Source organism: Chryseobacterium sp. ON_d1, assembly GCF_006829085.1.
GTDB lineage: Bacteria > Bacteroidota > Bacteroidia > Flavobacteriales > Weeksellaceae > Chryseobacterium.
Window position 1 is genome coordinate 230,028 of the sequence record NZ_BJTC01000008.1, and the last position, 53,088, is coordinate 283,115.

The 53,088-nt window shown below is 38.0% G+C and carries 51 protein-coding genes and 2 tRNA genes; 15 read left to right on the top strand and 38 right to left on the bottom strand.

All coding sequences use genetic code 11. The features are described from left to right. Window positions 1-301: 301 nt before the first annotated feature. Complete coding sequence (locus CRS_RS14405; RefSeq protein WP_142724716.1) at window positions 302-886, top strand: Crp/Fnr family transcriptional regulator; 585 nt, start codon at window positions 302-304, stop codon at window positions 884-886. A gap of 55 nt (window positions 887-941) precedes the next feature. Next, window positions 942-1,625 (top strand): MBL fold metallo-hydrolase, encoded by a 684-nt coding sequence (locus CRS_RS14410; protein ID WP_142724717.1) that lies wholly within the window; start codon window positions 942-944, stop codon window positions 1,623-1,625. A gap of 70 nt (window positions 1,626-1,695) precedes the next feature. Here CRS_RS14410 and CRS_RS14415 read toward each other — a convergent pair whose 3' ends face one another. Then, complete coding sequence (locus CRS_RS14415) at window positions 1,696-2,259, bottom strand: hypothetical protein (protein WP_142724718.1); 564 nt, start codon at window positions 2,257-2,259, stop codon at window positions 1,696-1,698. 20 nt (window positions 2,260-2,279) lie between these two features. Then, complete coding sequence (locus CRS_RS14420) at window positions 2,280-3,095, bottom strand: AraC family transcriptional regulator (RefSeq protein ID WP_228451265.1); 816 nt, start codon at window positions 3,093-3,095, stop codon at window positions 2,280-2,282. Window positions 3,096-3,281: 186 nt separating this feature from the next. Here CRS_RS14420 and moaA point away from each other — a divergent pair, with 186 nt between their 5' ends. From moaA to CRS_RS14445, 5 genes are read left to right on the top strand one after another with little or no spacing between them, the layout of a single operon-like run. Continuing rightward, a complete protein-coding gene (gene moaA, locus CRS_RS14425) occupies window positions 3,282-4,268 on the top strand; it encodes a GTP 3',8-cyclase MoaA (protein WP_142724720.1) in 987 nt (328 codons plus the stop codon). A gap of 2 nt (window positions 4,269-4,270) precedes the next feature. Next, complete coding sequence (locus CRS_RS14430) at window positions 4,271-5,470, top strand: molybdopterin molybdotransferase MoeA (protein ID WP_142724721.1); 1,200 nt, start codon at window positions 4,271-4,273, stop codon at window positions 5,468-5,470. A 7-nt stretch (window positions 5,471-5,477) separates the two neighbouring features. Continuing rightward, window positions 5,478-5,954: a cyclic pyranopterin monophosphate synthase MoaC gene (gene moaC, locus CRS_RS14435; RefSeq protein WP_142724722.1), complete on the top strand. Its 477-nt coding sequence runs from the start codon at window positions 5,478-5,480 to the stop codon at window positions 5,952-5,954. Beyond that, window positions 5,935-6,543, top strand: a complete 609-nt coding sequence (locus CRS_RS14440) for an NTP transferase domain-containing protein (RefSeq protein ID WP_142724723.1) — start codon at window positions 5,935-5,937, stop codon at window positions 6,541-6,543. Before moaC ends, CRS_RS14440 begins: the two co-directional genes overlap by 20 nt. A gap of 16 nt (window positions 6,544-6,559) precedes the next feature. After that, on the top strand, window positions 6,560-7,600 hold the full coding sequence (locus CRS_RS14445) for a HesA/MoeB/ThiF family protein (protein WP_142724724.1): 1,041 nt from the start codon (window positions 6,560-6,562) through the stop codon (window positions 7,598-7,600). A 23-nt stretch (window positions 7,601-7,623) separates the two neighbouring features. On the opposite strand, the gene CRS_RS14450 is transcribed toward CRS_RS14445, so the two are convergent. The 15 genes from CRS_RS14450 to CRS_RS14520 form a co-directional block, all read right to left on the bottom strand. Then, a complete protein-coding gene (locus tag CRS_RS14450; protein ID WP_142724725.1) occupies window positions 7,624-8,541 on the bottom strand; it encodes a bestrophin family protein in 918 nt (305 codons plus the stop codon). A 10-nt stretch (window positions 8,542-8,551) separates the two neighbouring features. Beyond that, window positions 8,552-9,040 carry a molybdopterin-dependent oxidoreductase gene (locus CRS_RS14455; protein ID WP_142724726.1) on the bottom strand — a complete coding sequence of 163 codons (489 nt, stop codon included), beginning with the start codon at window positions 9,038-9,040 and terminating at the stop codon, window positions 8,552-8,554. A gap of 32 nt (window positions 9,041-9,072) precedes the next feature. Beyond that, window positions 9,073-11,469, bottom strand: coding sequence for an FdhF/YdeP family oxidoreductase (locus tag CRS_RS14460; protein WP_142724727.1), 2,397 nt, complete (start codon window positions 11,467-11,469; stop codon window positions 9,073-9,075). A gap of 28 nt (window positions 11,470-11,497) precedes the next feature. After that, entirely contained in the window at window positions 11,498-11,848 is a 351-nt protein-coding gene (locus tag CRS_RS14465; RefSeq protein WP_142724728.1) for a hypothetical protein, read from the bottom strand. Next, the gene (fdhD, locus tag CRS_RS14470; protein ID WP_142724729.1) at window positions 11,845-12,720 is read right to left on the bottom strand and encodes a formate dehydrogenase accessory sulfurtransferase FdhD; all 876 of its coding nucleotides are present in this window, start codon (window positions 12,718-12,720) and stop codon (window positions 11,845-11,847) included. Before fdhD ends, CRS_RS14465 begins: the two co-directional genes overlap by 4 nt. Window positions 12,721-12,766: 46 nt before the next feature. After that, window positions 12,767-13,183, bottom strand: coding sequence for a molybdenum cofactor biosynthesis protein MoaE (locus CRS_RS14475; RefSeq protein WP_142724730.1), 417 nt, complete (start codon window positions 13,181-13,183; stop codon window positions 12,767-12,769). A 5-nt stretch (window positions 13,184-13,188) separates the two neighbouring features. Further along, a complete protein-coding gene (locus CRS_RS14480; protein WP_142724731.1) occupies window positions 13,189-13,431 on the bottom strand; it encodes a MoaD/ThiS family protein in 243 nt (80 codons plus the stop codon). Window positions 13,432-13,447: 16 nt separating this feature from the next. Next, on the bottom strand, window positions 13,448-14,197 hold the full coding sequence (locus tag CRS_RS14485) for a sulfite exporter TauE/SafE family protein (RefSeq protein ID WP_142724732.1): 750 nt from the start codon (window positions 14,195-14,197) through the stop codon (window positions 13,448-13,450). Window positions 14,198-14,418: 221 nt separating this feature from the next. Then, on the bottom strand, window positions 14,419-14,943 hold the full coding sequence (locus tag CRS_RS14490) for a thermonuclease family protein (RefSeq protein ID WP_142724733.1): 525 nt from the start codon (window positions 14,941-14,943) through the stop codon (window positions 14,419-14,421). Between the two features lie 131 nt (window positions 14,944-15,074). Next, complete coding sequence (locus tag CRS_RS14495; protein ID WP_142724734.1) at window positions 15,075-15,641, bottom strand: hypothetical protein; 567 nt, start codon at window positions 15,639-15,641, stop codon at window positions 15,075-15,077. A gap of 128 nt (window positions 15,642-15,769) precedes the next feature. Then, a complete protein-coding gene (locus CRS_RS14500; RefSeq protein ID WP_142724735.1) occupies window positions 15,770-16,087 on the bottom strand; it encodes a hypothetical protein in 318 nt (105 codons plus the stop codon). A 50-nt stretch (window positions 16,088-16,137) separates the two neighbouring features. Beyond that, window positions 16,138-16,527, bottom strand: coding sequence for a hypothetical protein (locus tag CRS_RS14505; RefSeq protein WP_142724736.1), 390 nt, complete (start codon window positions 16,525-16,527; stop codon window positions 16,138-16,140). A 12-nt stretch (window positions 16,528-16,539) separates the two neighbouring features. Further along, window positions 16,540-17,040: a hypothetical protein gene (locus CRS_RS14510; RefSeq protein ID WP_142724737.1), complete on the bottom strand. Its 501-nt coding sequence runs from the start codon at window positions 17,038-17,040 to the stop codon at window positions 16,540-16,542. A gap of 12 nt (window positions 17,041-17,052) precedes the next feature. Beyond that, the gene (locus CRS_RS14515; protein WP_142724738.1) at window positions 17,053-17,481 is read right to left on the bottom strand and encodes a hypothetical protein; all 429 of its coding nucleotides are present in this window, start codon (window positions 17,479-17,481) and stop codon (window positions 17,053-17,055) included. Between the two features lie 236 nt (window positions 17,482-17,717). After that, window positions 17,718-17,939: a hypothetical protein gene (locus tag CRS_RS14520; protein ID WP_142724739.1), complete on the bottom strand. Its 222-nt coding sequence runs from the start codon at window positions 17,937-17,939 to the stop codon at window positions 17,718-17,720. 256 nt (window positions 17,940-18,195) lie between these two features. On the opposite strand from CRS_RS14520, the gene CRS_RS14525 reads away from it, so the two are divergent. The 7 genes from CRS_RS14525 (at window position 18,196) to CRS_RS14555 (ending at window position 23,015) form a co-directional block, all read left to right on the top strand. Continuing rightward, window positions 18,196-18,270: transfer RNA gene (locus CRS_RS14525), tRNA-Pro, on the top strand. A gap of 15 nt (window positions 18,271-18,285) precedes the next feature. Then, window positions 18,286-18,359, top strand: a tRNA-Arg gene (locus CRS_RS14530). 696 nt (window positions 18,360-19,055) lie between these two features. After that, on the top strand, window positions 19,056-19,880 hold the full coding sequence (locus tag CRS_RS14535) for a 5'-nucleotidase, lipoprotein e(P4) family (protein ID WP_142724740.1): 825 nt from the start codon (window positions 19,056-19,058) through the stop codon (window positions 19,878-19,880). 98 nt (window positions 19,881-19,978) lie between these two features. Then, the gene (locus CRS_RS14540; protein ID WP_142724741.1) at window positions 19,979-20,578 is read left to right on the top strand and encodes a TetR/AcrR family transcriptional regulator; all 600 of its coding nucleotides are present in this window, start codon (window positions 19,979-19,981) and stop codon (window positions 20,576-20,578) included. Window positions 20,579-20,637: 59 nt separating this feature from the next. Beyond that, window positions 20,638-21,918 carry an MFS transporter gene (locus CRS_RS14545; RefSeq protein WP_142724742.1) on the top strand — a complete coding sequence of 427 codons (1,281 nt, stop codon included), beginning with the start codon at window positions 20,638-20,640 and terminating at the stop codon, window positions 21,916-21,918. A gap of 4 nt (window positions 21,919-21,922) precedes the next feature. Further along, window positions 21,923-22,471, top strand: a complete 549-nt coding sequence (locus tag CRS_RS14550; RefSeq protein WP_142724743.1) for a cysteine hydrolase family protein — start codon at window positions 21,923-21,925, stop codon at window positions 22,469-22,471. A 127-nt stretch (window positions 22,472-22,598) separates the two neighbouring features. Next, window positions 22,599-23,015, top strand: a complete 417-nt coding sequence (locus CRS_RS14555) for an EamA family transporter (protein WP_142724744.1) — start codon at window positions 22,599-22,601, stop codon at window positions 23,013-23,015. Window positions 23,016-23,372: 357 nt separating this feature from the next. Here the strand turns inward: CRS_RS14555 and CRS_RS14560 are convergent, their stop codons facing one another. The 8 genes from CRS_RS14560 to CRS_RS14595 form a co-directional block, all read right to left on the bottom strand. Then, window positions 23,373-24,212: an SH3 domain-containing protein gene (locus tag CRS_RS14560; RefSeq protein WP_142724745.1), complete on the bottom strand. Its 840-nt coding sequence runs from the start codon at window positions 24,210-24,212 to the stop codon at window positions 23,373-23,375. Between the two features lie 22 nt (window positions 24,213-24,234). Continuing rightward, entirely contained in the window at window positions 24,235-25,062 is an 828-nt protein-coding gene (gene prmA, locus CRS_RS14565; RefSeq protein ID WP_142724746.1) for a 50S ribosomal protein L11 methyltransferase, read from the bottom strand. Between the two features lie 439 nt (window positions 25,063-25,501). After that, the gene (locus CRS_RS14570; protein WP_142724747.1) at window positions 25,502-26,215 is read right to left on the bottom strand and encodes a 3-ketoacyl-ACP reductase; all 714 of its coding nucleotides are present in this window, start codon (window positions 26,213-26,215) and stop codon (window positions 25,502-25,504) included. 287 nt (window positions 26,216-26,502) lie between these two features. Beyond that, complete coding sequence (locus CRS_RS14575) at window positions 26,503-28,065, bottom strand: calcineurin-like phosphoesterase C-terminal domain-containing protein (RefSeq protein ID WP_142724775.1); 1,563 nt, start codon at window positions 28,063-28,065, stop codon at window positions 26,503-26,505. Between the two features lie 65 nt (window positions 28,066-28,130). Next, the gene (locus tag CRS_RS14580; protein WP_142724748.1) at window positions 28,131-29,579 is read right to left on the bottom strand and encodes a SusD/RagB family nutrient-binding outer membrane lipoprotein; all 1,449 of its coding nucleotides are present in this window, start codon (window positions 29,577-29,579) and stop codon (window positions 28,131-28,133) included. An 11-nt stretch (window positions 29,580-29,590) separates the two neighbouring features. Beyond that, window positions 29,591-32,554, bottom strand: coding sequence for a SusC/RagA family TonB-linked outer membrane protein (locus CRS_RS14585; protein ID WP_142724749.1), 2,964 nt, complete (start codon window positions 32,552-32,554; stop codon window positions 29,591-29,593). 474 nt (window positions 32,555-33,028) lie between these two features. Next, window positions 33,029-33,775, bottom strand: a complete 747-nt coding sequence (locus CRS_RS14590) for a glycerophosphodiester phosphodiesterase family protein (RefSeq protein WP_142724750.1) — start codon at window positions 33,773-33,775, stop codon at window positions 33,029-33,031. 145 nt (window positions 33,776-33,920) lie between these two features. Then, entirely contained in the window at window positions 33,921-37,007 is a 3,087-nt protein-coding gene (locus CRS_RS14595; protein WP_142724751.1) for a TonB-dependent receptor, read from the bottom strand. Window positions 37,008-37,332: 325 nt separating this feature from the next. Here CRS_RS14595 and ligA point away from each other — a divergent pair, with 325 nt between their 5' ends. Continuing rightward, window positions 37,333-39,336 (top strand): NAD-dependent DNA ligase LigA, encoded by a 2,004-nt coding sequence (gene ligA / locus CRS_RS14600; RefSeq protein ID WP_142724752.1) that lies wholly within the window; start codon window positions 37,333-37,335, stop codon window positions 39,334-39,336. A gap of 115 nt (window positions 39,337-39,451) precedes the next feature. Here ligA and CRS_RS14605 read toward each other — a convergent pair whose 3' ends face one another. From CRS_RS14605 to CRS_RS14665, 13 genes are all read right to left on the bottom strand, one after another. Next, a complete protein-coding gene (locus tag CRS_RS14605) occupies window positions 39,452-39,712 on the bottom strand; it encodes a type II toxin-antitoxin system RelE/ParE family toxin (RefSeq protein ID WP_142724753.1) in 261 nt (86 codons plus the stop codon). Continuing rightward, a complete protein-coding gene (locus tag CRS_RS14610; protein WP_002981680.1) occupies window positions 39,694-39,930 on the bottom strand; it encodes a hypothetical protein in 237 nt (78 codons plus the stop codon). The genes CRS_RS14605 and CRS_RS14610 overlap by 19 nt, the downstream gene beginning before the upstream one ends. 36 nt (window positions 39,931-39,966) lie before the next feature. Next, a complete protein-coding gene (locus CRS_RS14615) occupies window positions 39,967-40,425 on the bottom strand; it encodes a hypothetical protein (RefSeq protein WP_142724754.1) in 459 nt (152 codons plus the stop codon). A 33-nt stretch (window positions 40,426-40,458) separates the two neighbouring features. Further along, a complete protein-coding gene (locus CRS_RS14620) occupies window positions 40,459-40,926 on the bottom strand; it encodes a hypothetical protein (protein ID WP_142724755.1) in 468 nt (155 codons plus the stop codon). Between the two features lie 79 nt (window positions 40,927-41,005). Continuing rightward, on the bottom strand, window positions 41,006-42,721 hold the full coding sequence (locus CRS_RS14625; RefSeq protein ID WP_142724756.1) for an ATP-binding protein: 1,716 nt from the start codon (window positions 42,719-42,721) through the stop codon (window positions 41,006-41,008). Window positions 42,722-42,727: 6 nt separating this feature from the next. After that, complete coding sequence (locus CRS_RS14630; RefSeq protein ID WP_142724757.1) at window positions 42,728-43,837, bottom strand: sensor protein KdpD; 1,110 nt, start codon at window positions 43,835-43,837, stop codon at window positions 42,728-42,730. 56 nt (window positions 43,838-43,893) lie between these two features. Next, window positions 43,894-44,979 (bottom strand): porin, encoded by a 1,086-nt coding sequence (locus CRS_RS14635; protein WP_142724758.1) that lies wholly within the window; start codon window positions 44,977-44,979, stop codon window positions 43,894-43,896. A gap of 31 nt (window positions 44,980-45,010) precedes the next feature. After that, on the bottom strand, window positions 45,011-46,381 hold the full coding sequence (locus CRS_RS14640; protein WP_142724759.1) for an outer membrane beta-barrel protein: 1,371 nt from the start codon (window positions 46,379-46,381) through the stop codon (window positions 45,011-45,013). A gap of 194 nt (window positions 46,382-46,575) precedes the next feature. Continuing rightward, the gene (kdpC, locus tag CRS_RS14645; protein ID WP_142724760.1) at window positions 46,576-47,133 is read right to left on the bottom strand and encodes a potassium-transporting ATPase subunit KdpC; all 558 of its coding nucleotides are present in this window, start codon (window positions 47,131-47,133) and stop codon (window positions 46,576-46,578) included. 10 nt (window positions 47,134-47,143) lie between these two features. Beyond that, window positions 47,144-49,183 carry a potassium-transporting ATPase subunit KdpB gene (gene kdpB / locus CRS_RS14650; protein ID WP_142724761.1) on the bottom strand — a complete coding sequence of 680 codons (2,040 nt, stop codon included), beginning with the start codon at window positions 49,181-49,183 and terminating at the stop codon, window positions 47,144-47,146. Between the two features lie 175 nt (window positions 49,184-49,358). Beyond that, window positions 49,359-51,053 carry a potassium-transporting ATPase subunit KdpA gene (kdpA, locus tag CRS_RS14655; protein ID WP_142724762.1) on the bottom strand — a complete coding sequence of 565 codons (1,695 nt, stop codon included), beginning with the start codon at window positions 51,051-51,053 and terminating at the stop codon, window positions 49,359-49,361. Between the two features lie 6 nt (window positions 51,054-51,059). Continuing rightward, a complete protein-coding gene (locus CRS_RS24835; RefSeq protein ID WP_077415921.1) occupies window positions 51,060-51,137 on the bottom strand; it encodes a potassium-transporting ATPase subunit F in 78 nt (25 codons plus the stop codon). Between the two features lie 353 nt (window positions 51,138-51,490). Beyond that, window positions 51,491-52,813 (bottom strand): sigma-54 dependent transcriptional regulator, encoded by a 1,323-nt coding sequence (locus tag CRS_RS14665; RefSeq protein ID WP_142724763.1) that lies wholly within the window; start codon window positions 52,811-52,813, stop codon window positions 51,491-51,493. Window positions 52,814-53,088: the final 275 nt, after the last annotated feature.

The following is a 53,088-nucleotide window of genomic DNA, read 5'->3' on the forward strand; positions in this document are numbered from 1 at the left end:
AAACTCGTACATACAACAAAGATAGAGCATCCCGATTTGTAATCGGGACGGTCAAAGGTTCGAATCCTTTCGCGCTCACAAAAAACCTCACAATTTTTATTGTGAGGTTTTTTGTTTATTTTAGTTCTCATGTATTTTTGCTATATATTTTTACATTTCTGGGCTGGTCTCAAAAATGGAATCATCTTCCTTTTATGAATATACAATAACTGTTAGTTTGAATGTACAATAATTATTAGATTTGGATACTGAAATGGGTATATAATCCACAGAAAGAAAATAAGAACGAAAAGATTGTGAAATGACTGACGTATTTAAAAATTATCTATCCACAACAGGAGGACTATCAGCTGAGGAAATCAACTTTTCCGTGCAGTTCTTCAAACCAACCCACTTAAAAAAAGGTGATTTTTTTATTCGTGAGGATGAACCCTGTCGCCATATTGGATTTATTGCCAGCGGCGCTGTAAAAGCATATGGTCTTGACAAAGAAGGAAAGGAAAATATAACCTGCTTCAAGTTTGAAAATGAATTTGCCACCTCATTTCCAGAGTTTGTTGCCCAGGAAAAATCCAAAAGGAATATCAGAACTATAGAAAATAGCGTAATCTATAGAATCAGTCACCCGGACTATCTGCATCTGCTTGATCAGGTAACCGGCTGGAACAGAGTTATAAAATCTGTGATGGAACAGGAGTACAACCAAAAGGAACGTTATCTGCTGAATTACAACAACAGATCATCCGTAGATAAATATCTTCATATCCTGTCTAACGAACCGATACTCGTCAAGCGCATAACCACACAAGATCTGGCATCGTATCTGGGCATCACCCAGCGATCGCTTACACGCGCGAAAGGACAAATCCATAAGCCCAACTTATAGGACAAATGTCCTTATGCAACTCTGATCAGTGAGGTAGATTTGCACAAAAAAAATTATGTTACGTCAAATTGCTCCCGAAGTCTTTCAGATTCCACTGATGCCACGAAACAGTATCAACTGTTATATTATCGAAGGTGTATTGGTAGACTCCGGAATTCGGAGCTCATATACCACGATAAAGAAAGCTATCGGAAAAGCTCCTGTTTACCAACACATACTGACCCATGCGCATGCCGACCATCAGGGCTGCAGCGATCAGATCTGTGCTGAATTCTCTATCCCATTACTCTGCCATCCCAACGAAGTTTTCAGGACCGAAACGGGGATGGTAACCAACGACTATCCAACTCCCCAACATTGGATTGCAAAACTTCAGCAAAAATACTGGGCAGGACAGGGACATAAAGTCGATCAGACAATCGTTGAAAATGATAGTATAGGAAACTTTCGGGTAATAGAGACGCCCGGACATTCAGCAGGTCATATTTCTTTATTCCGCGAGCGGGATGGTGTACTGATAATCGGGGATGCCGCTACCAATATGAACCTGCTCACAACAACAACCGGCCTGCACCTTCCGCCCAACATATTCACCTCGGATCAGCAACGCAATATCCAATCACTCCAGAAGCTGGCAAAGCTGAATCCTTCCATCATCTGCTTCGGTCACGGACCGGTTTTGAGAAATAAAGATCGGAAATTTGAGAAATTTGCAGCTCAATGCAGCGCGGCTATTTAAGATAGACGCGCACTTTGACCCTACTTTACATATTGAATTCCTAAAATCATTAATTTGTAGTCAATGTTGATTAATATTCAGTAATATATTGTCCTATCCATTGATCAAAAGGAGCTTTATATTTTTCCTGAGCCGTTTTAATCAGATCATCAGGTTTTTCGATCGGGTTTAAGTGAAACGTCTCCTTCAGCCACTTTATGTATTCCATCCGGTCTTCGCTTTCGTCATCTTCATCATCTTTATAGAAATAAGCTGTATCAAAATCTACAGAAATTTCTGTATCATAGCTGAGAAGATGCAGCAACTGTAAGAGGTTTTCAGCCACGACATGAACACCTCCTTCGTCCCCAAAAACAACAACCGGCATCAGTTCCAATGGCTTGCCAGTTCCATCATTCCAGATTGCATAAAAGGAGCCAGAACCATTTGCCTGAGCAAAAGGGAAAAGTTTATCGAGAAAATTTTCATCCGTACTCCAGCTTTTCAATCCGTTTTTCTTATCTATTAAAATCCCAAACCCCTGGGAATAGTTTTCAAAGGAGGAAATAGTGTTCTGAAAATAAATTAATTTTTCCAACTCATCGGGAATTTCTTTAAGATTTAAGTTTTCTTTGAATTCTGTGATGTTTATCATTGTTTATATTTTTATTAAACCTAACTTTTTCCCATCGTCATTCTATAGTTCTTGGGGGTCCAGCCGGTCTGCGATCTGAAAAAATATGAAAAGTGAGAGAAATTATTAAATCCAAGCTCAAAGGCTATTTCTTTAATTGATTTATCTGAACTGTGTAATAATTTTTTGGCTTCCAATAATACCCTTTGTCTTATAAACTCCAATGGAGATATTTTATATTGCTTTCTACAAAGAACGCCGAGATAATTGGGCGTAATACATAGCTCTTCAGCGTAAAAGGCCACCCCTTTTTGTGTTTTATAATAGGTTTCGACAAGCTCATGGAAACGGAAAACAGGATTATTGTGATCATTCAATGCAGACTTTCCATACACCTGCTCTATCCAAAGGTTAATCATCAGTGCCAAAAGTCTCACTCTTGCATTAATAAGTTCCGGGAATACAATTTCTGAATGTATTTCTTTGCGGATGGCATCAAATTCCATACTGAATTTTTCATAAGCTTCTCCGTTTGATGGGATCATTTCGTAGGTACTGTGAGGTGAGAAAGTATGTTTTAAAGTAGGAGAAAATGTTTCAAGAATAGAATCATTAATGATCAGCCTTCTGCCACTCGCCTGTAAAGGCAGATTCCATATATATTTCCTTTTGGGAAGATGAACAAATAACTGCCGGGAATTTAAGGCATATGTTCCAATATCCGTCGTACAGTTACCTTCCTTACATTCGTCCAAAATAATGATTGTGAAAGAATTATCAGGAAAACGGTTGAGCTCGGAAGAACTTATTTCATCCTGATAAATTACATCGATATCTTTTTTTGTCTGACTTTCCAATATTTTTGAATTACCCTGTCCCTGCATTTTATATTTTACTATCGCATAAAGTTAGTTAAATTCAATATGAATAGAGATCAATATCCGGAATTGTGAAATAAATATTGTCTATTATCTGCCAATAGAGAATTTCCCATTTCGAAGAGAAACATTCAGTATATTTGTAATAAGACTTATTCTATTTAAATGTTGACAGATAAATTTGGAAGGAGCATAAACTATCTCCGGCTTGCTATTGTAGACCGGTGTAACCTCCGGTGTACCTATTGTATGCCGGAAAACGGTCTTCCCTGGATTAAGCAAAATGAACTGATGACTGATGAGGAAATGCTGAGAATCTGTTCGGTATTTACAGAAATGGGCGTTGATAAAATCAGGATAACAGGAGGAGAACCTTTCGTCCGAAAAAACAGTATTGAGCTTATCCAAAATATATCACAATTAGCCGGGCTTACTGACCTTAGCATAACCACTAATGGCCTTCTTACCGAACAATACATTCCACAACTTAAAAAATGCGGAATACAATCTGTCAATCTAAGTCTTGATACGCTGGACAGAGATCGTTTTTTCAAAATTACCCGGAGAAATAGTTTGGATAAAGTCATGAAAACTTTAAATGGTTTATTACAGAATAACATAAAAGTAAAAATCAATACCGTGGTGATGGAAGGGGAAAATACTGAGGATATTATTCCTTTAGTAATGCTTACAAAAAATCTTCCGATAGATGTCCGTTTTATTGAGGAAATGCCTTTTAACGGAAGTGAAACTGATATTTCCCTGAAGTGGAATTTCACACAAATTTATAACCATATAAAAGAATATTTCCCTGAAATACAGAAGACAGAGGATCCTAAAAGTTCAACGTCATATAATTATAAAATTCCTGGATTTACAGGAAGTATAGGAATCATTGCAGCATATACCCGTTCATTTTGTGGAGACTGCAACAGGATAAGAATCACTCCTTCCGGTATTCTAAGAACCTGTTTGTATGAAGGATCCGGTATCAACCTGAAAGATGAAATCCGTATGGGAAAAACAGATGAAGCGCTGAAAAATATCATTATCGACAGTATACACCAAAAACCGAAAGACGGCTGGGAAGCTCAGAAACAGAGTTTAAACCCATCACAAATACATCAGTCAATGGCAACAATAGGAGGTTAATTATGGAAATGATCAGTGTACAGCAGGCAGAAGAAATCATCTTTTCTCAGGTCAGAGATTTCGGAACAGAAGAAATTTTCTATGAAAATGCCTCAGGAAGGATTTTAGCAGAACATATTCTGGCAGATCGTGATTTACCCCCTTTTGAGAGACCTACGGTAGATGGAGTTGCGATCAGTTTTAAATCCTACGAAAAAGGAATGCGTGACTTTACCATCAAAACCGTACAGGCAGCGGGAGAGGCTCCGCTTTCTATTGATGATGAAAACGAATGCATAGAAATTATGACCGGAGCGGCATTGCATTCTTCAATGGATACTGTTATCCGCTATGAAGATATTTTGATCAACAACAATGTAGCAAGCATCCAAGTTGATGTCAAAAAAGGACAGAATATCCATCTTAAAGGAAGGGATAAAAAAGCCGGAGAAATATTGGTAAAAGCCAATCAGGTCATCACTCCGTCTATTCTCGGAATTGCCGCATCAGTGGGGAAAACATTTATGACTGTGAAAAAACTTCCCAGGGTAGCCATTATTTCCACCGGGGATGAAATGGTTCCGCCTGAAAATACTCCTACTCCATTTCAGCTAAGGCGTTCCAACGGAATTACCATACAGTCTGTTCTGGAAAAATACAGGATCAGTGCTGACCGGCTGCATTGGAATGATGATTTTGAATTCATAAAACAGGAATTGTCCCAATGTATCGACAATTATGATATTCTACTGATGAGCGGCGGGGTTTCTATGGGAAAATTCGATTACCTGCCCAAAGCCTGTGAAGAGCTGGGAATAGAAAAGCTCTTTCATAAAATAAAGCAAAGACCGGGAAAGCCGTTCTGGTTTGGAAAAAGCCAAAACGGAAAATTGGTTTTTGCATTCCCCGGAAACCCGGTTTCCGTATTCATGTGCCTGCACCGGTATTTTATTCCCTGGCTGGAAAAATCTCTGGAAATCCCGGAAACTCCTCAATATGCCGTTTTACAAAATGATATCGATTTTCCTTTTTCATTACAATATTTTGCCCAGGTAAAACTCAGTGTGAATCCAGCAGGACAATTAATTGCAGAATCAGTCGATACCAATGGTTCCGGAGATTTTTCCCATCTTGCGGAAACCAATGCATTCATAGAACTTCCACCGGAAAAAACTGTGTTTAAGAAAGGGGAAGTCTATAAAATATGGAAATATAATTTTTAATGTATTCATGACAAATTTTTCACATCTTAATAAAAAAGAACAGCCAGGTATGGTGAATGTAGGCAGTAAAAAGGTTACCCACCGGAAAGCAACTGCCAAAGCCACTGTGACACTTCCTGAACATATTCTGGAAGCGCTTCAAAAAGATGACTTTAAAACTAAAAAAGGCTCTGTTTTCCAAACCGCCATCATTGCGGGGATAATGGCAGCAAAAAAAACAGGAGACCTGATTCCTCTCTGTCATCCTATCGGTATGGATAACTGTGAAATAGATATTGAAATCAACGCTCAAAATGAAATTGAAATCTATTGTACTGCTGAGATTGAAGCTAAAACGGGCATCGAAATGGAAGCATTGACAGGGGCATCAGTTGCTGCACTTACCATATATGATATGTGCAAAGCAATGAGTCATGACATCGTAATCAAAGAAATACAGCTCATCGAAAAATCCGGAGGAAAAAATGATTTCAAAAGAGACTGATGTTCCGAAATTAAACGGGCTGGTACTGGCGGGAGGGAAAAGCCAGCGCATGGGAAATCCTAAAGATAAAATTAACTGGCATGGCAAAGAGCAGCGGTATTATGCGGCTGATCTTTTAGCTCCGTTTTGTAACGAGGTTTTTATTTCCTGCAGACAGGATCAGCTGGAAAATTTTGATCCAAATTACAATGTCCTTACTGATACTTTTCTGAATATGGGACCTTTCGGCGGCATACTTTCAGCATTGCGATCCCAGAGAGATAAAGCATGGCTGGTCGTTGCCTGTGATTTACCTCTATTGGATGAAAAATCGTTAGAATTTTTAATTGAAAACCGAAATATAGAAAAAACAGCCACCACTTACGAAAGTCCTTTTGATGGTTTACCAGAACCATTAATTACGATTTGGGAGCCCAAAAGCTACCCTTTACTCCTTAATTTTTTAGGATCAGGAATTACATGTCCAAGGAAAGTGCTGATCAATAGTGATACCTTAATCCTGAAACCAGGCAACCCGGATTCTTTAATGAATGTGAATACTCCCGAAGATAGGGAAAAAGCCCAGGAAATTTTAAGAAAACAGATGTAATTGAAAACAGAAACAGATGAGTAACCCGCTTGAACGTTATCATTGCCAGATTGCTTTACCAGGATTTGGGGTTTCCTCCCAGGAACTCCTCAACAATGCTAAAGTCCTGATCATAGGCATGGGAGGGCTTGGCTGTCCTTCGGCACAGTATCTTGCTTCTTCAGGGATAGGAACGATTGGTCTTGCTGATAATGATATCATTTCTGAAAGCAACCTTCACCGCCAGATATTATATGCTCCGGAAGATATCGGAAAATCAAAAGTTGATGTTGCTGCTAAAAAGTTACAGCAGCAAAATCCAGCAGTAAAAATCATTCCGTTCAATTTCCGGGTAACCTCTGACAATGTAATGGATCTGATTTCTGAATTTGATTTAATTATCGAAGGAACAGATAATTTTGAAACAAAATGTCTGCTGAATGACGCTTGTGTATTAACAGGAAAACCTTTGGTATATGGTGCCATTTATCAATATGAAGGACAGGTAAGCATCTGGAATGTCATACAGAAAGACGGTACTTCTTCTCCTAATTACCGTGATGTTTTCCCGAATGCAGAAGAATCGCAGGTTCCCAACTGCAGAGAAGGGGGTGTACTGCCTACACTGGCGGGAATTGTCGGATGCATGCAGGCTAATGAAGCCATAAAATATTTTACAAACCCTGAAAATTCACTGGCAGGAAGACTCTGGATGATGAATGTGCTGGACGGTAAAACACAGATCATTAAATTAAGAAAAACTTCTGTGCAGATTACAGGATTACCTCAGACTGTTGAAACGATTACGTTTGAGCAGCTGATGCAGGAAAAAGATCTTTTTGAAATCATAGATGTCCGTACATCCAAAGAGCATGAAGAATTCAATATCGGAGGAATCAATATAGCTGTAGATGAGCTACAGAACCATTCAGATTATATTTCGGATTGTTCGAAATCTATTGTAATGTATTGCCTATCCGGAAAACGCAGTGCTGAAGCGGTGAGAAAAATCAAGAGCATCTTTCCTGAGAAGAACGTGTATTCTTTAAAAGGCGGCATTCAAAGAACAGAATTATAAACAACAATCACTTTTTTTAAACACTAATCAATAATATTCTGAGCCTTTTTCGGAGAAACAGCAATATGCTCCCCCACCATTTCATGAATGGTTTCATCAATCATCACACACATGCTGTTCAGGGCCAGATCATTCGCATCTGTTCCAAACGGTTCCTCAATTTCATCAGCTATTGCTTCAAACGCAACAAATGTATACGCTACAAATACCACAATAAGTGGTGTAAACCATCCGAGCGAATCTACGAGTCCAAAAGGTAGCAGAAAGCAATAAATATATACCGTACGGTGCAGTAAAACTCTGTAACTGTACGGAATGGGAGTTGAAATAATTCTTTCACACCCTCCAAGAATATCAGAAAGCTTATCAAAATTTTCATCAAAACGGGCCTGCTGGATGGAATCCAGGGAACCTTCATCTTTTGACTTCTGCACCCATTCTGCAAGCAGGCGCATCATAACAGCGGGCTTATATTTTGATGCAGTAACTAGTTTCAGCTGATCGTCATTAAGCCTGGATCTTAGATCTTTATAGGCATCCGTTCCTCTCAGCTGATGTTTCAGTGCATAAACAAAGGCGCCAAGCAGCTGCACAAAATTATGAACTGAAGCCTGACCACCTTTTGTATTTTTCAGCGTGATGGCCTGGCGGGTAAGAGCTCTGGAAGTATTCAGCAGAGCTCCCCATAGTTTTCGGCCTTCCCAAAACCTATCGTAGCTGGCATTGTTCCTGAAGCCCAAAAATAAAGCCAGTACAAACCCAAACAGTGTAAGGGGTGCCGGATTTAACGGAACTTTAAAAGAAAGAATGATTCCATGAAAATAGGTTACCAGTAAAGAAAGAATTAAAAGCAATCCCAAACGGGGAAGCAAGGCGGGTAAAACAGAACCATGCCACACAAAAAGCATTCTGAACCAGTGTTCCTTTTTTCTTATGATCATTTTTTTGTAATTATTTTTTTACGGATCCGATGAACAGCTCTGTAACCTGGTAGCTACTGCGGGCAGGTTTCTTTTCTCCCTCAGCAATGATCCGTAAAGGACCTTTTTCCGGCAATAAAGGTTTTCCGTCTGCAGTATCAGCAACAATAACGTTTTTATCCTGGATAGAAGCATCAAGCTCTGCCAGTGAGAATAAGACCTGATAACCGTCAGAACATTTTATCAGAACATATTTCGAAAAATTTTCTGCTCCATGAAGCGCTTTTCCGGATGGAACTCCTGCTTTGTCCAAAATTTCCATGATTGGAACTCCTGTAAAAATATGTGAACGGCCTTCTTTATCCTTAAGAACCGCTTCTTTTCGGGACATTTTTGAAAGGTCAGATAAGCTTAGCTCCATAGGGTGGGCCACTTCACCGGAAACCTTTAATTTGAAACCTGTCTGCGCTGATGCCAGCCCATAAAAAGAAAATATAGCCACAAAAAACAGGTGCTTCATGATTAAGTTGTTTTTAAGTTTTATTTTTAAGATTATTCGCGACTGGTTCCTGCTGCAGCCGTTATATGATCATCAATTTTTTTAAAAATTTCGGGACTGTGCTTTCGGATTTTGATACGGACATATTTGGAAGCCGGCATATTGGCACCGTTCACCACGTTATTGATAGATACCAGTACATTGGTTTCCGGGAAATAGGTCATGGTACTTTTCTGAGGAATAGGATATTTTACGACAATAAAAAGCGGTGCTATCCTTTCAATTCCATCATCATAATTGAAAAGATCTACATGGTCGCCTTCTTTCAGACCTGCCTTTTCAATATCTTTTTCGTTCATCATCACCACCCTTCTTTCATTGAAAATTCCACGGTAGCGGTCATTCAAGCCATAAACAACGGTATTAAACTGGTCATGCGTTCTGGTAGTTCCCATCAGGTATTCGTCCTCCGCAAGCGAATTATCCGGTACAGCAGTTATATTGAAAGCCGCTTTTCCAGGGTAAAATTCACTGTTGAATTTCCCGTCTCTTGGTCCGTTCGGAAGATAGAAGCCTCCTTTCTGTACTACCCTTTCGTTATAGTTTTCAAATCCGGGAATGCATTGTTCAATATCGTTACGAACGGCATCATAACTGTTGATAAATTTATCCCAATCCACTACGGAACGTTCTCCTAAAACCGCTTTTGCCATTCTGCAGGCTACGTGAGTTTCATTGATCAGGTGTTTTGAAATAGGTTCGAGAACCCCTCTTGACCATTCTATAACCCCCATTGAATTTTCCGTACTTACGTGTTGAAGTTCACCGTTTACCATATCTTTTTCACTTCTGGAGATTACCGGTAAGATCAAAGCTTCTTTTCCATGAATAAGGTGGTTTCGGTTTAATTTTACAGAAACAATCGCAGACATTTCCAGCTTGCGCATGGCTTCTGCCGTAAAAGTTGTATCCGGTGCGGCAGAAAGGAAATTACCTCCCATACAGAACATGAATTTCACTTTGCCTTCATGCATTGCTTTAAGCGCATTGACCACATCATATCCTCCTTTTCTGGGTACCTCAAAGCCATAGTACTTCTGCAGCCTGTCCAATTGTTCTGTTGTAGGATGATGGTTAATAAGCAGTGTTCTGTTCCCCTGCACATTACTGTGACCCCGAACAGGACACGCTCCCCCACCCTGGATTCCTATGCTTCCTTTCATCAGCAGGAGATTCACAATATTATAAATCATTTCCACCCCGTTGTGCTGCTGCGTGATTCCCATTCCCCAACAAATGATCATCCTTTTTCTGGAGGCAATCATCTGTGCAGCTTCTCTTAGATTCTCAACAGGAATGCCACATTCTTCCGATAAGAAATTGAGGTCATATCTTTTTAATTCTTCAACCAATTCATTGAAGCCGGCGGTCTTATTCGTTATAAAATCCTGGTCAAGAACTTTCCCCGGGTTTTTGGCTTCTTCTTCCAGTACGAGAATTTGCAGTGCTTTTAAAAGCGCCATATCCCCATTGATCTTAACAGGAAGATACAGATCCGACAGTTCATAAGGCTTATTGAGCAAAGCACGCACTTCCTGAGGGTTTCTGAAACCTTTTAATCCGGCTTCAGGAAGCGGATTGACAGCCATAATTTTTGCGCCATTTTTCTTTCCCTTAGTTAATGCAGAAAGCATTCTCGGAGAATTGGTTCCAGGATTCTGTCCTATGATGATGATAAGATCTGTATCGTAAAAGTCTTCCAGCTTTACGGTTCCTTTCCCAATGCCTATGCTTCTGGAAAGAGCATAACCGGAAGTTTCGTGGCACATATTGGAACAGTCCGGAAAATTATTGGTCCCGAATTCACGGGCAAATAACTGGTATACCCATGTTGCTTCATTACTTGTTCTTCCTGATGTATAAAAAATAGCTTCATCAGGCGAATCTAATGCATTTAGTTTTTCAGAAATTTTCATAAAGGCATCATCCCAGCTTATCGGCTGATAATGTGTTCCTCCTTTCGGCAAATACATGGGCTCTGCTAGTCTTCCCAACTGGCTGATTTCAAAATCTGTCAGCTTTGCTAAATCATACACCGAATTTTCTCTGAAAAACTCTGCTCCGATCTTTTTTGAGGTGGCTTCTTCTGCCAGGGCCTTTGCTCCGTTTTCACAATATTCACCTAATCTGGAACGTTCGTCATCCGGGTCTGGCCATGCACAGCTCGGACAATCGAACCCATCAAACTGATTCATACTGAAAAGGGCTCTTCCTCCGCGAAGAACGGAGGCATTAAGCACCAACTGATCCAATGAATGAATCACTGCAGGAACACCCGCTGCCCAGGCTTTCGGTGGTTTCAGCTTCAGATCCAGCAGTTTATAAGGTGGCTCTGCAGAAGGTAATCTGCTGCCCTCTTCTTTTTTATTGAATACATTTTTGTTTTCCATGATTTCCAGGTTTAAAAAAATGAAAAAATTAGCATTTCAGGTTCGGGTTGGGATAATTGTCGCTTTGGTCTTCCAATGTATTATCAATGCATACAAAGTCTTTTTCAATTAAGAGTTTAATTTTTCCGGACTGCCCTTCAAAACCGACTCTGTCTGTGGTAATCCACTCGTTTATCATTGTTTCAGGCATCTTCAGAACCATTCTGTTCTCGATGAAAGCTGCCGAAAGCTCTGCCTCTTCTGTTCTTTCAATAGCATATATAAACGGACGGTCTACAAATTCTGTAAAGCTTGAAATGATGCCGTCTTCCCCCAATTTTGCCACTTCGGACTGGGTAAGACGAAATCTGACTGTGTTATCTTTAATTCTTATTTTCATAATAAATTTTCAATGTTAAAATGGCTGCCGGAATGGTAAATATTAAAACGGTTGTCCCGGAGAAAGCCCAGTAAAGTAATATCAAATTCTTTGGCCAGATCCACCGCAAGGCTTGATGGTGCGCCTATTGCCGCAACAATGGAAATTCCTGCCATCGCAGCTTTCTGAATAAGTTCGAAGCTGGCTCTTCCACTCAGTAGCAAAATTTTATTGTTCAAAGGAAGCAGTCCTGCAGATAATGCATGACCTATGAGTTTGTCCAGGGCGTTATGTCTTCCCACATCTTCGCGCAGTGCCAGAAGGTTTCCTTCCATATCAAAGATCCCGGAAGCATGTATACCGCCTGTAGCACTGAAATTATTCTGGAATGACTGCAATTTTTCGGACAGCTGATACAGCGTTTCCAGGGAAACTTCTGTGTTTTCTTTTGTATGGTTGTGGAAAGTACTTACTGTTCTTATAGATTCTATAGAGCCTTTTCCGCATACACCACAGCTGGAAGTGGTATAAAAATTCCGGTCTGCCTTCATCAGTTCAGGAACAAATCCTTCTGTAAGCTCGACAATGACAACATTTTCGCTGTTCCTTGAACATTCTGCCTGCGGAGAATATATGCTTTTAATCTGTTCACGGCCGGAAATAATTCCTTCTGTGAATAAAAATCCTGCAGCAAGTTCTGCATCATTTCCGGGAGTCCGCATAGTTACAGAAATATTTTTGGACTCTTTTTTACCTTCGGCACTGTAAGAAACCCTGATCTCTAAAGGTTCTTCTACAGAGATATCATCTGTATAAGGAAAACCGCTGTTTTCCCTGACTTTGATGATTTCTATCTGCTTTACAGATTTATTTGACAACAGATTTGCTTTCATGATATAATGACTGGCCTAGTAAAGGTACAAAATTTTATTCCTAAAATTATGGGTGTGCTGAAACCCACTCTTCACCATCTTCAAAAATTTCTTTTTTCCAGATAGGAACGGTCTTTTTTATATTTTCAATCATAAAGCTGCAGGCATCGAAAACCGCATTTCTATGCCCGTCACTTACCACAATGATCACGGCAGCATCACCGGGAAACAAGACTCCCGTGCGGTGGTGAACAACAATATTCTTCACTGAAAATAAAGCAATGGCTTTATCGGCTATTTTCTGTATTTCCTTCACGGCCATAGATTGATAGCATTCATATTCCAGACGGGTAACAGGTTTACCTTTGGTATGATTTCGTACGGTTCCTACAAATGATGCTATTCCTCCGCATGCAGGGTCGGAAGCAAGGGCAAAGCAATCCGTAAGATCCAGGATTTGTTCTGTTATTTTTATATCAATCATATCTGTTATCCGCCGCTTACCGGAGGGATTATTGCTATTTCGTTAGACTCTGTTATGATCTGATCATCCTCTGCATATTCATCGTCAACGGCAATAAAATAGGATTTCAATCTTTTCAATTCTGGAAAGTCTTTTTCCAGAAGTTCCTTGAGTGTTTTAACGCTCACTCCTTCATGTATTTCTATTTCTTTTTCTGAAGTTCCGAAAATATCTTTCGTTATTCCGAATGCCAGTATTTTAAGTATCATTTTTAAATGTAGCTTATTACCAATATTTTATTAAAACGTTTATTCCGGCTACCAGAACCAGAACAGCCGTCATTCTTTTAATGACCAGAGGATTCCATTTCAGGGACATCCTGGAACCAATCTGTCCGCCAATGAACACAGCAAAACACAAACTCAGGATTCTGAAATAATCCATATCTGCAGACAGTTTGGATAACTGCCCAAAGATTCCTGATATTGAATTTACCAATATGAAAACACTTGACACCGCTGCAATTTTTCGTGGAGTATCCCATTTCATGAGGTTTAACAGTGGGGAAAGAAAAATTCCGCCGCCAATGCCTACCAATCCTGATAAAAACCCGATTCCTCCTCCTAAAAAGCTGTTTTTTAAAAGAGATGCTTCGCTGTATTCCTGAAGATTTTCTCCATTTTTTGCTTCTGTCTTTATCCACAGCAACAGTGCAGCCATGATTAAGGTGGCTCCCAATATCAGGAAAAAAGTTTCCTGGCTTATTTTCAAAACAGCTCCCAAATATGCCATGGGAACACTTACAAGGGTAAGCGGCAGTATTTTCTTCCAATCAATCTGCTTATTTCTGATGTAAATAAATACTCCTCCTATTACTACAATAACATTACAGATAAGTGCTGTTAACCGTATTTCCTGATAAGGAAGACTGTACATTGCCAGAACAGCAAGGTAACTGGATCCTCCTCCAAATCCCACAGAAGAATAAATGAAAGCGATGATTAAAAAAAAGAAAAAGATTTCCCAATGCCCCATATTTTTTGCAGAATTAATTTTCTTACAATAATACTCATTTTTAGGGCGTCATTCAGGGTTATCACTTAAAAGTTTCTGTTATAATTTGTGAGAATAATGTTGCAGATTGTTTTTTAAGGATGGAAGATGGGAGCCTGAGGATGGAAGTTACTATTGGACCTATCAATAAAGAGTTATTAACCATTACTTGTTTCTATTCTCAAACTTCTTTGGCCAAAGATTTACACTGCTTCTTTTGTTTTTGCTGCGTTCTTAGCAGCTTCGATTTTCTTAGTATTTCTAAGTTCCCGTTTCATTTTACGGTAGTCCCACGGAGCAATGGCATTACTATCCTGCCAAAGTCCTATTTTTTCCTGCTGTGCAGTTTCCTGCAGCTTTCCCAAAGAGGCATCTTTGGAATAAGAAAAATACCACCATCCCAATCCTGCTTTGATAAGCTCTTTGGAAAGGTATTTCCCATCATCATAGTACACTTTTGCAATGGATCTTCCATAACGGTCCGTAGTCGTTTCAACAAAGCTTACGGTTTTCCCAAATACCTGAGCAGAAGTAAACTGTTTTGCATTTTTACCAAACGCCTGCCCATTTTCCGGACAATCGACTTCAGCCAACCTCAGCTTTTTTTGCTGGTTGCCTTTTAACAGTAAAGTAATGGTATCTCCGTCTGAAATTTTGATCACTTTTCCGGTCGTCTGTGAGAATAGAAATACAGGGAAAAGTACGTACAGCAGCATTAATCGTTTCATGGGGCAAATATAGGGATTAGTGGGGCTTGTTTAATTAAAAAACCTCGCGAAATGCGAGGTTTTTTAATATTGAATTGAGTTATTTGATTTTTTTCACCTCAAAGTCGGGAGAACGTTGCGGAGCAGGAATTCTAATAATTTCCCCAGTTAAAAGGCATTGAGACATAAGTATTTTCAAAAACATTTAAAGGTAAAGTTTCTTCTGTTTTTATATTCGTTTCACTATTTTTAACTATACATACTTTAAGCAGTTCTCTGCGATGATGGTAACCATTTAAAATTAATGCGTGAATACCATTCATGTCTAAAATCCTGATAAACGCTTTAAATTTATCAATATTATCTGTTAATTCCAGAAAACTTAAATCGATATCAGTAAAAGAAATATTTTCATCGGTAATGATCTGAACAAAATGTTGTCCAATATCATATGCGGTCATATCTTTAAATTTTTTATCCGCAATTATAAGATTGGTTTCCAAGCAATCCAGATATACTTTTCGCTCTCCTGATAAGTAATTTCGGGTATACAATTTAGCATCTTCTAAGATCTCAATATTATTTCTCCTGAAAGCTCTTTTCCATTCATCTATCCTCAATAAAATATCTGCATCTGCATATTCCCACAAAAAAGAATAAACCTTTTGACCAGGAAAAAAACTGTTGATCTGAAGCGCTTCCTTTAGATCAGAAAACACCCAGAAACTAGTGTATTTAAGATCTTGACAGTTGAAAAATCTTGACAAATAATAACTATTCGAATCTATATAGGATGTCATAAAAAAAACTGTTTATTTTCTTGATCAGTAAAAACTTTCTGAAACAGTTATATTTCCCAATAACCAATATTTATTGGCCATGAAGAATAACTTTTCATAAAATAATCATATTCAAAAGAGCGAAAATAAAAATCTATAATCTTAATGGTAAGATTCATAAAAAAGGCAACAAATTCTTTCAAAAAATCATTGATATTAATTTTCCCATTCTCATCAGTATATAAACTGCCATTTATTTGATAGGCAGAATACCCACCTCCCCAATATACTGAATGTCCCTCAATAAAAGTAATAAAACTATTGAAGTTAAAAGAATCTGTGGGATTTTCACAAATGAGAATTTCAAACTCTAAGATATCTTTCATTTTTTATTGAGTTGAGTTATACACTTTATTCACACCATATACACTGTAAATTACTGATATCCAATCCCTGTATATAATACTGAAATATCTGAAGGAAATTTAATCTGTATAATATCTGAACTATTTGCTTTGTTTAAAACGATCTCAGAACCTACCGCTAATGATTTTGTCTTCGATAGGAAAACATGATTATTTTTATTATTTTTTTCAAAAGTCTGACTCATAATATTCCAATCTTTATCCGTAAAATTTCCCTTCTTTATTATGCTTCGAATCTGTTTACATGAGTTTTCATCTATTTTTATGCAATAATAGATCTTCTCTCCACTAACAAAATTTTTCTGAATGCAATTAAAAATATAGGTGTCATTTTCCAATGAAACAAGTGATGTTAGAATATCATCATACCAGTCAAGTATATGCAATTCAGCAATGATCATTTATAATTGTATTTATTTTACGTGAGAAGGGCTGATTAACTCCATGACTTCATCATATCCAATTTTCATATAATATCTCTGATGCGTAGTGTAGTTGATTAAAAAACATTCATCACAATAAACACTAAACTTTGCAACATACTGTAAAACAGAACCCTTATAAAATAATACAATATGATTATTTCCTGCCGGGCAATTAGGTCTTGGTAAATACTTTTCATATTTTCCTTTAAAGAAAAGAGAATCGATTTTCCTGCTGGGTTTCAGAGAATCAATAAGAGTAAAATTCAAGTTTTCTATTTTGGGATAAAGAATACTATCCTGGTCAGATAACTCACTTAGATATAGTTTATTTTTGGAAGCATCAGAATCCCACGGTTCTTTAGTATACTGATACACCTTAATATGATCATAGCCGTATGAACCTGAATACTCCCGACTACAGGAAACAAGAAAATACAATACAGCAAAAAGACTAATGATGCAACTTTGAAATGTTGACCGTAATTTCATGGATTAAAATACTTATGGATTGATTTTAATAGTTTTAAAGACTTTTAAAAAGAGCTCTTTATTCTCTTCACTTAAATCATGGATTATGACTGCCATTTTATCTTTGTGGGCATTCACGCTGTCAAAATGAATTCCGATAGATCCTTTATCCATTTTTTTAGGCAGCATAATCTGAGCCTTATGATGATTGATCGTATCATAGTAGTAATAATTGACATTATAAATCCCATTTCTATAATCCCTGTCGGAATTATCAGAAAAATAGGCTTTGATTTCTCTGTTATTCTTAAGCTTCTCAAAAATCTCAGACTCGACTGTAACCATATAATTATCTTCCTCAAAAGGTTTATATTCACCATAATAAATATAACCTATACGCTTGTTTCCGGTATTGATACTGTACACTTCAGAATCTACAGCCCATTCTTTTTTAACAACCATTGATTTGGGTAAACTCAATGATGTATTTACAATAGTGTGACTTACAAATTCCTGATTCTTACAACAAGAAGATAATAGGCTCAAAATACAGCTTAGAAGAAAAAATTTAACTTGAGCTTTTATAAGTACGTTATATTTCATCTGATAATAGCCTGTTTTCAGCATATTGAAAATTCTTTTTTTACGGCATTCATTTCATCCATAAGTTTTGATTTATACAAATCGATATCAATCCCTTAAACAGAAGGAAAACCATGGGATTTTGCATCAAAATAACAGGCTGTTTTTTCAAGAAATTCATCTTCATGTTCCTCGAGATGTTGATCAATCTGACTTGCGACTTCATCATCAAGATAGTCTTCCGGAGATTTAACGTAAAAACCCAAATTGATGGAATCATTCTGAAATGCTTTTTCCAGTGCGGGAATATAAATTGTATAGAAATCCTTTTTTTCCATTTTCATAATTTTAATACAAACCACCATGAACAAACAGTTTTAAAATCCAAGAATGAAAAAAGGAGAAAAAAAATGAAAAATTTTTCCTCATTTTTAAAACAAGATAAGTCAATGGTTATTAACCCGGTAAAGGTAGTAAAAAAGTTTTCTTGAAAAATTAATTAAAAATTATTCTTCATTTTATTTTTTTATTCCAAAAAGTATTGTACCTTTGCAACCGCAAAAACGAAGTAAAATTCGTTACTGATGACACCCTCGGGGCGTAGCGTAGTCCGGTCATCGCGCCTGGTTTGGGACCAGGAGGTCGCAGGTTCGAATCCTGCCGCCCCGACTTAAAAAACATTAAGGGTGCGTAGCTCAGCTGGATAGAGCATCTGCCTTCTAAGCAGACGGTCAAAGGTTCGAATCCTTTCGCGCTCACTTAAAAAGACTTACTGGAAACAGTGAGTCTTTTTTACTTTATACTATACTTTTTATTGAACTGACAGGTCATTTTTTAATCGCAAAGAAAATGATTCAAATGCAATATTCCCCCAGCTTTTGAGAATGATCCAAAAAAAATAGAGCATCCCGATCTTAATCGGGACGGTCAAAGGTTCGAATCCTTTCGCGCTCACTTAAAAAGACTTACTGGAAACAGTGAGTCTTTTTTACTTTATACTATACTTTTTATTGAACTGACAGGTCATTTTTTAATCGCAAAGAAAATGATTCAAATGCAATATTCCCCCAGCTTTTGAGAATGATCCAAAAAAAATAGAGCATCCCGATCTTAATCGGGACGGTCAAAGGTTCGAATCCTTTTGCGCTCACTTAAAAAGACTTACTGGAAACAGTGAGTCTTTTTTACTTTATACTATACTTTTTATTGAACTGACAGGTCATTTTTTAATCGCAAAGAAAAATGATTCAAATGCAATATTCCCCCAGCTTTTGAGAATGATCCAAAAAAAATAGAGCATCCCGATCTTAATCGGGACGATCAAAGGTTCGAATCCTTTCGCGCTCACATAAAGACTTACTGGAAACAGTGAGTCTTTTTTGTATTTACCCACAATCAGAAAATATTTGCCCTAAAAATCAAATTGTCATAAATTTGTTTACTATTTTATTTCAATGAAAAATCTCACCTTTATTATTGCAGGCAGCTTATTTACACTGATGACATCATGTAAAACGGCGACACCAGTTTCAAAAAATGCCATCCAGGATACACCTTATCAAAATCTCGGAGTTCACGGAAAAATTTATGGTGCATTTTATCAGCAGCGGGCAGCAGAATATGAGGCGCTATGCCTTCAGGCATATAATATTGCAAAACTTCGCCTGGACGAAGCTCTGGCAATGAAATCGGAAAAACCCCTGGCTATTGTTTCAGATATTGATGAGACTTTCCTGGACAATTCGTATTACGCTGTTGAACGCTCAAAAACAGGCAAAGGATATGATCAGGCAACATGGGAAGAATGGACAGCGAAAGGCAATGCTACCCCTCTTACAGGTTCTCAGGAATTTTATCAGTATGCAGCAGGCAAAGGTATTCAAGTTTTTTATGTTACTAACCGTAAAGAGCAGGAACGTGCAGGTACATTAAAGAATCTGAAAAAATACAATTTTCCTCTTCAAAATGACTCCAATCTCATTCTTCGTACCAAAGAAAGCAGTAAAGAGAACCGGAGACAGGACATTGCTAAAAATTATAATATTGTTTTACTGTTAGGTGACAATCTGGCTGACTTCTCCAGCCTGTTTGATAATAAATCAGAAGCTGAACGTTCAGCCGCCGTGAAGAGCTCCGCTGATGATTTTGGTAAAAGATTTATTATCATACCAAACGTAGGATACGGCGACTGGGAATCATCATTTTATCATTACAAATACGATTATACCAATCAACAGAAAGATTCTATGATGTATAATGCTGTAAAAGCCAATCCTTAGAAACCAGACATAGAGATTAATTCTTATAGCAACATAACATTTTGACAAAATTTGTTTTTTTGTCAAAATGTTGTATTTTTGTATCCATATTTCAGACAATGTCATCTCAAACCGAACAAGATCAACTTTCGCAGCAAATCCTGGAAACCGCTTCAGGACTGTATCTGAAGTATGGTTTGAAGAAAGTAACGATGGATGATATTTCCAAAGCGGTTGGCAAAAGCAGAACGTCCATTTACTATTATTATAAAAACCGTGAGGAAGTTTTCCAGGCTGTTCTGGCCAATCTGATCAGGGAAGTTATTTCAGAGATTGATGCCAACATGAAGAAAAGAAACACATTCGAAGGAAAAATTGAGGAGTTTTGCCTTTCTAAAATTAAAACATCAGAAGAAAGATCTTCATTCTTCAGAGCTATAGAAGCAGGAATGGATAATGAAGAAAAATCAAAGCACATTACCGATGCCCACAACCGAATGATGGAGGCAGAGAAAAGCCTTTTGCTCAATTTATTTTCAATAAGTATCAGCAGCCGTGAAATCCCGGCAGTCTCTCCTGAAGAACAGGAAACCATTATTTTTATTCTGCAGAGCAGTATCAGAGGTATAAGGCGTGAAATGGGTTTAAAAAGCAGTTTTGAAAATTTAAATACTACAGTAACCACTCTGACATCAATGGTTATTAAACATATAAGTTAAAATTTTTTATTTAAATTTTGACACTTTAACACAATGTGTCAAAAAGTTTATTTCAACACATGAACAAATTAAGTAACATCAGTACATTCCGGGCGTTTAGAAGTACGAATTATACGTTGTACTTTTTTGGACGTTCTGTATCGCAGTTTGGAACATGGATGCAGCGTACAGCAGTAGTATGGGTTGTATACAGTATGACGCAGTCTGCATTTATGCTGGGGCTGACCATTTTTGCGGAGCAGTTTCCGTCTTTTTTATTTTCAGCTTTCGGAGGGGTGGCAGCAGACCGTTATAACCGGTACAAAATTATACAGATCACCCAGATTCTATCATTGATTCAGGCATCTCTGCTGGCGTTTCTGGTAATGACCGGACACCAGAATATCTGGAGTTTTATTATATTAAGTGTCTTTCTGGGCATCATTAATGCTTATGATGTTCCGGCACGCCAGGCAATGATCAATGAAGTGGTAACAGATGATGAAGATCTTCCGAGCGCGCTTTCACTGAGTGCGGCAATGGCGAGTATCGCAAAATTAGCAGGTCCTGCCCTATCGGGAATTATCCTTCAGAAATTCGGAGCTGGAGCATGTTTTCTGATCAATGCTGCCAGCTTTGCAGCAGTAATGGTTTCCATTTCCCTGATGAAGATAACCATCATTCCGAAAAAGCCGACCCAAAAAGGAACTTTTACAGAACTGGCAGAAGGCTTCAGGTATCTTAAAAAAGAACCTTCCATCAGTCTGGTGATCATTATGCTGAGTATTACAGGATTACTGATCTTACCTTATGACACTTTAATTCCGGTTTATGCAAAGGAGATTTTTCAAGGTGATGCTAAAACGTTCGGCTATATCTCAAGTTTCATTGGTATCGGGGCCGTTCTAGGAACAGTGTTTCTGGCTTCGTTAAAAAAAGGAGCGTCCATGAGGAATATCCTTATCCTGAGTACAATTATCCTGAGTATCGGACTGATCCTTTTTTCATATACCACAAACTTTTACTGGTCTATGTTCTTTGCTGCGCTAACAGGATTGGGAGGAGTCGCACAATTTACCACCTGTAATATTATTGTGCAATCTGAGGTCATCCCAGAAATGCGTTCAAGAGCAATAAGTATCCTGCTAACCGCTATATTCGGAATGCTGCCTTTGGGAAGTGTACTGATCGGGTTTGTTTCAGAAAGAATAGGTGCTCCCAGAACCTTATTGCTGGAAGGAATTGCAGGAATTGTAATTGCTACCGTATTTTGGAATTTATTATTTAAAAAGAATAAAACAAAAGCAGTCAACGAGGAGTTATTAGAAGAATCTGAAGAACAATTTATCAATAAAATATAATACAATGGAAAAAACAGCCCTATTGGTGATGGATATGCAGTCATCAATATTAAGTAACTTACCTGATACACAAGAATTGGTATCTAACATTAAAGAGGCTATTAAAGCCGCCAAAAACCATCAGATTCCCGTTATTTACATCACCGTAAGCTTCAGACAGGGAATGCCGGAGATCAGTGAGAACAATAAAGCCTTTTCGGCTATAAAGCCACGCATGGCAGATATTGACATGAAAGAATGGGCAACAATCCATCCGGAACTTACTCCTGAAGAACATGATATTGTTATTGCTAAAAAAAGATTCAGTGCCTTTACAGGAAGTGACCTTGAAGTTGTTCTGCGTGGACTGGACATTCAACATCTGATATTAACAGGTGTATCAACAAGCGGAGTTGTTTTATCTACAATAAGAGAGGCTGCAGATAAGGATTATCAGCTTACTGTAATTGGTGATTGCTGTAAAGATGGTGACGAAGAGGTCCACAGCGTACTGATGAATAAAATTTTCCCCAGACAAGCCGATGTTATCACTCTAAGTGACTGGATGAAATAAATAAGAAACAATACAATCATTTTATCGCTTATTATGATTATCTTTAAGTAAGCAATACGAAAACAATCATTAGAGAATGGAGTGGCTTACCAATAATACAGATAATAATTTTTAAAATTTTAAAAATATGTGGTGGGTATATGCAATTCTTTCAGCTTTTTTTGCTTCACTGACTGCTATTTTTGCTAAGGTTGGAATCACTGGCGTCAACTCCAATCTGGCAACGGCCATAAGAAGTGTTATTATTTTACTGGTCGCCTGGGGAATTGTTTTTGCACGGAGTGAATACAAAGGGATCCCGGCACTTTCTAGGCATAATCTTATCTACATTGCCATTTCCGGAGTGGCAACAGGGCTTTCATGGATATTTTATTTTAAGGCCCTTCAAATCGGAAAGGTGACCCAGGTTGCTCCGGTAGATAAATTAAGCGTAGCATTGACTATTGTACTTTCTGTTTTATTTCTCGGAGAGTCGCTCACACTGAAGACAGCGATAGGAGCACTATTGATCATCGCAGGTACGGTACTCTTAATTTTTGAATAACGAAAAACAGATCACACCTTTATCATTTCATTGGTTTAAAATACCGTTTCAACTGTTTATTTTGCCGGGTCAGCACAAATTTTACTTATTGAAAGAACAGTACATACTACTTTTATATTATCAACGTAACCGAGAGGTCATTGAGTTAGCTTAATTAGTATGTAAAACATTGGTTAAGAATCAATAAAAATATTTTTGTGCACTTTGATTCCCTGCAGCCATTAATGGCTCAACTATACACTTAATCATGTTTGGATAGGATTGGCTTGTTCCAATCCTATTTTATATTACATTTAATTCTCTTAAAAAAGAAAACCGCTGTCCTTACAGCGGTTTATATATTAAGAATAAGTTGGATTACTTCAGTTTATAAGAACTTCCGTTCCAGAGATAGGTTTTGGAAGAGTATTTTTTCTTTTCCCTGTCTTTATCATCTACTTCCATATCTTCAACTTTTAAAATAAATGCATTGGGAATCCCTCCTTTATCATTCGGAAAAACAAATTCCTCACTGTGATAAAAAGCACCAGCATCACCAACATTCATTAACTGTGGAAGAGCAATCAGTTTTTTATCTTTAAAAAGAACATACTGATCATAGCCGGCAATTCCACAAGCTTCACCAGAAACTCCGGCTTTAAGAGTGAATTCAACATTTTGCAATTTGTGGTTGCTTTCTATATTGAAAGATCCAAAGCTAAGCTCCTCACCTTTTCCGGTATCAAAATACACCTCATCAATAAGTATATTTTCTTCCATTACTTTGATTCCGGCAATGTTCTGCTTTTCAGTCTCATTAAATTCTTTGTTCTTTCTGTCAATGGTTTTGGAAAGTCCGAAAAGGAAATCATATCCGTTTTTGTTACGGTATCCTACACAAAGGTTACCGCCCCAGACGTATCCTTCCAAGGTATTCTCACCTTTCTGATAAGATATTTTATACCAGTTCGCGGCTCTTTCTCCTAATTTAAGAATTGCTGCTTCTTTTTTAATAATCATAATCTGCTGATTGGTCTGAAGTGAGTCTACAATCTGAGCATTCACTCCGGGATCTGATCTCACGCGGGTCCAATCTGTAAAGATCTTCTGTGTTTTATTTTCTTCGAAGCCAAAGATTCCATCTGCATAAGCTTCATTTTCCTGAGCGGCAAAAAACTGCAGCATCAGTAACAATAAAGCTGTCCAAAAAGTTTTCATATTGGTATTTTGTTTTTGTGTCTTATTTTTCAAGCAGAAGACTTACCCACTCTTCACGCTGCAGTTGTTTTTTCAGTTCAAGCCCATTTTCTTTACATACTTCCAGAATGTCATCTACATCAAAGAAACATAATCCTGAAAGCAATAATTTCCCTCCGGCATTCAAAACTGAAACATAAGCCGGGATATCTGAAATAAGGATATTTCTATTGATATTCGCCAGAATAATATCATAGTTATCGTTTCCTAAGTTTTCAGCAGTTCCCTGTTCAATATCCAGTTCTACATTATTTCTTACTGCATTTTCTTTTGAGTTTTCCACTGACCATTCATCAATATCAATGGCTTTTGTATCTCCCGCTCCCTGCTGTTTTGCATAAATGGCCAATACAGAAGTTCCGCATCCCATATCCAATACTTTTTTACCATGGAAATCAATATCCATCATCTGCTGGATCATCAGGTGGGTGGTAGGATGATGTCCCGTTCCGAAAGACATTTTAGGCTGGATAATAATTTCATGCATTCCCGGTACAGATTCATGAAACTCTGCTCTGATCAATACTTTATCATCGATATTGATAGGAGAGAAATTCTTTTCCCATTCTTCGTTCCAGTTGATATTTGGCATTTCCTCGAAGGAATATTCGATTTTTACGTTTTCATTTTCAAAGATCGGAAGAGCCTTCAGCTGATCTTCGTTAAACAAATCTGTCTGGATATATCCTAAAATTCCGTCAATTTCTTCTGTAAAGCTGTCAAAACCTATTTCTATAAGCTCTGCCATTAAAATCTCATTCCAGGGTTGTAATGGAGAAATTTTGAAATTGAATTCTAAATAATTTTGCATGTGACTAATTTGCTGCAAAAATACTAATGTTATTACGGTTAAAAAAATGATGGAGTAACTTTTGGCTGAAACCGGGGATTTTTATATTTTTTTGAATGAATGAAAGCTAATCTTATTGAATAAATGCGATGGGAAAGTTTATTGCGTAATTTTTCCCACGGATGATACAGATAGATGATCATATTCAATAGAGGCGGGCTTTAGCCTGTCTTCAAATCAATACAATGCCATTGGCTTTAGCCAAAACCTATAAAAAAACTTGAAAATAAATTTTAGGATTGTTTTTTGAAAGACTAAAAATTCTAAGTTTTGGGTAAAGCCATACAATAAACTGTAAAAAATAAAGCGGGCTAAAGCCCGCTCCTATTGAATTTTGTTATTCAGGATAAAGGAAAAATCCTTCTCACAACTTTAAACCCTGAACTTTGAATTTTAATTTTTAAGGATTTGTAGAGAAAATGGAACCATTCGCGATCAGCGCTCTTCTGTTCATTTTCAGGATATCTCTTACCCATTCTGCAAAATCTTCCGGCTGTAATACTTTATCAGGATTTCCGTCTGTAAGTCCTCCCTGGATGCTCATATCAGAAGCAATGGTACTTGGAGTCAGAGTGATCACACGGATGTTCTGTTTTCTCCATTCTGCCATCATCGATTGTGATAAAGATACTACTGCTGCTTTTGAAGCGGCGTATGCAGACATATTTGGTCCGCCTTTCAAACCTGCTGTAGAGGCTACGTTAACGATATCTCCCTCACCTTTAGCTTTCATGAATGGGTGAGCTGCTTTGGCTGCATAGTACACTCCGAAAAAATTGGTTTTAATCACCTGCTCCCATGTTTCGGAAGGCATTTCTTCAATGCTTCCGAAGTCTCCGATACCTGCATTGTTGATCAGTATGTCAATTCCTCCCAATTGTTCTGCTAAAGATTCTATTCCAGCTTTTACCTGAATTTCATTGTCTACAGAAAATACGGCGTATGCTGAGTTTACTCCTGATTTTTTGATTTCTTCAACCGTCATTTTAAGGTTTTCCTCATTTCTTCCTGTAATGGCAACGTTTACTCCTTCATTCGCCAGAGCTAATGCTACAGCTTTACCTAATCCTCTTCCGCCACCTGTTACGATGGCATTTTTTCCGTTTATATTCATAGTAATATACTTTTCTTGATACAAAGTTACGAAAGAACATTTTTACGAAGCAGTGAAAACATGGATTTAACTTATATTTTATTCAACCACAAAAGTCACAGAAGGTTTTTAAACACCTACGTTTTTTAAGTTATAAACTCTAAATATAAAAAGCCATTTACAGCTTTCAAATGTTCAAAATACTAATTTTTTTTTGTGGTTTTCATGAGTTTCAGATTAAAATTAAAACCGGCTCATGAGAACCGGTTTCAAAATCTAAAAAAGGTATAGTAAAAAAAATAAAAAGCTTAAGGAATCTGAACCGGATTCTGCACTTCAAACTCTTCTGAAGCAGAGAATTCATTTCCATACATATCAACAGCCTTTACCTCAACTTTATGTTTTCCCAATGATAGTTTTTTAGGAAAATCGGCTTCCCAGATGTGCTTTGACATTTCAGGATTGGAAGGTCTTCTTCCTGGAAAAATTTTCTCTGTGGTATCCCATTTGAAAACGGAAAGCGCAAAATTCGGATCGATAGTTTCATCGTACTCCATTTCTTCCCATTTTCCGCCGTCTATTCTGTATACCACCCTATCTTTCTTACTTCCCATAAAGAAATTGGCCAATACTTTTGCAGAAGTTCTTGATGCAGGGATCACTTTGGGAACATATAATTTAATCTGATAATCATCCGGCTTTCCGGCTGTTTTGTATTTTACTTTATACTGATTGTCTGTAAAACTGATAAAAGAATATCCTTTTGCCGTTCCGTCTCTCATCGTTGAAGTAGGAAGTCCTGCATCATCCGGTGTTCCTGAATACCAGTCGCCACAAGTGGTTCCTACGTTATATTCGTGTAATTCTTTGATCCCATTCCATCCTGCTTTTTTGCCGTAGAAAATCTGCTGCTGGATGTGGGTATGTGCTGACAGCAACAATACATTCTGGAAAGGATTCAGAAAATCAAATAATTTCTGACGGTCCGCATTTCTGAAACTGTCTTCATTATTATGTTCTAAAGGAATATGGAAAGAGATGACGATCAGTTTATTTTTATCGACCAGTTTCAGGTCGTTTTCAATAAACTGAAGCTGGTCATCACGGAATCCTCCCCAATATCCTTTACCATCTCTCGGATCCGGATAAAGAATATCATCCAGAATGATAAAGTGTACATTACCATAATTGAAGGAATAATTGGCCGGACCAAAATTAGATTCAAACGTTTCATCGGAAAGACGGTCTTCTTTTGCATCATAGTTCATGTCATGATTTCCCATCACATTGTACCAGGGCAATCCTACTTCTTTCATAACGTCTGCATAAGGTTTCTGAAGGCTTAGGTTGTCTCCTACCAGATCTCCAAGACTTATCCCCAATACTGCATTTTCCCTGGTATTCTTCACTTCGTTTACAATTCCCCGTTTGAAATAATCCAGCTCTTTTTCAGTGTAAGGCTGCGGATCTCCGAAAACAAGAATATCAAAGGTTTTATCTTCTTTTTGCTGATAAAGCGGGAAGTTCAGTTCTTTGGGAAGTTCTCCTGTAGGAGCGACTCCTTTGTATTTAAAATCTGCAGGAGAACCTTTGGGTTTATGGTGATAATAGAATTGTGGAAGATTGTTTGCGTTTAAAGCAGTCTGATACCCTGATGGCTTGATCACAAAAATAGTCTGATCTTCCTGAACAGGAAGACTGTATCTTCCGTTTTTATCGGTAAGAACCACCTGAACCCCGTTTGAAACAGCTACTCCTTCTATTCCTTTTTCGCGGTTTTCTTTCTTTTGATTTTTATTGCTGTCTTCGTATACATATCCGGAAACAGAAGTTTGTGAGAACGCCATTACTGAAATTAGCATGCAAGGCATTAAAAATTTTATACTGATACTCATTTTTTTAATTTTTAAATTATTTTTAATCTTTCAATCCCCGATTATTTATTCCACCACATTTTCACGTTGATATTATCACCTCCCATGGACTGTACAGCAGCATTGTAGTTATCGGTATTCATCACTTTTGAAGTGGTAGGATACATAAATCTTACAGGCATCTGACCTCCGTTCTGAAGTCCTCCGTTATTGGGCAATACCGGCAGTTTTGTACGTCTGTACTCATACCACTGCTGATGATCAACAAAAAACAGGGAAATGTATTTCTGAAGCATAATTTTTTCCAGAGAACCATCATAGGCTACTTTAGGGTTACTGAAGTAATTGGCGGGAACTGTTGCTCCCCATTGCTCGATGATAGATTTCACTCCTGTTTCGTAGTAAGTTTGCTGATTTCCTGCGATAATTCCTCTGTTGACCAATTCTGCCAGAATAAACTGAACTTCAGAATACGTCATAATTAAAATCTTTAAAGGAGCTTTAGCCAGGTTCTGGTTAAGATTGGAAGGCTGGTAATTGAAAGCTGTTCCCAGGGCATACCCTGACGGAGCTCCTTTATAGCCAAGATCTTCCCCTGATGTTGCTTTGGCTTTTGTAAAAAACATACTCAACCTTGGATCGTTATTATCTTTCATCGCATTCACAAAGAATTCTCCTGCGGATCTGTACGCTGTAAAATCCTGTGGACGGGCTATCGGCGGCAAGTAGGGAGAGATTCCCGAAAGCGGAAGTACTGCACTGTCTGTATTATTCTGAAAAATGGGATATTGAGCCGGATTATTGACAATTTCCTGAATTCTTTCGTATACATTCACTTCTCCGTTTCTGTTCAGAATTCTGGTCAGTAATCTTAACGAAAGAGAGTTACAGAATTTTTTCCATCCTAAAATACCTGTCTGGCTGTTTGTATTTGCATTGTAAAATAAATCGGTTTCTGCTAATGCCTGTGTTGCATTGAATAGCGAATTGGCTGTTTTCAGGTCGTTTAACAGCTGGATGTAGATATCTTTCTGCTTATCATATTTTGGTCTCAGAATATTTTCTTCAACCCTCACAGCTTCAGATAAAGGTATATCTCCGAAGGCATCTGTAAGATTGGATGCGATCCATGCATTCAGAACCATAGAAATGGCCAGGTAATTATTATTTTGCTCTTTAGCTGCATATTTTCTGAGATCACTTACCTGTTTAAGCCATCTGTAAGAAGTATTCCAGTATCCGTTTCCACTTTTTTCATCCATATAATATCTGCTGTAGGTATTTCCTTCGTTCGGAAAGTCTAAAGCAATCTGCATAATATCAAAAGTGAAATCGTCTGCTCTGTTATACCCGTAACATCCCATTTCATATTGGATAGGAGCAAGCAGACTTCCTACCGAAGGGTCTTTGACCTTACTGGTATCTGTATTGAACTCCTCGAAAGTTCTGTCGCAGGATTGAAGCATGAAAACAGAAACTGCCAGTGTCAGATTTATGATTATTTTTTTCATTTTTAAAGATTTTAGAATTTAAGATTTAGCTGAAAACCGACTGTTCTTGCTGTTGGAAGCTGTCCCATCTCCACTCCGGGAGTGATGGTTGCATTATCCAGCGTAGCCACTTCGGGGTCAAACATCGGGAACTTGGTCCACATCCATAAGTTCTTTCCGAAAATGGCAATCGTAAGATCATCCAGACCGATAGATTTTATGGTCTCTTTGGCGAAGGAATAGGCAATTCTTGCGTCTCTCAGCTTAATAAAATCTGTACTGAAGCTGTTGGTTTCTACATTGGCTCTCCTATAGTAATCTCCATAATAAGAAGATACCAGTACTCCTTTTGTATTCGGGCTGAAAGTTCCGTCCGGATTCTGAACAACGCCATCTCCGACAATTATCCCACCAGGATTATCTCTTCCCGGAAGAGTGGATTTCAGCTTACCTTGTTCAGACATTTTATGATGTGACTGAGAATAAGCAATACCACCATACTGACCGTCAAATGAGAAACTGATCGTAAAGTTTTTAATTCTGAAATCATTCTGAAGACCTGCTCTCCATTTCGGGAATGCATTTCCTACTTTTTCAATATCTGCAGGTCTTGCCGGAAGTCCGTTTTCACCGTAGATTACTTTTCCGTCCGGAGTTCTTAGTAATTTAAATCCGTACATATCTCCCAGTGAGCCTCCCACTTCCATTTTATAGAAGACGACATCCCCTACATTGGAAACAATCCCGTCAAATCCTTCAGGTAATGTCATCACTCTGTTTTCGTTGGTAGACCAGTTTCCACCAACTTTCCAGGAGAAGTTTTTACCTTTTACAGCCAGGATATCCGCTGAAAGCTCAAGACCTCTGTTTCGGATCTCTCCTGCATTGATTATCCTTCTGGCGTATCCGCTTTCGTAAGGCAGGGATACCGGGATAATCTGGTTTTCACTGACATTTTGATATGCCGTAAAATTAAGGTTCAGCCTGTTTTTGAAAAGACCGAAATCCATACCGGCTTCTATATTTGTATTTTTTTCAGGTTTAAGGGAAGGATTATTAAATGTTGTAGGTGCTACTACACTTCCCGTTATGTTGCTTGCTGAATAATAGTTATCCAGAAGATAAGGATCACTGTCTATCCCTACTTTTGCCCAGGAGCCCCTCAGTTTCCATACATTCAGGTTATTACTTTTCAGATTGAAAATATCTGATAAAATAAAGCTGGTACTTACTGACGGATAAAAGAAAGATCTGTTCTGCTTCGGAAGTGTGGAACTCCAGTCGTTTCTTCCGGTAACATCCACAAATATTTTATTGTCATATCCCAGAGTAAGCAACCCGTACACACTGTCTACATGTTTATCTCTTGGTGCCGGATATTTAACCGGAATAGAAAGCGCATTGGTAAGGTTGTACTCACCTGCTGTTTTCAATCCGATGGCCTGATAGTCATTCAGTACGTATTCATTGTAACGGATGCTTCCTCCTACGGATGCAGAAATACTGAGTTTATTCCAATCTGCTTTGTAGGAAAATAACAGATCATTGTTATATTCCTGATTTTTGATAAACTGTTCTCTGTAGAAACCTTTCAGGTAGTTGGCAGAGCTCCATGGCCTTTTGGTGGTTCTTTTTTCATTCAGGATCTCAATACCTGACCTCAGCATTAAGCTGAAATTTTTATTCAACTGATAATCTGCTGTGATATTTCCTGTAATGGTTTTCTTTCTTACCCCGTTCAGCATTTCATAAGCAATCATGTAAGGGTTATCAATATAAGAGCTGAACGGATGGATCTGATCAACCTGTTCCTGTCCGGGTTTCCAGATAGGTTTATACCATTCAAGGTCTACATTCGGATTTTGGAAAATCATGAAATAAGAAATCGACTGGTTGTTATATCCCGTTGCAGGAAGATTATCACTGGTAGTAGTGTTATAAGCAAATTTTGTTGAGATTTTTAATTTTTGGGTAAGCTGATGGGCAAAGGATAAGGCAAAATTAAATCTGTCAAAGCCTGTATTCGGCATAATCCATTCATTATTAAGGTAAGTAAGTGAAGTTCTGAAGCTTGTTTTTTCATTGGAGCTTTCTACTGAAATACTGTTTGAATAGTTAGAGCCTGTTCTCCAGAATCCTTTGATATTGTTTTCATAAGGTCTCCACAATTGTCTTTCCTTACTTTGTCCCATTACATTAGGGTCATATTGGAAATAATACTGTCCGGCAAATTTAGGTCCAAAAGCACTACTTGTACCGCCTGTACTTGGTCCGTCCGGAGAAAGACCGTAGGAATAATAAAAATCTCCTGCGCTATTTACGGCCAGTGTTCCCTGCCCATATTCGTACTGCCAGTCCGGCCATTTTAATACAGAATCAAAGCTTGAGGAAGAATTAAAAGTTACTCTCAGTTTTCCGTTTTTTGTTTTACCGGATTTGGTTGTGATCATCAATGCTCCGTTGGCTGCCCGTGATCCGTATAATGCGGCTGCAGAAGCTCCTTTCAGTACCGTTACGGATTCAATATCATCGGGATTGATGCTGTTCAGTCCGTTTCCAAGATCAATGGGAACATCGCCGCCGGAACCCGCTCCATAAGCAGCTGTACCGGAACCTGTGGTGGAATTGCTTAATGGCACCCCATCCACTACAATCAGCGCATAGTTATGATCCATCATAATGGATTTTTCTCCTCTCAAAGTAATCCTGGAAGTTCCCAGTGGCCCTGCTCCGGCAGTCTGGATTTTAAGACCTGCCACTTTCCCTTCCATTGACTGTGCCCAGTTGTTATTCTGAGTTTCTTCAAATGTTTTGGCTTCTACTTTCTCAGCAACATATCCTAAAGCCCTGTCATGTCTTTTGATTCCCAAAGCAGTAACCACTACTTCGTCAAGTCCTTTAACGGTGTCTTTTTTAGCTTTCTGCTGCGCTGTAAGATTGACGCTGACAAATCCTAACAGCGACAAAACCAACAGTTTTTGTGTCTCTTTACGCATTTCCTTTTTGTTTGCGCAAAATTAAAACGACATTACAAGGATGATCTTAACACAATTTTAACGTTTCTTAAAAATTTATTAAACCATATATTAATCCAGTCTTAATAATACTAGTTAAACAGCTAATTAACAGATATTTAATTAATTAAGTTTTTTTAATATCATTCTACAATCGTATTTGTGTATCTTTATTGTCTTGGCTTGGGATAATACCACACAAAATACACAATAAATTGATTTACAGTAAAATAAATCAAAATCAATAAACTCTATTTTCCTGTTATCACTAAAATTAGGTACTTAGGTCTAAAAAAGAAACAGTCTGCTCCTTAAAAGAGGCAGACTGTTTAAATTGTTGATGGTTGTGTTGGGAAGTTGTGACCACCCCGTCAAAAATTCAAAGAATTTTTGACATCCCTCCAGAGGAGGGGAATATGTTGTCCTTCAGCTGTACTATTTGTGAAGGATATTCAATTATTTATTCTTCAACTGTTCAGGGATGTTAGTGGTTACAAACCCGATTCCCTGTTTCTTCAATTCATCATATACGGCAACATCATTAACGGTCCATGCATTGGTGATCAATCCTAATGCTTTGGCTTCAGCAATCCAGGTAGGATTTTTCTGGAAAACACTGTAGTGATAGTCCATACCGTCCAATCCTTCTTTTTTGATCTGTTCAGGAGACAATTCTCCGTTCAGATACTGTACTTTAAACGCAGGAGCCAATTTTTTGATTTCCTTACAGATATTCAGGCTGAAAGAAATAAATTCACTCTGAGATTCCAGCTTCATATCTTTGATCATTTTGATCGTCTTTTGAGTAATTTCATTTTCAATTTCCGGAGTCTTCGCGGGTTTGATCTCTACAATTAACTTCAACGATTTATCTTTTTTTCCCTGTTTTAAATAATCTTTTAAAGTGGGGAAGCTTTCTCCATTGGACAATTTCACAGCTTCCAATTCTTTGAAAGTTGCGTCTGAAATCTCCAAATTACCATGATGCTCATCATGATTGATCACCAATACGCCGTCTTTGGTCATTCTTACATCAAATTCAGACCCATATACTTTTAATTTCTGGGCATTCTCCAATGACTGAAGTGAGTTCTCTGTTGTAGGAGGTTGTGTCTGGAAATATCCTCTATGGGCAATGATCTGGGTTTGTGCTTTCATCATAACTGTACTTAAAACTGCTAACCCTAAGATAAAATTTTTCATAATATAATTTAGATTATTAAAACAAAGTTCTGAAACTTCCGGATAAAGGTAGTTATTAAAAAATGGAAACCACAGAGACATCAACGATTTTTAAAAACAGTGGCTGTTTCAATTTCTTTTATGTCTTCTGTGGTTCAAAAAGATGTTAGAAGGTGTACTTCGCACCGATCTGGATCTGGTAAGGATTTCCTGTCAGAGGAACCAAACCACCTCCACTTACGTTTTTGGTGTATTCATACTGCATCGTATCCTTATTGAACTTGGTTACTTTATACAAAGAAGTATTTCCGTATGATTTGTTTACTCCCCATTCTTTATTAAGCAGATTTGCCACATTGAAGATATCTACAGAAAGCTCAAAAGCTCCGACCTTATCAAATTTAATTTTCTTGGCTACCCGCACATCCCAAACACCGTAGAAACCATTCTTACCTCCGTTACGTTCTGCGATTTTCCCGTTATATTCATTAATATAATCTTTCAGAGCCTGACCTACCTGTGGATCATCCAGGATAGCTTTCGTGAGATTCGGGAAGATAAAAGCGAGGTCATTGGAATCTACAAAATCTCCGTTGATATTTCCTCCTGTGGTTGCAGAGAAGCGGGTTCCTCCGATTCCTGAATATCTGATTCCTACTGTAAATCCGGCAATGGTAGGTGAGTTACCATAGATAACCACTTTATTACGGAACTGGTTGTCAGAATAGGTCATTCTTAAATCTCTCGGATCACTCTGGATCATGGTAGACAACGTTGCAGAGTTCGCTACGTTTCCGTTGTAAGAAGTATTGTCTTTGATATCAGACCAGGTGTAACTTGCTGTAATTTCTCCATCTTTCCAGTAACGGTAACTTGTATCAATTACAAATGAGAACTGGTTTACTTTACCATCGCTTACCAATTCCAGTACCCTTCCGAAATTTTTATTGATTCTTCCTGCTTTCCAGTCAAAACTCACACTGTTATTGGAGTTATTGGTAATGGCACTTGTAGGAATAAAGACACCTCTTCCATCTTCATTAGCTAAGGTAAAGAACGGATTGGCTACCATGTTTCTGTCGTAGTAATAGTAATTATTTCTACCTAAAGCCATATAACCTGCAATTCCTGCTCTGAATCTTTCATTGAAGAAATGGGTATAAGAAATATTCGCTTTATAAACGATCGGGATTTTCGCATCTTTACCGGTATAGTTAATTGTTGGAATCTGATACTGGGAAAGAGACGGAACAGAATTATAGTCATTCCTGTAACTGTTAAAATCAGGAGTAAGACCAATCGCCGTAGGATTTACATCCACTGTAGCAAGGTGTCTACCATCAAATACCAGGTTATTGATGATCATATAATTGTTGATATCGGAAGAGAAAATTCCGGCACCGAACTTCAGGAAGTCTTTATTCCCTTCATTGATATTCCAGTCAAACTGGAATCTTGGCTGAATGACAAATGATTTGATTTTGTTATCCGTTCTGATTCCCATTTCGTCAAACAGTTTCTGGTTGAATTCTGCTTTCGGATAACCACCGTAGTCTAATCTTAGACCGGCCATCAAATCAAGTCCTTTTGCTATTTTCGTCTGGAACTGACCATATACTCCGATATTCCAGATATTGGATCTTACGGATGGATCTGCCATCAAAGGAACTTCTCTGTAGAATCTGTAAGGTGTCATCGCGTCAAAGTTACTCATCCCCTGAAAATGGAATCTCCCGTTCACCTCACTTCCGTATACAGATTTTGCCATTGTATACATAAGGTCGGCCCCGAAAGTATATTTTACCTTATCTGTATTGTAATACAAATTATCGACTACCTGAAATACATTATTTCTGAAGCTTTCCTGAGCAAAACGGTGTCCTCCGATCTGAATATTAGTTGACCCCACGCTTGATGATACTCCTTCCACAATCGCTCTTGGAACCGGTTTTCCTAATTGGCTGTTCTGGTAACTGTCCTGGAAAGTGTAAAGATATTGTGCCTTCAATTCATTGGTCAGATTAGGCTGAAGGTTTGATCTTAATGTTAACAACAAGCTGTTATCAAGGTTTTTGTCATTTCCGTAAGATTCAAAGAAGTTGATATTGGTATTATCACCCAATCCGTTTTTATTAAGGTCGTAGGTAAAGTTATTTCTGAGTGTTAATAAATGCTTTTCATTGATCTGCCAGTCAAGACGTAAGAATGCAGCATCGGAGTTTCTCACTTTATCAAATGTTCCGAATTGCGGGGTGTTTCCTACCCCATATTTTGCTCTGGCAATATCCAGAAACTGGTTAAGTGTCTGTGTTGTTGTATTGAATCTTTTTTCGTCATCCGGAGACTTGATATCAGCAATGACCAATGGTCTTGAATCCAACTGATGGTCCCATGCAACGAAGAAATGCAATTTGTTTTTAATGATTGGACCTCCCAATGAAAATCCGAACTGGGAAGTAGAGAAATCATTATCTCTTTTGTTTCCTCTGATATCATATGGGCTGGAAAGCCAGTTGGTTCTTAAATATTCCCAGGCACTTCCTGAAAATTTATTGGTCCCTGATTTGGTAACAGCACTTACTGTTCCACCTCCGCTTCTTCCCAAAGTAACATCATATTGGTTGGTTGTGATTTTAAATTCACGTACCGCTTCAATAGAGATTGAGAAAGGGGCACCGCTTCGGCTGGTAGTAGCTCCGGCAGAAGTAGGATTTTTGGCTGTCATCCCATCAATTGTAAAGTTGGTAGAAGACCCCAGCTGTCCGGAAAGGTTTCCACCTTTACCGCTCAGTGGTGATAGTTCAGCAAGATTGGCAAAATTTCGACCGTTTACGGGGAGTATGCTGATATTTTTAGCAGAAATAGCGGTGGCCGCTCCCAGGTTTCCGATCTTGTTTTTAAGGTTCCCTGTAATCTTTACTTCTTCAATATGCTTCTCATTTCCAAGATCCATATTGACAGTAACCTGATCACCAAAATTCACATTGTACCCTTCTTTTTTATCATCGTTCACAATGACTGTGTAAGGCCCACCAAGAGGTATTTCTTTAAAAATATACTCCCCTTTTGAGTTCGTTTCCGTTTCCGTTCTGAATCCTGTAGACTCATTCACGATCGTTACTTTCACTTTTTCCTGAGCCGTGCTTCCCGGTCCGGTAACTTTCCCTACAATAGAAGCCTGTGTGGTCTGTGCATAAGCCATGGTTCCAAGCCCTAAAAACAATAATCCCAGTACAATCTTTACTTTTTTCATTTCTTCCGAAGATCTATATTATTAATTTTTTGATATTCGCCCGGAAACCTCTTTGATTTTCATGATGATAGATCATTTTGAGGTTTCTTTTAATCAGATGTGCAAAGGTATTTTGACTTTAAGGGGCAGGTGTTTAAGAAAGCTTTAACATTTTTTTAATTAAATCAGAACGTTATGTTAAATTACTTTAAATACCTGTTTTATAGCGTGCAAAATCAGCATGTTAAAGCATGTTACGGATTTTTAATTTTCCTGTACTATTTTATTCTGTTATTTTTTAAATGCGAATTACTTTAGTTATTTTTGCTCAAAAGATAGAAAAGCAATGTCTGAAAACATTCAACAAAAGATAGAGCAGCTCCGCAAAGAGCTTCACCAGCATAACGAAAACTATTACCAATTTGATACTCCAACGATTACGGATTATGAGTTCGACATGCTTCTGCAGGAACTACAGGATCTGGAAGCTAAATATCCCGAGTTTTATGACGAAAATTCCCCTACAGTACGGGTAGGTGGTGGTGTTACCAAGGTTTTCCCTACGATTCAGCATAAATTCAGGATGTATTCTCTGGACAATTCCTACGATTTTGACGATCTGGAAGACTGGGAAAAGAGAATCATCAAAACCATTGACGATCCGGTAGAATTCGTTGCAGAACTGAAGTATGATGGTGCTTCTATTTCTATTCTTTATGAAAACGGCAAGCTATCACAGGCAGTAACCCGTGGTGACGGCTTCCAGGGAGATGAAATTACCCCGAATGTACGTACCATTTCAGATATTCCTCTGACTTTAAAGGGTGATTTTCCTGCTCAGTTTTTTATGCGTGGCGAAATTTATCTGACCCGAAAAAACTTTGACAAAATCAATAAACTGCGTGAAGAAGAAGGTCTTGATCCCTTCATGAATCCAAGAAATACAGCCAGCGGAAGCCTGAAAATGCAGGACAGCGCTGAGGTAAGAAAGCGGGGACTTTCTTCTGTACTGTATCAGTTTATTTCTGATGAAGTTCCTGCTGAAAGCCATTGGGAACTGCTTCAGAAAGCGCAGAGCTGGGGCTTCAAAACCTCTCAGCAGGCCAAATTATGTAAAACCATGGCTGAGGTACAGGAATTTATTACTTTCTGGGATACCGAACGCCATAATCTGCCATTTGAAATTGACGGAATTGTTTTAAAAGTGAATTCACTGCAACAGCAGAGACAGCTTGGCTATACAGCGAAATCTCCGCGTTGGGCAATGGCATATAAATTCAAAGCAGAAAAAGTAGAGACAGAACTTCAGAGTGTGTCTTATCAGGTGGGAAGAACGGGTGCTATTACTCCTGTTGCCAACCTTAAACCTGTTTTACTGGCCGGAACAATCGTAAAAAGAGCTTCCCTTCATAATGAAGATATCATTAAAAAGCTGGATCTTCATGAACATGATTTCGTGTACGTAGAAAAAGGAGGTGAAATTATTCCCAAAATTGTCGGGGTAAACACAGATAAAAGAACGGAAGAAAGCAAAGAAATTGAATATATCAAACACTGTCCTGAATGTGGTACTGAGCTGGTAAAAATTGAAGATCAGGCCATTCATTTCTGTCCGAACGAGCTTCACTGTCCGCCACAGGTTGTAGGAAGAATGATCCATTACGTTTCCAGAAAAGCATTGAATATTGACAATCTGGGAAGTGAAACAATTGAACAGCTGTACAGGGAGAGACTGATTGAAAATCCTGCTGATTTCTATGTTTTAACGAAAGAACAGCTTCTTCCGTTGGAAAGAATGGCTGAGAAATCTGCGCAAAACATCATCACAGGAATTGAAAAATCCAAAGAAGTTCCTTTCGAGAAAGTTTTGTACGGAATCGGAATTAAGCATGTAGGTGAAACAGTTGCCAAAAAACTGGTGAAAAATTTTCCAACGATTGAGGAATTAAAAAACGCTACCATTGAAGAACTTTGCCAGGTAGAAGATATCGGGACTAAAATTGCAGTAAGCATCGTTGATTTCTTCCAGAATTCTGAAAACATCCTGATGATCGAGCGATTGAAATCTTACGGAGTACAGCTTGAAAAAGGAGAAAGTACCAATGAGGTTCTATCCAATGTTCTGGAAGGAAAAACTTTCCTGTTCACCGGAAAATTGTCTTTATTTACCAGAGAATCTGCTGAAGAAATGGTAGAAAAGCATGGTGGAAAAAATATTTCTGCCGTTTCGAAAAACCTCAACTATCTTGTAGTAGGTGAAAAAGCCGGAAGCAAGCTGAAAAAAGCCCAGGATATTGGGACAATTACGATTCTGGATGAGCAGCAGTTTCTGGATCTGATTGAGAAATAATAAAATTTTAAAATATTTTCAGAAAAGACCATTGAAATAATTCAATGGTCTTTTATTATTATAGAAATGAGTCGAATTAAATAATTTCTCACTTTTTATCCTCTCTCCTTCCATCTCAAACAGAAAGTATGATTAACTCAGAATTTGAAAATTCATAAAATATCAGATAATCTCTTACTATTTTTACCCGTACCTTTTCAATATCTGTTTTTCTTCCTATTGTAGGGTGATCGGCTAATAACCCGATATTATACAGGATCAGCCTATTGAGTTTTATACTGAAAGTTCTAGTTTTATTTCTTAGCATCCAATATTCAAGAATTTCTTTTCTTTCTTTATTGGCTTTAACGGTCCAAATTACTTTTCTTTTAGCCATTCTTCTATATCCTGATTGGCCTGATCTTCCGTAAGATATGCTTTATTCTTATATTCTTCTCTTCCTTCAGCAACTCTTTCTTTTTGCTCGGTAGTAAGAATATATTCATTCTGGTCCAATTCAAAATCAAGAATCTTTTGAATTTCTTCAATAATTCGGGCTTCTTTTAATTGGGTAATTCTGTTAATTAAATCAATTTTTAAATCTGAAGTATTCATCTTATGTGATTTAAGATCAAATTTAGAAAAATTTATTTACTTAAAAATAATAATAGTATATGAAGCATTTTCTCCTGATTTTGACAGAATCATCCTGATATGTTCTTTATTCCTGTAGTAATCTATGTAAGGTTCTTTGGTAATGATCTTTCCTTTCCCTGTTTCTTTATACCCGGTTGCCAATATCAGTTTAAGATACTGATCATATTCTTTCTTCTCTTTAAACTCAAATTCAATCCTGTCTTCTGATTTTTCTTCTTTATATTCAAACTTCCCTATTTTTGAGGTGTAGTCCGGGGCTTCGTATTCGGTTAAAAGAAAGCCTAAGCCCTCAGTTCTGTCATAAAATCTGAACTTCAGCTGCTTCATTTCCTTTTTAAACTCATCCATTGTCAGTTTGTTGAAACCTTTAAGCTGTTCTAATGTGAATGTCTGAGCAGAAACCTGAATACTCAATACAACTGAAAATAATAAGAGCCCTAAAGTTTTTCTCATTGTTATTTTTATCACAAATATAAGAATAACGGTTTATGCTTCTTTAAGCAACACTTTCCGGAACAGTAAAATTTCTTCCTTGTTTAATCCTTCCAAAGAAATTGTGCGTTTTGTATTGGGCATCCAGTCAGGATAAAGAATCAGTTCCACATAATTATCATGGATATGAAACTCTCTCAGAACTTCCGGGTTTCTTGTATTTCTTCGATCTGATCCAAATCTCAGATTGATACACTTACCGGGAACAATGTAAAAATCTTTAGGAAACAAAAACATAGAATTCTGATTCATGAAAATTTCAAAACTGCACCATCCAATTTTTTTACTATAGCTAAGACTTCCTTTAGTGACTGAAACAATGGTGCCATGGATATTTTTAAAAACTACCGCATCCGGCTGTTTATATTTTTCGATAATTTTATTTTTCTGGCTATAAAAGAAAATTCTTGAAATGATAAAAAATACTACACCTGCCAATGGCAAATAGAAAAAAGGATCCATGAATTTAAAAGGATAGAATTACAAATTTTTAAATAAGAAAAATCAAATATTTTCTTATTCAAAGATATAACAATAACCCTTATGAAACCGGCAGTCTGAAATAAAACGTACTTCCGTTATTCAGAGAACTCTTCACTCCTATTTCTCCATGTTGTTTCTCAATAAAATTCTTTGAAATTGCTAATCCAAGCCCCGTACCATTCTGATGCTCGCCGGGAACCTGAAAATAGCGGTCAAAGATCTGTCGGTGGTATTTTTCATCAATTCCGCTTCCGGTATCAATGATGCTGAACTGAATGAAAGAATCCAGTTTCTCAACTACAATCTTAATACTTTCGTCCTGAAAAGAATGCTTTACCGCATTAGTCAGGAAATTATTCATTACCCAGACCGTTTTATCAAAATCAGCTGTCACAGCATCGCTGTCTTCTAGAAGATATTCCGTACTGATGGAAATGTTTTTCTGCTCTGCAAGCTTTTCAACGTTCTTTACAGCAGTCTGTACGATTTCTTTTGGGGAGCATTTTTCAACAGTCAGTCTGATGTTTCCGGATTCTACCTGGGAAAGGTTAAGCAGCTCACCTGTAATATCCAGTAAGCGCTGTCCGTCTTCATTGATACTTTTCAACAATTCCTGCTGCTGCTCGTTGAGCTCTCCGAACTTTTGGTTTCCAAGGAGCTGAACTCCCATCTTGATAGCTGAGATCGGTGTTTTCAGTTCATGGGATATGGTTGCAATAAAATTGGTTTTGGCAAAATCCAGTTCTTTAAAAGGGGTAATATTTCTCAGTAAGATTACCTTTCCGATATATTTTTTCTCTTTTTCGCCTGTTTTTACAATATTGATGGGAATAATATCCTGCTCAAAATAGTTTTCCTTGTTATCGCGGACAATTTTAATCGGATCTTTTACCGGATGATCAATATTTTTCAATAGTTCACGCATCAGATCATTATTAACAGCCACTTCATGAGCCGTTTTTCCGATAATTTCTTCTTTGTGAAGATTGGTGATTTTCAAAGCTTCATCATTAATCATATAGATAAAATGATTTTCATCCAACCCAATAACTGCATCATGCATGTTATTGACCAGCGTTTCGATCCGTTTTTTATCCATCAACTGTTTTGAAAGTGTACTGCTTTCGTACTCCTGAAGTTTCTCTGCCATACTGTTGAACGAATCGGCAAGGCTGTTAAATTCTTCACTTCCTTTGAAATGAACCCTTTCACTATAGTTTTTATCGGCAATCTGTTTAATACTGAAGGTAAGCTGATTAATGGGCTCTGCAATGGTTTGGGGTAAATTGAAAAGTAATATAAAAGCGATCAGAAAACAAACAGTTCCTAAGCTTACGATCCAGAACGTGGCATTTTCTGCTGTAATGATGGCAATATCACTCTTCCGTTCAATCCCTTTCATATTCAAAGACATAATCTTGGCCAGATCTTCCCGTATCAGCTTTTCTTTTTGGATATCCGGAGCTTTCAGATAGCTGTCGAAATGAAGGTTCAGATTCTGCGTGGCTTCTTTTTCTCCAAATTCTGTAAGATTTTTTTCCTGAAGTTTATTATTTTTCTGAAAATCTGCTATTGCAACAGTACTGTCCGTGCTGATATGATCAAGGGCAAGCAGCATATTCTTGGAAAACTCCAGACTGTTGTAATTGGCAGTAAGAATTTTTTCAGTATCAGATTTTAATTTATTGATATATACAGAACCTATCACTGAAAGCAGAACGATCAGCAGGAATAAAAGGCCAACGCCTAAGGTAAGTTTCGTTTTAAGTTTCATTACTTTTTAAGATAAAATAATAATATCTATCTGTCTTTCATTCAGTCTGTTCATCAGGGTATAGATCCAGCTGTATCCCAGGAGCCGATGCCAGAACCTGGCATGAGGTTTCCCAATACACACTGTTGTAATATTATGGGCTATCACATATTCCAGAATTCCGTTATGAACGCTGCTTTCCTTGATGCGGACTACTTTGGCACCCAATTCCTGTGCTAAATTAAAATTATTAATCAAATACCGCTGCTTATCCAGCGCAATTTTTTCAGGATTTTCTGAGGGTTTCTGCACGTATAAAACCGTCCACGGGCTGTTATAATAACTTGCTAATCTTGCTGTTTTACGGATAATTGTTTTGGCAATTTTTTCGTTACTGCTGATACAGGCCAGGAATTTTATGGGTTTAAAATTTTCAGTTTTAATCTCTGTTTCCACCTTTCTTTCCACATGGGTGGCTACTTCTTTTAAAGCTAATTCACGAAGCTGCAGAATATGCCCGCTCTGGAAAAAGTTACTCAGCGCTGTCTGAATTTTTTCTTTCTTATAGATTTTCCCTTCCTTTAAACGGGTGAGCAGCTCATCTGCGGTAAGGTCAATATTCACCACTTCATCTGCCAGTGCCAGTATCTTATCCGGAACCCGTTCTGTTACTTCCACTCCCGTGATTTTTTTTACTTCTTCATTCAGGCTTTCGATGTGCTGGATATTCATGGCACTGATGACGTTGATTCCGTTATCAAGAATTTCCAGCACATCCTGCCATCTTTTTTTATTCTTGGAACCTTCTACGTTGGTATGGGCAAGTTCATCCACTAATACGACTTCAGGATGTTCGTTGATAATGGCCTGAAGATCCATTTCTTCAAGGTTCTTTCCTTTATAAAAGACTGATTTCCTTTCAATTTGAGGAAGACCCTCCTCCAAAGCTTCGGTTTCTTCCCGTCCATGAGTTTCAATGTACCCAATCTTTACATCAATGCCATTTCGCAAAAGGGAATGTGCTTCCTGAAGCATACGGAACGTCTTTCCTACGCCTGCACTCATCCCGATATAAATTTTGAATTTTCCTTTGCGGGACTTTTGGATCAGTTCTAAAAAATCTTTTGCTGATGACATTGATTTTATTCTTTTTAATTTTACTTTAAGCACTTTTCCTGTAGCTAAATTCGTTTTTAAAACCAAACTGCTAAACTTGATGATATAAAGAAATTTCCTTTTTTAAATTCATCATTTTTTGCAAAAATGGCGTCTTTAGCAGTAAAGCCCCTTGCTTCCGTACGGAAAACCACATTTTTATAGATCGCATAGTCTACATTGAGAGAGTACCCGAAGGTCTGAAATCCATTAGGAGTTCCGGTATTAATAATGACACCATTCTTATCATTGTAATATTCCAGCCTTCCTGCCAGTGCCCATTTGCTGTCCAACTGATATTTCATCTGAACATTCGGACTGTACCATATATTATACTGCTGACTTCCTTTTGATTTCTGCTCTGCACCGATATCAAAACCTAAAATAGCAGAAAGCTGTTCAGTTACCTGAAAAATCCCATGAAGATCATGGAAATACCGCATTCTTTTGTCTTCTTTTGCTTTATCATTACCGATAAATGAACTGCTGTTCAGGGTAATTTTATCGCTCGGCTTATAAATGATCTGATGCCCGAAAGAAATACTCTGATTGCCCTCAGCTTTTGCAATACGCTGCCAGCCATTCAATACCAAGCCGCTTAAAAACCATTTCCCGCTATCCGAGGTATAAGAGATCTTAGCACCGGTTTCGAAATAGGGGGAATTTTCAGCAGCCAGACTTCTGGTCAGGTTAAAATTGTCTTTTCCGACAGCGCTTTCCCAGCCAATATGAGAAGGCATAATACCTGCATCAATCCATACGTTTTTATTTTTGGAAATTTTAATTCCAATATTGGCTTCATTGATATAGCGCAAAGCGTTCTGTTCTGCAGCCATGTTATCCTGGGCATAAGTTCCGGCCATTAAAGCCAGATTGGCACGGAGACGCTCATTTTCATAAGATGCCTTCACCAGACCTAAGTTAAGATTTACTTCATTGTGCCTGTTATATGAGTATAGAAAACTCTGGCGCATATGATTGCCCGGTTCATTGAAATCGTAGGTATAAAAAAGTTCTGCATACGCAGAAAACTTTATTTTAGGATTCTGCTGTAAAGAATCCGCAGTTTGGGCTTTTGGAAAAAATATCCCTGATAATATCCCGGCAACAATATATTTTTTCATAGTTTCAATCATTATTTCGTCAATAGTCTCGTTATAATCTGAACATTACGGCAAGTGTAAATCTGCTGTCAGACTTTCTCAGATCCGGTCTCCAGGATTCTACCGGAGTATCTATCCACCCATCCGGGCTGGTAGTTCCCTCTCTTCCTGCGAAATAAGGTATGTTGCTTTTTCTGAATCCATATTCTAATCTAAAGGTAACGAATTGATTGGGCATAATATCCACCGTTGCTGTTCCCTGAAACATTTTTAGTTTTTCTCCGGCTGCAATGGCATCATTAAAGTCATTGTTGGCAACAGGAGAAGGAGTAAAGGCCAGATAAGCTCCCGGGTTGGAAACCGCATCGGCTCTTAAAGTCAAAGCAATTTTATTTTGATGAAACCAAAGTCTGTTGGCTACAGAAGTACCGATCATATAGTTGTCTTTAGCTTTCACTCCTCCTCCGCTCTGAAATCCGTAATGATTATTGATACTGAAGGCAGCTTGTGACAGCCCGTCACTGTCTTTGTTTTTATAGTATCTGGCTACAATACTGTGGTCATGGTGAAATCTTCGTACTCCGGGATTATTTCTGGTGTCCTGTCCGTTAAGATAAAAGTTTGCAACAAGTTGTAAGTTTTCATTAGGACGATAATAATTGGAAACCCCCAACCCTAAACCTGTGTTCCATGAATTATAAGTCTGCCATCCGTTCAGAACCCAAATCTCTGTTTTGAATTTTTTGGATGGGTATGCCTGAATTCTTGCTCCCTGGAAATAGAAAGGCGTAAAATCGCAGACTAAGCTTCTCTGATAGTTCCAGTTTTCTCCCAAAACATAACTTTCCAGACCAATATAACTCATAAAAATACCTGCTTCCACATTCAATCCATGCATCACATTGAAATGATATCCTGCAGCGGCTTCACGAATGTATTTTAAATTGTTTCCACTGGTATTTTTCCCGTGATTCAAAGTTCCGTCAAGATCCTGAACAATAGATCCCATCTGGCCAAACTGCAGCCATAAACGGCCTATTACATTTTTATAATTGGTTTCCAGTCCGATACTGGCCATATTTATTGTGACTTCATTAGAACGGCCTATTGCTGCAGAAATCGTGTGGGTATTATCCTTCGGACGATTAAAATCATAATTATAGTAAGCATCCACATAAGTTACTCCCGTGAGTATAGTTTCTCCATTTTTATCTTTTAAAGTTAAAGGAAAGTCTGTCTGCCGGTTCTGGCCATTAATCCATGTAAGGTCATAGCCGTCAAAAGGAATTTTAGAATCTGTTTTTGTTACTAAAGAATCTTTAGGCTGTGCAATTACCGAGTCTTTTTTTATTTCCTGAGCATTGATAAAACTTAAGGTACTCAGTCCAAGAAAAAATGCTGCCTGAAAAGTTTTTGATTTCATTATATAAATATTGATAATAATGTATTAATTGAGTAATGTGGTCCGTGGTCTGTAATTTTTAGATTAAAAATAAGGGCTGTTTTGATTTGATCTTTTACAGCTTACAATTCAGAATTCCAGAACACAGAATTCGTTTTAGCTGAATTTCTCTTTTATTCTTTGTTTGAATCTTGAAAAGAAATTTTTTGATGAATTTATTTTAACTGATCCAAAGCAATATTAAGTTTCAGAACATTTACTTTTGATGGTCCGAAAAGTCCTAACAACGGCTTTTCAGTCTGAGTATTAATTAAATTTCTGATCTGCTCTTCGGAAAGGTTTCTCACTTTCGCAATTCTCTTTGCCTGATACAATGCTCCTTCTTCAGAAATATCCGGATCAAGCCCGCTTCCACTTGCTGTAACAAGCTCTACAGGGACTTTGGTATTCCCCATTTCAGGATTATCCATTTTCAAAGTATCAATTCTTTTCTGTACAACCTCCAGATATTCTTTATTGCTTGGCCCTTTGTTGCTTCCTCCACTTCCTGCTGCGTTATAATTGACAGAGGAAGGACGGCCGTGAAAATATTTTTCAGATTTGAATTCCTGTCCGATATTGGCATAGAACTTCTGTCCTTTATCATAAATAACTTCTCCGTTTCCTTTATTAGGAAGTATTTTAGAACCTGCATAGACAACTGTCAGATAAATTCCTGTAACCACCAGCATTACAAGCGTTAATCTGAATGCTGAAACAATATGATTTTTCATTTTTAAAATTTTAATAAAATAAACTGATTACCAGATCAATAATTTTGATTCCTATGAATGGAACAATGACCCCGCCCAGTCCATAGATCAAAAGGTTTCTTCTTAATAATGCACTTGCACCGATGGGTTTGTAAGCCACCCCTTTCAATGCCAGCGGAATCAGAAACGGAATGATAACAGCATTGAAGATCACTGCGGATAATATCGCAGTTTCCGGACTGTGAAGATTCATAATATTCAGTTTCTGAAGGGATGGAATAAAAGTGATAAAGAGTGCAGGAATAATGGCGAAATATTTTGCTACGTCGTTTGCAATACTGAAAGTCGTCAGTGTTCCTCTTGTCATCAGCAGCTGTTTTCCAATTTCCACGATTTCGATCAGCTTTGTCGGATCATTATCAAGGTCTACCATATTACCGGCTTCTTTTGCAGCCTGCGTTCCACTGTTCATTGCAACCCCTACATCAGCTTGTGCCAGTGCCGGGGCATCATTGGTACCGTCACCCATCATGGCTACGAGCTTACCTTCCTGCTGTTCCTTTTTGATGTAATTCATCTTGTCTTCCGGTTTAGCTTCAGCAATAAAGTCATCTACACCTGCTTTTTCTGCAATGAACTTTGCGGTCAGAGGATTGTCTCCGGTTACCATTACCGTTTTTACCCCCATCTTTCTCAGTCTCTGGAAGCGCTCCTGGATTCCTGTTTTGATGATATCCTGAAGCTCAATAACGCCCCATACTTTTTCATTAACGGCTACAACCAGAGGAGTTCCTCCGTTTTCAGAAATTTTGGTCACCGCATCCTGGGTTTCCTGTGGGAAGATATTCCCGGCTTTTTCAGTCAGTTTTTTTATCGTATCGTAAGCTCCTTTACGGATTCTTGTTTCGTCAAAATCAATTCCTGAAGTTCTTGTTTCTGCAGTAAAGTCAATATAGGTAGGATTAGCAACCAGCAAATCTTCCGGTTTCAAAGCACTCAGTTCAATAATAGATTTTCCTTCCGGTGTTTCATCTGCTACAGAACTTAATGCAGAAGCTTTAATGAATTCTTCAATCTGAATTCCATTGGCAGGATGAAATTGGGTCGCCTTACGGTTTCCTATCGTGATTGTTCCGGTTTTATCTAACAGCAGTACATCAATATCACCAGCTGTTTCTACTGCTTTACCACTTTTGGTAATCACATTCGCTCTCAATGCTCTGTCCATCCCCGCAATTCCGATTGCAGAAAGCAGACCGCCGATGGTTGTCGGAATAAGACAAACGAAAAGAGATATAAATGCCGCTATAGTAATCGGAGTCTGTGCATAGTCTGCAAAAGGCTTTAAAGTGAGGGTAACAATAATAAATGTAAGCGTGAATCCTGCTAAAAGTATGGTTAATGCGATTTCGTTTGGCGTTTTCTGTCTTGATGCTCCTTCTACAAGGGCAATCATTTTATCTAGAAAGGATTCTCCGGGTTTTGTAGTTACTTTTACTTTAATTCTGTCTGACAGAACTTTTGTACCTCCTGTTACAGAGCTTTTGTCTCCCCCTGCTTCGCGGATTACTGGTGCACTTTCTCCGGTAATGGCAGACTCATCAATGGTAGCTAGCCCCTCAATGATCTCTCCATCCATCGGGATCTGATCTCCGGCCTCGCAAAGAAAAATGTCGCCCAATGTCATTTCTGCAGACATTTTTAAAACGGTTTCTACCTGAAAACCAGACTTGTTATCAACCACTAATTTGGCTGGAGTTTCCTCCCTTGTTTTCCTGAGAGTATCAGCCTGCGCTTTTCCTCTTGCTTCTGCAATAGCTTCTGCAAAATTGGCAAACAGAACGGTGAAAAATAAAATAATAAATACTAAAAAGTTATAGGAAAAGCTTCCCTGCGATTTATCACCAGTAAGGCTGAACATGCTTACGATAAACATGACAATGGTTCCGATCTCCACCAGGAACATGACCGGGTTTTTAAACATAATTTTCGGATTCAGCTTCACGAAAGACTGTTTTATTGCCTCGTTAACCAAATCTCTTTGAAACAATGTTTGTGACTGATTTTTCATTTTTTTGAAAGAGTTTATATCATTGTAAATCAATACTCACCATCAAGGCATACCAAATAATAAGGGTAGAGATGGATAATATAAGTGAACGTTTCAGTAAGTGTCAGACTAGCTTCCTCAAACTCTTCAGCATCCTTAATGGTTGAATATTGATTGTAATTTTTAATGTTCACATTTATTTTGAGAAATACTGAATCTGTTCCGCAATAGGACCTAAGGTCAATGCAGGGAAGAAAGACAGCGCTGCAATCAGTAAAATCACCGCCAGGGTCATGAATCCGAAAGTAGCTGTATCTGTTTTCAGGGTTCCTGAACTTTCAGGGATGTATTTTTTCTGCGCCAATAATCCTGCGATGGCTACCGGTCCTATAATCGGGATAAATCTTGAGAGAAGCAGCACAATTCCTGTGGAGATATTCCACCATGGTGTATTGTCTCCAAGTCCTTCAAATCCGGATCCGTTATTGGCTGCAGAAGAAGTAAACTCGTACAGCATTTCGCTGAACCCATGGAATCCCGGATTATTCAATGTTTTTGCTCCGAATTCCGGTAAATAGGCTGTTAAAGCTGTTCCTGCAAGAATTAGAAAAGGATGGAATAATGCCACGATCATTGCGATCTTCATTTCTTTCGCTTCGATCTTTTTCCCCATAAATTCAGGGGTTCGTCCTACCATCAGACCACTGATAAATACAGCAAGAATGATAAAGATGAAATAATTCAGGATTCCAACTCCACAGCCTCCGTAGAAACAGTTGATCATCATTGCAAGAAGTTCATTCATCCCTGAAAGCGGCATAGTACTGTCGTGCATCGCATTGACAGAACCTGTAGAAATTACAGTAGTGGCGATACTCCAGTATCCGGATGCTGCACTTCCGAAACGGATTTCCTTACCTTCCATCGCTCCCAGGCTATTATCTGCTCCCATTTGTGTAATCAGAGGATTTCCTCCCGTTTCATTCACAATATTCGGAATGGTAAGCGCCAGAAAACCGACGGTCATGACTGTAAAAATTACCCATGAAAGCTTTCTTTTGTTCAGATAAAAACCCAATGCAAATACCAATGCAAACGGAATGATCATCTGAGTGACCATCTCTGTCATATTGGTCATATAATTAGGATTTTCAAGCGGATGCGCTGAGTTGGCTCCAAAAAAACCGCCTCCATTGGTTCCTAAGTGCTTGATGGCAACAAATGCAGACACAGGACCTCTGGAAACATCAGCCTTCTGACCTTCCAGTGTTATCATATGATCTTTCCCTTCAAAAGTCATCGGACTTCCGTTGATAGAAAGAATTAACGCAACAATCACACTGATCGGAACCAGAATTCTAATCATCGATTTTGTAAAGAAATCGTAGAAGTTCCCAAGTTCAGTGCTTGTCTTTTCTTTAAAAGCTTTGAAAAGAACAGCCATAGCTGCCATTCCCGTTGCAGCTGTGACAAACTGTAAAAACATCAGATAAAGCTGGCTCAGATAACTTACTCCTGTTTCTCCCGAATAGTGCTGTAAATTACAGTTCACTAAGAATGAAATGGTTGTATTAAAAGCCAGATCGGGCGACATATTCGGATTCCCGTCGGGATTTAAAGGAAGCCATGCCTGATTCAAAAGAAGAAGAAAACCAATGATGAACCAAACCAGATTAATCGTCAGCATGGCATACATATTCTGTTTCCAGTTCATCTGACGGTTGGGATTAATACCCGAGATTTTATAGATTAACTTTTCAACAGGTTCAAGAACCGGATCGAGAAAAGTCTTTTTGTATCCATAAACATTAGCTATGTATTTCCCTAAAAATATTCCGATAACTAATGTAACAGCAAACATTGCTATTATGCCTAATATTTCTGTATTCATGACGGGTTAAAATTTTTCAGGTTTTATTAAAACATAACAGATATACACAAAGGCAAGTATTGAGAGGAAAAATAAACTCCACATAATTTATATTCTATCAAAAAATTCAACTGATTTATACAAAAGCCAAAACAACACTGCAAAAAGCAGAATTAAACTTATCAGCATCATATCTTAATCATTAGGGTTAAAAGAGTCAACAATACGTACGATACAATCAGCAGACTAAAAGTCGAATGCTCCCGTTTTTTAAACGTTTTTCTTGAAATTGTCATTTTTAAATATTTTATTCAGAGACTATATGCCAAAAAAAAGTCCACTCTGAAAAATAAAAATATAAAACGCTGAATAACAAAGTATTAAACCAAAACCAAGCATTCTATAAAAACAGAAAAGCCTATCAAAATGATAGGCTCTTTATTAAAATGATAAAAGGTTTATTTTAATCCGTATTCTTCCAGTTTCCGGTACAGTGTGGCAATACCGATCTCCAATAAACGGGCTGCCTCCGCTTTGTTACCCTTTGTATATTGCAAAACTTTCTGTATGTGTATCTTTTCCAGTGATCTGATACTTAATGAGTCACTTTCAGGAACTGTTTTTTCGGAATAATGGGGAAGGCTGTCAGCATCAAGAATACTGTTATCCATTAAAATCAAGCTACGCTCCACAGCGTTTCTCAACTCACGGATATTCCCTTTCCAGTCGTTTCGTTCAAGAGCTTTATAATAATCAGGATTTACCTGAACTGTTGCCAGATGAAGTTTATGTGAAAAAACATCTATAAAATACTGGGCAATGGCTTTCAGATCTTCTTTTCTTTCTCTTAATGGAGGAAGCGTGATCTCAAAGACATTCAATCTGAAATAAAGATCTTCTCTGAAATTTCCCTGCTTTATTTCATCTTCCAGATCCCTGTTGGTTGCAGCAATCAATCTGAAATCCGATTTGGAAACTTTGGTTTCCCCCATTTTGATAAATTCTCTGGTCTCCAAAACCCTGAGTAATTTTGCCTGTAACTCTATAGGCATTTCGCCAATTTCATCCAGAAATAAAGTTCCTCCGTCAGCTTCTTCTATCAGTCCTTTTTTATCTTTCAAAGCACCGGTAAAAGCACCTTGCTTGTGTCCAAAAAGCTCACTCTCCAGAATTTCTTTACTGAATGCTGAACAGTTGATTGCTACAAAACTGTTTTTCTTCCGGTCACTTCCCTCATGAATAGCACTCGCAAAGACTTCTTTTCCCGTCCCGGTTTCTCCTGTAAGAAGTACAGCAGCATCTGTAAGAGCTACTTTTTCAGCCAGTTTCTTGGCCTGTAAAATTAAAGGCGATTTCCCTATGATCTGATCAAATCCTTTTGTTCCAGTCTGCTGAACAACTCTTGATTTATTATCTTTTACTTTATCCAGCGCCTTATAGACCAATGGGATGATTTTCTCATTATCATCCCCCTTTACCAGATAATCATAAGCACCGTTCTTCATGGCCTGTACGGCATCCGTAATATTACCGAATGCCGTCATCAAAATAATCTCAAGCTGTGGATATTTGCTTTTAACAGACTTTACCAGATCTACTCCAAAAGCATCAGGCAGGCGGACATCACTCAGAACAACATCAAATTCATATTGCTCCAGCATCGTCATTGCCGAACGTGCGGTAGAAGCCTCTTTTACATTAAAATTTTCCTGGGAAAGGATCATCCCTAATAGTTTAAGGAGTTTGATCTCATCATCGATGATCAGAATGTTTCCTGACATTATTATTATTTTAGAAAACCACTACAAACTTATTGAAATTATTTGAGTAAAACAGGGTTATACAAGGAAATAGTTAGCTGGTCAGCCTTTAACGTTCAGGAGCATTCTCCCGCTATCCATTCCTACTCCTCGCGCCAGGGTTTATTTTCCCAGCTAATCCCAGTGCTTCCACCTCCTGCTGCGGGGTAACCATTCCTATCGGGGCTAGAAGTGAGTGAATGAATGATGAGTGATAAGTTATAAATGATGTGACGAGATTCGGGATACGGGTTCCG

Excerpts from the sequence above, each read along its gene's own strand:
- CRS_RS14445 (WP_142724724.1), top strand. The coding sequence starts at position 6,560 with ATGAGTAACCCGCTTGAACGTTATCATTGCCAGATTGCTTTACCAGGA.
- CRS_RS14665 (WP_142724763.1), bottom strand. The coding sequence starts at position 52,813 with ATGTCAGGAAACATTCTGATCATCGATGATGAGATCAAACTCCTTAAA.
- CRS_RS14610 (WP_002981680.1), bottom strand. The coding sequence starts at position 39,930 with ATGAATACTTCAGATTTAAAAATTGATTTAATTAACAGAATTACCCAA.
- CRS_RS14625 (WP_142724756.1), bottom strand. The coding sequence starts at position 42,721 with ATGAAACTTAAAACGAAACTTACCTTAGGCGTTGGCCTTTTATTCCTG.
- CRS_RS14605 (WP_142724753.1), bottom strand. The coding sequence starts at position 39,712 with ATGGCTAAAAGAAAAGTAATTTGGACCGTTAAAGCCAATAAAGAAAGA.
- CRS_RS14515 (WP_142724738.1), bottom strand. The coding sequence starts at position 17,481 with ATGGTTGTTAAAAAAGAATGGGCTGTAGATTCTGAAGTGTACAGTATC.
- CRS_RS14505 (WP_142724736.1), bottom strand. The coding sequence starts at position 16,527 with ATGATCATTGCTGAATTGCATATACTTGACTGGTATGATGATATTCTA.
- kdpB (WP_142724761.1), bottom strand. The coding sequence starts at position 49,183 with ATGAAAAATCAGTCACAAACATTGTTTCAAAGAGATTTGGTTAACGAG.
- CRS_RS14430 (WP_142724721.1), top strand. The coding sequence starts at position 4,271 with ATGGAAATGATCAGTGTACAGCAGGCAGAAGAAATCATCTTTTCTCAG.
- prmA (WP_142724746.1), bottom strand. The coding sequence starts at position 25,062 with ATGCAAAATTATTTAGAATTCAATTTCAAAATTTCTCCATTACAACCC.
- kdpC (WP_142724760.1), bottom strand. The coding sequence starts at position 47,133 with ATGAAAAATCATATTGTTTCAGCATTCAGATTAACGCTTGTAATGCTG.
- CRS_RS14510 (WP_142724737.1), bottom strand. The coding sequence starts at position 17,040 with ATGAAATTACGGTCAACATTTCAAAGTTGCATCATTAGTCTTTTTGCT.
- CRS_RS14500 (WP_142724735.1), bottom strand. The coding sequence starts at position 16,087 with ATGAAAGATATCTTAGAGTTTGAAATTCTCATTTGTGAAAATCCCACA.
- CRS_RS14415 (WP_142724718.1), bottom strand. The coding sequence starts at position 2,259 with ATGATAAACATCACAGAATTCAAAGAAAACTTAAATCTTAAAGAAATT.
- CRS_RS14465 (WP_142724728.1), bottom strand. The coding sequence starts at position 11,848 with ATGAAAATAAGAATTAAAGATAACACAGTCAGATTTCGTCTTACCCAG.
- CRS_RS14450 (WP_142724725.1), bottom strand. The coding sequence starts at position 8,541 with ATGATCATAAGAAAAAAGGAACACTGGTTCAGAATGCTTTTTGTGTGG.
- CRS_RS14635 (WP_142724758.1), bottom strand. The coding sequence starts at position 44,979 with ATGAAAAAATATATTGTTGCCGGGATATTATCAGGGATATTTTTTCCA.
- CRS_RS14520 (WP_142724739.1), bottom strand. The coding sequence starts at position 17,939 with ATGGAAAAAAAGGATTTCTATACAATTTATATTCCCGCACTGGAAAAA.
- CRS_RS14595 (WP_142724751.1), bottom strand. The coding sequence starts at position 37,007 with ATGAAAAAAGTAAAGATTGTACTGGGATTATTGTTTTTAGGGCTTGGA.
- moaC (WP_142724722.1), top strand. The coding sequence starts at position 5,478 with ATGACAAATTTTTCACATCTTAATAAAAAAGAACAGCCAGGTATGGTG.
- CRS_RS24835 (WP_077415921.1), bottom strand. The coding sequence starts at position 51,137 with ATGTGGAGTTTATTTTTCCTCTCAATACTTGCCTTTGTGTATATCTGT.
- CRS_RS14560 (WP_142724745.1), bottom strand. The coding sequence starts at position 24,212 with ATGAAAACTTTTTGGACAGCTTTATTGTTACTGATGCTGCAGTTTTTT.
- CRS_RS14620 (WP_142724755.1), bottom strand. The coding sequence starts at position 40,926 with ATGGATCCTTTTTTCTATTTGCCATTGGCAGGTGTAGTATTTTTTATC.
- CRS_RS14475 (WP_142724730.1), bottom strand. The coding sequence starts at position 13,183 with ATGATTGATATAAAAATAACAGAACAAATCCTGGATCTTACGGATTGC.
- CRS_RS14575 (WP_142724775.1), bottom strand. The coding sequence starts at position 28,065 with ATGCCTTGCATGCTAATTTCAGTAATGGCGTTCTCACAAACTTCTGTT.
- CRS_RS14455 (WP_142724726.1), bottom strand. The coding sequence starts at position 9,040 with ATGAAGCACCTGTTTTTTGTGGCTATATTTTCTTTTTATGGGCTGGCA.
- CRS_RS14440 (WP_142724723.1), top strand. The coding sequence starts at position 5,935 with ATGATTTCAAAAGAGACTGATGTTCCGAAATTAAACGGGCTGGTACTG.
- CRS_RS14640 (WP_142724759.1), bottom strand. The coding sequence starts at position 46,381 with ATGAAATCAAAAACTTTTCAGGCAGCATTTTTTCTTGGACTGAGTACC.
- CRS_RS14585 (WP_142724749.1), bottom strand. The coding sequence starts at position 32,554 with ATGCGTAAAGAGACACAAAAACTGTTGGTTTTGTCGCTGTTAGGATTT.
- fdhD (WP_142724729.1), bottom strand. The coding sequence starts at position 12,720 with ATGAAAGCAAATCTGTTGTCAAATAAATCTGTAAAGCAGATAGAAATC.
- CRS_RS14555 (WP_142724744.1), top strand. The coding sequence starts at position 22,599 with ATGTGGTGGGTATATGCAATTCTTTCAGCTTTTTTTGCTTCACTGACT.
- CRS_RS14545 (WP_142724742.1), top strand. The coding sequence starts at position 20,638 with ATGAACAAATTAAGTAACATCAGTACATTCCGGGCGTTTAGAAGTACG.
- kdpA (WP_142724762.1), bottom strand. The coding sequence starts at position 51,053 with ATGAATACAGAAATATTAGGCATAATAGCAATGTTTGCTGTTACATTA.
- CRS_RS14485 (WP_142724732.1), bottom strand. The coding sequence starts at position 14,197 with ATGGGGCATTGGGAAATCTTTTTCTTTTTTTTAATCATCGCTTTCATT.
- CRS_RS14480 (WP_142724731.1), bottom strand. The coding sequence starts at position 13,431 with ATGATACTTAAAATACTGGCATTCGGAATAACGAAAGATATTTTCGGA.
- CRS_RS14410 (WP_142724717.1), top strand. The coding sequence starts at position 942 with ATGTTACGTCAAATTGCTCCCGAAGTCTTTCAGATTCCACTGATGCCA.
- CRS_RS14405 (WP_142724716.1), top strand. The coding sequence starts at position 302 with ATGACTGACGTATTTAAAAATTATCTATCCACAACAGGAGGACTATCA.
- CRS_RS14630 (WP_142724757.1), bottom strand. The coding sequence starts at position 43,837 with ATGTCATCAGCAAAAGATTTTTTAGAACTGATCCAAAAGTCCCGCAAA.
- CRS_RS14460 (WP_142724727.1), bottom strand. The coding sequence starts at position 11,469 with ATGGAAAACAAAAATGTATTCAATAAAAAAGAAGAGGGCAGCAGATTA.
- CRS_RS14550 (WP_142724743.1), top strand. The coding sequence starts at position 21,923 with ATGGAAAAAACAGCCCTATTGGTGATGGATATGCAGTCATCAATATTA.
- CRS_RS14580 (WP_142724748.1), bottom strand. The coding sequence starts at position 29,579 with ATGAAAAAAATAATCATAAATCTGACACTGGCAGTTTCTGTTTTCATG.
- CRS_RS14615 (WP_142724754.1), bottom strand. The coding sequence starts at position 40,425 with ATGAGAAAAACTTTAGGGCTCTTATTATTTTCAGTTGTATTGAGTATT.
- CRS_RS14535 (WP_142724740.1), top strand. The coding sequence starts at position 19,056 with ATGAAAAATCTCACCTTTATTATTGCAGGCAGCTTATTTACACTGATG.
- CRS_RS14490 (WP_142724733.1), bottom strand. The coding sequence starts at position 14,943 with ATGAAACGATTAATGCTGCTGTACGTACTTTTCCCTGTATTTCTATTC.
- ligA (WP_142724752.1), top strand. The coding sequence starts at position 37,333 with ATGTCTGAAAACATTCAACAAAAGATAGAGCAGCTCCGCAAAGAGCTT.
- CRS_RS14540 (WP_142724741.1), top strand. The coding sequence starts at position 19,979 with ATGTCATCTCAAACCGAACAAGATCAACTTTCGCAGCAAATCCTGGAA.
- CRS_RS14590 (WP_142724750.1), bottom strand. The coding sequence starts at position 33,775 with ATGAAAAATTTTATCTTAGGGTTAGCAGTTTTAAGTACAGTTATGATG.
- CRS_RS14570 (WP_142724747.1), bottom strand. The coding sequence starts at position 26,215 with ATGAATATAAACGGAAAAAATGCCATCGTAACAGGTGGCGGAAGAGGA.
- moaA (WP_142724720.1), top strand. The coding sequence starts at position 3,282 with ATGTTGACAGATAAATTTGGAAGGAGCATAAACTATCTCCGGCTTGCT.